Origin of the sequence: Aminobacter sp. J41 (assembly GCF_000526635.1) — a bacterium.
Classification (GTDB): Bacteria; Pseudomonadota; Alphaproteobacteria; order Rhizobiales; family Rhizobiaceae; genus Aerobium.
Genome location: NZ_JAGL01000001.1, coordinates 113,329 through 168,493, shown reverse-complemented (window position 1 = coordinate 168,493; position 55,165 = coordinate 113,329). Strand labels below are relative to the sequence as shown.

57 protein-coding genes (2 of these 57 running past the window's edge) are annotated in these 55,165 nt (G+C 64.3%); 30 read left to right on the top strand and 27 right to left on the bottom strand.

Annotated elements, in window-relative coordinates; translation table 11 throughout:
• A protein-coding gene (locus L630_RS0100830; RefSeq protein WP_024846391.1) for a GlxA family transcriptional regulator crosses the window boundary here: on the bottom strand, window positions 1-993 show its 5' portion. Its footprint begins 78 nt before the window's first position; the window shows 993 of its 1,071 coding nt (coding positions 1-993); the start codon lies at window positions 991-993; the stop codon falls past the left edge of the window.
• 135 nt (window positions 994-1,128) lie between these two features.
• On the opposite strand from L630_RS0100830, the gene L630_RS0100825 reads away from it, so the two are divergent.
• On the top strand, window positions 1,129-2,157 hold the full coding sequence (locus L630_RS0100825; protein WP_084465649.1) for a GlxA family transcriptional regulator: 1,029 nt from the start codon (window positions 1,129-1,131) through the stop codon (window positions 2,155-2,157).
• Window positions 2,158-2,563: 406 nt separating this feature from the next.
• On the opposite strand, the gene L630_RS0100820 is transcribed toward L630_RS0100825, so the two are convergent.
• The 4 genes from L630_RS0100820 to L630_RS0100805 all read right to left on the bottom strand — a co-directional run bounded on the left by L630_RS0100820 (window position 2,564) and on the right by L630_RS0100805 (window position 5,371).
• Window positions 2,564-2,851, bottom strand: a complete 288-nt coding sequence (locus tag L630_RS0100820) for a GIY-YIG nuclease family protein (RefSeq protein ID WP_024846389.1) — start codon at window positions 2,849-2,851, stop codon at window positions 2,564-2,566.
• A gap of 155 nt (window positions 2,852-3,006) precedes the next feature.
• Entirely contained in the window at window positions 3,007-3,711 is a 705-nt protein-coding gene (locus L630_RS0100815; protein ID WP_024846388.1) for a hypothetical protein, read from the bottom strand.
• Window position 3,712: 1 nt separating this feature from the next.
• Window positions 3,713-4,381 (bottom strand): SMC-Scp complex subunit ScpB, encoded by a 669-nt coding sequence (locus L630_RS0100810; protein WP_024846387.1) that lies wholly within the window; start codon window positions 4,379-4,381, stop codon window positions 3,713-3,715.
• 3 nt (window positions 4,382-4,384) lie between these two features.
• Window positions 4,385-5,371, bottom strand: coding sequence for a DUF1403 family protein (locus L630_RS0100805; protein ID WP_024846386.1), 987 nt, complete (start codon window positions 5,369-5,371; stop codon window positions 4,385-4,387).
• Window positions 5,372-5,687: 316 nt separating this feature from the next.
• Here L630_RS0100805 and L630_RS0100800 point away from each other — a divergent pair, with 316 nt between their 5' ends.
• The 3 genes from L630_RS0100800 (at window position 5,688) to lepA (ending at window position 8,233) form a co-directional block, all read left to right on the top strand.
• Complete coding sequence (locus L630_RS0100800) at window positions 5,688-5,897, top strand: cold-shock protein (protein ID WP_024846385.1); 210 nt, start codon at window positions 5,688-5,690, stop codon at window positions 5,895-5,897.
• A gap of 115 nt (window positions 5,898-6,012) precedes the next feature.
• Window positions 6,013-6,279 carry a hypothetical protein gene (locus L630_RS20860; RefSeq protein WP_024846384.1) on the top strand — a complete coding sequence of 89 codons (267 nt, stop codon included), beginning with the start codon at window positions 6,013-6,015 and terminating at the stop codon, window positions 6,277-6,279.
• Window positions 6,280-6,424: 145 nt separating this feature from the next.
• A complete protein-coding gene (lepA, locus tag L630_RS0100790; protein ID WP_024846383.1) occupies window positions 6,425-8,233 on the top strand; it encodes a translation elongation factor 4 in 1,809 nt (602 codons plus the stop codon).
• Between the two features lie 139 nt (window positions 8,234-8,372).
• Here lepA and L630_RS0100785 read toward each other — a convergent pair whose 3' ends face one another.
• The gene (locus tag L630_RS0100785; protein WP_024846382.1) at window positions 8,373-9,083 is read right to left on the bottom strand and encodes a hypothetical protein; all 711 of its coding nucleotides are present in this window, start codon (window positions 9,081-9,083) and stop codon (window positions 8,373-8,375) included.
• Between the two features lie 320 nt (window positions 9,084-9,403).
• On the opposite strand from L630_RS0100785, the gene L630_RS0100780 reads away from it, so the two are divergent.
• From L630_RS0100780 to L630_RS0100765, 4 genes are all read left to right on the top strand, one after another.
• Window positions 9,404-9,583 carry a hypothetical protein gene (locus L630_RS0100780; RefSeq protein ID WP_024846381.1) on the top strand — a complete coding sequence of 60 codons (180 nt, stop codon included), beginning with the start codon at window positions 9,404-9,406 and terminating at the stop codon, window positions 9,581-9,583.
• Between the two features lie 117 nt (window positions 9,584-9,700).
• The gene (locus L630_RS20855; protein ID WP_348601309.1) at window positions 9,701-10,273 is read left to right on the top strand and encodes a Fic family protein; all 573 of its coding nucleotides are present in this window, start codon (window positions 9,701-9,703) and stop codon (window positions 10,271-10,273) included.
• A gap of 329 nt (window positions 10,274-10,602) precedes the next feature.
• The gene (gene dtd, locus L630_RS0100770; protein WP_024846380.1) at window positions 10,603-11,046 is read left to right on the top strand and encodes a D-aminoacyl-tRNA deacylase; all 444 of its coding nucleotides are present in this window, start codon (window positions 10,603-10,605) and stop codon (window positions 11,044-11,046) included.
• The gene (locus L630_RS0100765) at window positions 11,043-11,261 is read left to right on the top strand and encodes a hypothetical protein (RefSeq protein WP_144708730.1); all 219 of its coding nucleotides are present in this window, start codon (window positions 11,043-11,045) and stop codon (window positions 11,259-11,261) included. The genes dtd and L630_RS0100765 overlap by 4 nt, the downstream gene beginning before the upstream one ends.
• Here L630_RS0100765 and L630_RS0100760 read toward each other — a convergent pair.
• The 8 genes from L630_RS0100760 to L630_RS0100725 are packed head-to-tail and all read right to left on the bottom strand — an operon-like array spanning window position 11,245 to window position 18,045.
• Window positions 11,245-12,039: a lysophospholipid acyltransferase family protein gene (locus L630_RS0100760; RefSeq protein ID WP_024846378.1), complete on the bottom strand. Its 795-nt coding sequence runs from the start codon at window positions 12,037-12,039 to the stop codon at window positions 11,245-11,247. The genes L630_RS0100765 and L630_RS0100760 overlap by 17 nt on opposite strands.
• Entirely contained in the window at window positions 12,036-12,524 is a 489-nt protein-coding gene (rimI, locus tag L630_RS0100755) for a ribosomal protein S18-alanine N-acetyltransferase (protein ID WP_024846377.1), read from the bottom strand. Before rimI ends, L630_RS0100760 begins: the two co-directional genes overlap by 4 nt.
• On the bottom strand, window positions 12,521-13,147 hold the full coding sequence (tsaB, locus tag L630_RS0100750) for a tRNA (adenosine(37)-N6)-threonylcarbamoyltransferase complex dimerization subunit type 1 TsaB (RefSeq protein ID WP_024846376.1): 627 nt from the start codon (window positions 13,145-13,147) through the stop codon (window positions 12,521-12,523). The genes rimI and tsaB overlap by 4 nt, the downstream gene beginning before the upstream one ends.
• Entirely contained in the window at window positions 13,144-13,956 is an 813-nt protein-coding gene (locus L630_RS0100745) for a purine-nucleoside phosphorylase (protein ID WP_024846375.1), read from the bottom strand. Before L630_RS0100745 ends, tsaB begins: the two co-directional genes overlap by 4 nt.
• Window positions 13,953-14,345 carry a cytidine deaminase gene (gene cdd, locus L630_RS0100740; protein ID WP_024846374.1) on the bottom strand — a complete coding sequence of 131 codons (393 nt, stop codon included), beginning with the start codon at window positions 14,343-14,345 and terminating at the stop codon, window positions 13,953-13,955. Before cdd ends, L630_RS0100745 begins: the two co-directional genes overlap by 4 nt.
• 59 nt (window positions 14,346-14,404) lie before the next feature.
• Window positions 14,405-15,376, bottom strand: coding sequence for an ABC transporter permease (locus L630_RS0100735; protein WP_024846373.1), 972 nt, complete (start codon window positions 15,374-15,376; stop codon window positions 14,405-14,407).
• The gene (locus L630_RS0100730) at window positions 15,377-16,516 is read right to left on the bottom strand and encodes an ABC transporter permease (protein ID WP_024846372.1); all 1,140 of its coding nucleotides are present in this window, start codon (window positions 16,514-16,516) and stop codon (window positions 15,377-15,379) included. It abuts the gene before it with no gap.
• Window positions 16,513-18,045 (bottom strand): ABC transporter ATP-binding protein, encoded by a 1,533-nt coding sequence (locus tag L630_RS0100725; protein ID WP_024846371.1) that lies wholly within the window; start codon window positions 18,043-18,045, stop codon window positions 16,513-16,515. The genes L630_RS0100730 and L630_RS0100725 overlap by 4 nt, the downstream gene beginning before the upstream one ends.
• A 185-nt stretch (window positions 18,046-18,230) precedes the next feature.
• On the opposite strand from L630_RS0100725, the gene L630_RS0100720 reads away from it, so the two are divergent.
• Both L630_RS0100720 and L630_RS22070 read left to right on the top strand, forming a co-directional pair.
• On the top strand, window positions 18,231-18,434 hold the full coding sequence (locus L630_RS0100720) for a SlyX family protein (RefSeq protein ID WP_024846370.1): 204 nt from the start codon (window positions 18,231-18,233) through the stop codon (window positions 18,432-18,434).
• Between the two features lie 12 nt (window positions 18,435-18,446).
• Complete coding sequence (locus L630_RS22070) at window positions 18,447-19,190, top strand: anti-sigma factor (protein WP_024846369.1); 744 nt, start codon at window positions 18,447-18,449, stop codon at window positions 19,188-19,190.
• Between the two features lie 62 nt (window positions 19,191-19,252).
• Here L630_RS22070 and L630_RS0100710 read toward each other — a convergent pair whose 3' ends face one another.
• The gene (locus L630_RS0100710; protein ID WP_024846368.1) at window positions 19,253-20,248 is read right to left on the bottom strand and encodes a BMP family ABC transporter substrate-binding protein; all 996 of its coding nucleotides are present in this window, start codon (window positions 20,246-20,248) and stop codon (window positions 19,253-19,255) included.
• Window positions 20,249-20,560: 312 nt separating this feature from the next.
• On the opposite strand from L630_RS0100710, the gene L630_RS0100705 reads away from it, so the two are divergent.
• From L630_RS0100705 to L630_RS0100695, 3 genes are all read left to right on the top strand, one after another.
• Window positions 20,561-21,052 (top strand): hypothetical protein, encoded by a 492-nt coding sequence (locus L630_RS0100705; RefSeq protein ID WP_144701955.1) that lies wholly within the window; start codon window positions 20,561-20,563, stop codon window positions 21,050-21,052.
• A gap of 129 nt (window positions 21,053-21,181) precedes the next feature.
• On the top strand, window positions 21,182-21,628 hold the full coding sequence (locus tag L630_RS0100700) for a hypothetical protein (RefSeq protein ID WP_084465661.1): 447 nt from the start codon (window positions 21,182-21,184) through the stop codon (window positions 21,626-21,628).
• A gap of 124 nt (window positions 21,629-21,752) precedes the next feature.
• Window positions 21,753-22,457 (top strand): glutathione binding-like protein, encoded by a 705-nt coding sequence (locus L630_RS0100695; protein WP_024846365.1) that lies wholly within the window; start codon window positions 21,753-21,755, stop codon window positions 22,455-22,457.
• Here L630_RS0100695 and L630_RS0100690 read toward each other — a convergent pair.
• Genes L630_RS0100690 through L630_RS0100675 form a run of 4 tightly spaced genes read right to left on the bottom strand, consistent with a single transcriptional unit; the run spans window position 22,435 to window position 25,929 of the window.
• Window positions 22,435-23,265, bottom strand: coding sequence for a metal ABC transporter permease (locus L630_RS0100690; protein WP_034329067.1), 831 nt, complete (start codon window positions 23,263-23,265; stop codon window positions 22,435-22,437). The genes L630_RS0100695 and L630_RS0100690 overlap by 23 nt on opposite strands.
• Window positions 23,265-24,122 carry a metal ABC transporter permease gene (locus L630_RS0100685; RefSeq protein ID WP_024846363.1) on the bottom strand — a complete coding sequence of 286 codons (858 nt, stop codon included), beginning with the start codon at window positions 24,120-24,122 and terminating at the stop codon, window positions 23,265-23,267. The genes L630_RS0100690 and L630_RS0100685 overlap by 1 nt, the downstream gene beginning before the upstream one ends.
• On the bottom strand, window positions 24,119-25,045 hold the full coding sequence (locus L630_RS0100680; protein WP_024846362.1) for a manganese/iron ABC transporter ATP-binding protein: 927 nt from the start codon (window positions 25,043-25,045) through the stop codon (window positions 24,119-24,121). The genes L630_RS0100685 and L630_RS0100680 overlap by 4 nt, the downstream gene beginning before the upstream one ends.
• On the bottom strand, window positions 25,042-25,929 hold the full coding sequence (locus tag L630_RS0100675) for a metal ABC transporter substrate-binding protein (protein ID WP_024846361.1): 888 nt from the start codon (window positions 25,927-25,929) through the stop codon (window positions 25,042-25,044). The genes L630_RS0100680 and L630_RS0100675 overlap by 4 nt, the downstream gene beginning before the upstream one ends.
• A gap of 166 nt (window positions 25,930-26,095) precedes the next feature.
• On the opposite strand from L630_RS0100675, the gene L630_RS0100670 reads away from it, so the two are divergent.
• Window positions 26,096-26,527: a Fur family transcriptional regulator gene (locus L630_RS0100670; protein WP_024846360.1), complete on the top strand. Its 432-nt coding sequence runs from the start codon at window positions 26,096-26,098 to the stop codon at window positions 26,525-26,527.
• Window positions 26,528-26,530: 3 nt separating this feature from the next.
• Here the strand turns inward: L630_RS0100670 and L630_RS0100665 are convergent, their stop codons facing one another.
• Window positions 26,531-28,660: a bifunctional diguanylate cyclase/phosphodiesterase gene (locus L630_RS0100665; protein ID WP_245263624.1), complete on the bottom strand. Its 2,130-nt coding sequence runs from the start codon at window positions 28,658-28,660 to the stop codon at window positions 26,531-26,533.
• A 242-nt stretch (window positions 28,661-28,902) separates the two neighbouring features.
• Between L630_RS0100665 and gndA the strand changes: the two genes are divergently transcribed.
• Entirely contained in the window at window positions 28,903-30,324 is a 1,422-nt protein-coding gene (gene gndA / locus L630_RS0100660) for an NADP-dependent phosphogluconate dehydrogenase (protein ID WP_024846358.1), read from the top strand.
• Here the strand turns inward: gndA and L630_RS0100655 are convergent, their stop codons facing one another.
• A complete protein-coding gene (locus tag L630_RS0100655; protein WP_024846357.1) occupies window positions 30,325-31,359 on the bottom strand; it encodes a LacI family transcriptional regulator in 1,035 nt (344 codons plus the stop codon). It abuts the gene before it with no gap.
• Between the two features lie 299 nt (window positions 31,360-31,658).
• Between L630_RS0100655 and L630_RS0100650 the strand changes: the two genes are divergently transcribed.
• The 10 genes from L630_RS0100650 (at window position 31,659) to rpe (ending at window position 42,366) form a co-directional block, all read left to right on the top strand.
• A complete protein-coding gene (locus L630_RS0100650) occupies window positions 31,659-32,888 on the top strand; it encodes an ABC transporter substrate-binding protein (protein WP_024846356.1) in 1,230 nt (409 codons plus the stop codon).
• A gap of 83 nt (window positions 32,889-32,971) precedes the next feature.
• On the top strand, window positions 32,972-33,868 hold the full coding sequence (locus L630_RS0100645; RefSeq protein ID WP_024846355.1) for a sugar ABC transporter permease: 897 nt from the start codon (window positions 32,972-32,974) through the stop codon (window positions 33,866-33,868).
• On the top strand, window positions 33,861-34,775 hold the full coding sequence (locus L630_RS0100640; RefSeq protein WP_024846354.1) for a carbohydrate ABC transporter permease: 915 nt from the start codon (window positions 33,861-33,863) through the stop codon (window positions 34,773-34,775). The genes L630_RS0100645 and L630_RS0100640 overlap by 8 nt, the downstream gene beginning before the upstream one ends.
• Before the next feature lie 11 nt (window positions 34,776-34,786).
• Complete coding sequence (ugpC, locus tag L630_RS0100635) at window positions 34,787-35,872, top strand: sn-glycerol-3-phosphate ABC transporter ATP-binding protein UgpC (protein WP_024846353.1); 1,086 nt, start codon at window positions 34,787-34,789, stop codon at window positions 35,870-35,872.
• 27 nt (window positions 35,873-35,899) lie between these two features.
• Entirely contained in the window at window positions 35,900-36,658 is a 759-nt protein-coding gene (locus L630_RS0100630; RefSeq protein WP_024846352.1) for a sugar phosphate isomerase/epimerase, read from the top strand.
• A 6-nt stretch (window positions 36,659-36,664) separates the two neighbouring features.
• On the top strand, window positions 36,665-37,807 hold the full coding sequence (locus L630_RS0100625; RefSeq protein WP_024846351.1) for a Gfo/Idh/MocA family oxidoreductase: 1,143 nt from the start codon (window positions 36,665-36,667) through the stop codon (window positions 37,805-37,807).
• A 38-nt stretch (window positions 37,808-37,845) separates the two neighbouring features.
• Window positions 37,846-38,892, top strand: coding sequence for an L-glyceraldehyde 3-phosphate reductase (gene mgrA / locus L630_RS0100620; protein ID WP_024846350.1), 1,047 nt, complete (start codon window positions 37,846-37,848; stop codon window positions 38,890-38,892).
• An 8-nt stretch (window positions 38,893-38,900) separates the two neighbouring features.
• The gene (locus tag L630_RS0100615; protein ID WP_024846349.1) at window positions 38,901-40,532 is read left to right on the top strand and encodes a glycoside hydrolase family 43 protein; all 1,632 of its coding nucleotides are present in this window, start codon (window positions 38,901-38,903) and stop codon (window positions 40,530-40,532) included.
• A 19-nt stretch (window positions 40,533-40,551) separates the two neighbouring features.
• Entirely contained in the window at window positions 40,552-41,610 is a 1,059-nt protein-coding gene (locus L630_RS0100610) for a sugar phosphate isomerase/epimerase (protein ID WP_024846348.1), read from the top strand.
• A gap of 72 nt (window positions 41,611-41,682) precedes the next feature.
• Window positions 41,683-42,366, top strand: a complete 684-nt coding sequence (gene rpe / locus L630_RS0100605; protein ID WP_024846347.1) for a ribulose-phosphate 3-epimerase — start codon at window positions 41,683-41,685, stop codon at window positions 42,364-42,366.
• A gap of 1 nt (window position 42,367) precedes the next feature.
• Here the strand turns inward: rpe and L630_RS0100600 are convergent, their stop codons facing one another.
• Window positions 42,368-43,807, bottom strand: a complete 1,440-nt coding sequence (locus L630_RS0100600; protein ID WP_024846346.1) for a methyl-accepting chemotaxis protein — start codon at window positions 43,805-43,807, stop codon at window positions 42,368-42,370.
• Window positions 43,808-43,889: 82 nt separating this feature from the next.
• Window positions 43,890-46,838, bottom strand: coding sequence for a DNA polymerase I (gene polA, locus L630_RS0100595; protein ID WP_024846345.1), 2,949 nt, complete (start codon window positions 46,836-46,838; stop codon window positions 43,890-43,892).
• A 422-nt stretch (window positions 46,839-47,260) separates the two neighbouring features.
• Between polA and L630_RS23080 the strand changes: the two genes are divergently transcribed.
• Window positions 47,261-47,419, top strand: coding sequence for a hypothetical protein (locus L630_RS23080; RefSeq protein WP_186441279.1), 159 nt, complete (start codon window positions 47,261-47,263; stop codon window positions 47,417-47,419).
• Window positions 47,420-47,540: 121 nt separating this feature from the next.
• Here the strand turns inward: L630_RS23080 and L630_RS0100585 are convergent, their stop codons facing one another.
• The 4 genes from L630_RS0100585 to lnt all read right to left on the bottom strand — a co-directional run bounded on the left by L630_RS0100585 (window position 47,541) and on the right by lnt (window position 51,739).
• Window positions 47,541-48,239, bottom strand: a complete 699-nt coding sequence (locus L630_RS0100585) for a tRNA (guanosine(46)-N(7))-methyltransferase TrmB (RefSeq protein ID WP_024846344.1) — start codon at window positions 48,237-48,239, stop codon at window positions 47,541-47,543.
• A gap of 27 nt (window positions 48,240-48,266) precedes the next feature.
• Window positions 48,267-49,511 (bottom strand): methionine adenosyltransferase, encoded by a 1,245-nt coding sequence (gene metK, locus L630_RS0100580; protein WP_024846343.1) that lies wholly within the window; start codon window positions 49,509-49,511, stop codon window positions 48,267-48,269.
• Between the two features lie 144 nt (window positions 49,512-49,655).
• Entirely contained in the window at window positions 49,656-50,054 is a 399-nt protein-coding gene (locus L630_RS0100575) for a helix-turn-helix transcriptional regulator (RefSeq protein ID WP_024846342.1), read from the bottom strand.
• Window positions 50,055-50,152: 98 nt separating this feature from the next.
• Window positions 50,153-51,739 carry an apolipoprotein N-acyltransferase gene (lnt, locus tag L630_RS0100570; RefSeq protein WP_024846341.1) on the bottom strand — a complete coding sequence of 529 codons (1,587 nt, stop codon included), beginning with the start codon at window positions 51,737-51,739 and terminating at the stop codon, window positions 50,153-50,155.
• A gap of 181 nt (window positions 51,740-51,920) precedes the next feature.
• Here lnt and rimP point away from each other — a divergent pair, with 181 nt between their 5' ends.
• The 4 genes in view from rimP to infB are tightly spaced (at most 47 nt apart) and all read left to right on the top strand, a layout consistent with a single transcriptional unit that may run on beyond the window.
• Window positions 51,921-52,529, top strand: a complete 609-nt coding sequence (rimP, locus tag L630_RS0100565) for a ribosome maturation factor RimP (protein WP_024846340.1) — start codon at window positions 51,921-51,923, stop codon at window positions 52,527-52,529.
• 47 nt (window positions 52,530-52,576) lie between these two features.
• On the top strand, window positions 52,577-54,184 hold the full coding sequence (gene nusA, locus L630_RS0100560) for a transcription termination factor NusA (protein WP_024846339.1): 1,608 nt from the start codon (window positions 52,577-52,579) through the stop codon (window positions 54,182-54,184).
• 33 nt (window positions 54,185-54,217) lie between these two features.
• Window positions 54,218-54,868, top strand: coding sequence for an RNA-binding protein (locus L630_RS0100555; RefSeq protein WP_024846338.1), 651 nt, complete (start codon window positions 54,218-54,220; stop codon window positions 54,866-54,868).
• Window positions 54,865-55,165: the beginning of a translation initiation factor IF-2 gene (infB, locus tag L630_RS0100550; RefSeq protein WP_024846337.1), read on the top strand. The gene runs 2,279 nt beyond the window's last position; the window shows 301 of its 2,580 coding nt (coding positions 1-301); it begins with the start codon at window positions 54,865-54,867; its stop codon lies beyond the right edge, outside the window. Before L630_RS0100555 ends, infB begins: the two co-directional genes overlap by 4 nt.

Genomic DNA, 55,165 nt, shown 5'->3' with positions numbered 1-55,165 from the left:
CGGAGCGGTATCGATCCGCATGCTGCGCGTTTCCTGCGGCGAGCAGTGGAATGTCTCGCGATAGCAGCGGGAAAAGTGCGACGCCGAGAGGAAGCCGCTGGCGATCGCCACCTCGACGATCGGGATCGACGTTTGCAGCAGCAAAAGCCGCGCGCGCTCGAGCCTAAGCTTCACATAATAGCGGGCCGGCGAACAGCCCATTTCGGCCCGGAACAGCCGTTCGATCTGCCGCCGCGACAGCTTTGACGTGGTCGCCAGCTTGTCGATCTGGATCGGGTCGCTGAGATTGTTCTCCATCTTCTCGACCAGTTCCTTCACCACGGGGTGGATGTCACCCACCCGCTTGGCGAAGGGCAGGCGCTGGCGCTCGGTGGCCGAGCGCACCCGGTCGACCAGCGCGCGCTCGCAGATGCCGGCAACGACCGCGTCGCCATGATCGCCTTTCACGACCTCCGCCATCATGTCGAAGGCAGCCGTCCCACCGGCGCAGGTGTGTACGCCTCCATCGGCGTCGAAAAGCCGGAGCGACACCTGGCTGGAGCGGAACTGCTCGGTGAAGCCCGGAAAATTCTCCCAGTGGATGGTGCAGCGGCGATCGGCCAAAAGGCCCGCGCGGGCCAGGATATGCGCGCCATTGCAGATGCCGGCGACGGCGACGCCGCGCTGGCGGCATTCGCGCAGCCAGGCTTCGAGGTTCCTGTCGCAATGCTCCTCGACACGCTTGCCGCCGCAGACCACCGCCATGAACGGCCGCTCCATCCGCGCGAGCGCCGCGCGCTCTTCAGCCACCGAACCGTCGACGTCGAGGGTCAGCCCGCAGCTTGCACGCACCTTGTTTCCGTCTGCGGAAGCAAGGCGCCAGCTGTAGACTTCCTCTCCCAGCGTCTCATTGGCGAGGCGCAGCACCTCGATCGCCGAGGTAAAGGCGAGCATGGTAAAGTCTGGCACCAGATAGAAAACGAACAGCCGTCGCGTCTTCTCCGTCCTGTCCATGGCTTTGTCCCCTGGCGGCCTTCGAGCTCTTTGGCGGGTGTGCCGCTTCTGCAACTTTTTCACGAGTATTGACGCAGCGTTGTCAGATGCAAAGAATGTTCGCGACGTTTTGCCGGTACAAATGAGACAGAGCCCATGCCAGCACCCCGATACGCTCCCTTGCGGCGCCTGAACGAGCCGGAGCCCGCGGCAACGCCGCGCCTCAATGTCGGCTTCGTGCTGTCATGGCGCTTCACGCTCTGCGCCTTCGCCAACTTTCTCGACGTGCTGCGCCTTGCCGCTGACGAGGGCGATCGCAGCCGTCCGATCCACTGCAGCTGGAAGGTGATCGCGCCCAACATGCAGCCGATCCCCTCGAGTTCGGGCGTCGAGATCCAGCCGCAGGAAACCTTTGGCGACCCCACCCGCTTCGACTACATCGTCGTCGTGGGTGGCCTGCTCGACGAGGCCGACCGTAATGCCGACCAGATCGATGCCTTCCTGCGCCAGGCGTCCGCCGCCGGCGTGCCGCTCGTTGGACTCTGCACCGGCACCTTTATCCTCTTCCGCGCCGGGCTGATGAAGGGCCGCCGCGGCTGCGTCTCGTGGTTCCATCACAAGGAGTTTCTCGACCAGTTCGACGGGCTTACCCCAGTCTCCGACCAGATTTTTGTTATCGACCGCGACCGGCTGACCTCGGCCGGTGGGGCGAGTACCGCGCATCTTGCCGCCTTCCTCGTCGAGCGCCACGTCGGCCGCGCGCAGGCGACGAAAAGCCTGCACATCATGATGATCCCGGAAGCGGAAAAGGGCGAGACGCCGCAGCCGGGCCTGACCCTTAATTTGCGCTCCTCAGACCCGCTGGTCAGCCGCGCGCTGCTTTTGATGCAGCAGTGCCTCGACATGCCGCTGTCGATCGAGCAGATCGCAAAGCAGCTCAATGTCGGCAAGCGCCGTCTCGAACGGCATTTTCGCGATGCGCTCAACTGCTCGCCCTTTGCCGCGTTCCTGGAGATGCGGCTGGCGCTGGTGCACCATCTCCTTGAGACCAGCGACAAGCCGATTGCCGAGATCGCGGCTGAGACCGGCTTTTGCGATTCCTCGCACCTGTCGCGCATGTTCCGCCGCCGCTACGACGTCAGCCCGCAGGAATTCCGCCGCACAAGGCTCCCGCTCGCGGCGTAGGGACGGGCGCGGCCTCGCTGGTCTTTCGCGCCGCACCCGGCAGAAACGTCGCTCTCTTCAATCGGCAAGCGCTGCCCTATGAGCCCCCACCTCCGACTTCAGCGGCCGCCCTCCCGCGCGATGGGGGGAGGCTCCAGGCGCAGGGTGGAATAGCTCGCGTCGAGCGGAAGCGTTCAGGCCTGGATGCCACGGTCAAGCCGTGGCATGACGAAGCGGAGAGGTGGAAGGGAAAACAGGAATGCGGGTGTCGGGGCGGGAAACAGGAAGAATGAGGAGCGGTTGTGGAAGGCGGCCCATTGACGATTGTCCGCAGCCTCCCTCCCATCGTCATCGTCGGGCCTGACCCAACGATCCATGCCTGAACGGTTCCACTTCGGAGCGCTGGAGAATGTAGCGCCACCCATGCTTACCACCCGATCCCGACGAGCAACTCGTTCCACTCGGGGCTCGTCTTCTCGATCAGCTTGATCTTCCACTGTCGCGGCCAGCGCTTCAGCGCCTTCTCTCGCCGGATCGCGTCGCGCATGTCGAAGTGCTCTTCGTACCAGACGAGCCGCGTGACGGCGTAACGCGCTGTGAAGCCCGGCCCGCTTCGTGCCTTGTGCTCGGGCACGCGGCGGGCGAGGTCGTTTGTGACACCAATGTAGATGGTGCCCCGCTTCTGGCTGGCGGTCATGTAGACGTAGCCGGTCATGCGTTAACGGTAGCGGATGTGCGGCCTTCCGTCATCCGGTCTGGCCCGCCGCGGGTCCTTCAGCGTTCAGGGATGGATGCCCCGGCTTGACCGTGGCATCCATCCCTGAACGATCACGAAGTGCGGGACCAGGCACGACTATCGCCGCGCCAAACCTACCCCTCGTCGTGACGGGAGCCGAGGCCAAGGCCCATCCCCATTCCCATTCCACCGCCTCCGCCAGCGCCCATGCCGCCACCGCCGCCAGAACCTCCGCCTCCTCCGCGGCCGCCTTCGCGCCCTTCGCCGCCGGAGCGCGACCGGGAGGAAGGGGAGGCCGGCCGCGTCGGGCCCTGCGACGGGATCTCGATCGAGGAGGGAACCGGCGCAAGGTCGAGCGCCTCGCGGATGAAGTCGCGCAGCGAGACGACCAGCTTGTCGGTGTAGACCGGCTTGCCGGCGACGAGGTCGCGGGTCGCGGCCGCCGCGAGCTTCACCTGCTCCTCGGTGCCAAGCAGGATGATGTCGGCAAGCGCGGCCTCCACCGCATCGCGGATGCGGCGCGCGCGGTCCGAGCCGGTAGCAGGCACGGCGAGAGCCTCTTCGTCCACCTCCTCGCCCTCGATCTCGGCCTTGCGGCGCAGGTCCCGCAGATGGGTCGGGTCGACGCTGAGCGTGCCGGTGAACGAGCCGCCAAGCGTCTTGTAGGCGGCGATCAGCGTCTTCAGCCGCTCGTTGATCTGGCGGTTGGCGCGCTGCTGCTTCTGCTGGATCGTCATCATCATGAGCAGCCGGATGCCCATGCTGATCAGCGTGATCATGGCGATGCCGAGTATGGTGAAGAGCACGCCCTGCCAGGAGCTGAAGTCGAAATACCGCACGCTATTCTCCTCCCTCGTCTTCGACCTTCAGCTGCATCAGGTCGCCGGCAAGTGCGCGGTCCTTCGACCGGAGCCCCGCATCCTCCAGCGCCTCGTAGTCCGGCAGGTCGCGCAGCGTCTCCAGCCCGAAATGGCTGAGGAACGCCTTCGTCGTGACATAGGTATAGGGCGCGCCGGGCTTTGGCGAACGGGGGCCAAAGCCGATGAAGCCGAAATTGCGCAAGCTGGCGATCAGGTCACGCGAAATCTCGCGTCCGAAGAAGGTCGACAATTCCGAGCGGGTGATCGGCTGGAAATAGGCGATGGTCATCAGCACCAGCGCCTCCGACTGGGAAAGGTCGACCGCGCGCTCGGCGGCCCCGCTCACCGTGCGGATCGCATCGGCATAGGCCGGGCGCGTGCGGTGCTGGTAGCCGCCCGCGACCTTGACGAGATCATAGGGCCGCCCGCGCAGCTCCTCGCGAATGTCCTCGATCAGAAGGTCGATGTTGCAGTTCCTGCCGACGACGCGGGCAAGGTCGGTGCGCGACACGGGCTGGCTGGCGGCGAAGATAACCGCCTCCACGCGGTTCATCCATTCGCGCCAGCGCGCCTCCGGCGGCAGGTGCTCGAGCTCGGGATCGAACAGCGGCGTGTTGCGTCCCTTTGCCCTGGTGCCGCCCGCCGCCATGCGTCAGACTCCGTAGATGCGGAAGGTGCTGCGGCCGGTGAGCTCGCGCAGCACGCCGAACGATATCAGCCGCTCGAAGATGCGGTGCATGCCCCAGCGGGTGATGCCGGTGATGTGGGTTGAGGCGGTGAGCGAGTCCTCCGTAAGCAGCTTTTCGACCACGGCGCCGGACGCCTTGGCGCGCAGCTGCGGCGCCGCCTCCAGCAACCGCTCCGCTTTGCGGCCGAGCTCTACGGACAGGTCGATGGCGCGCAGGGCAGAGCGCGCATAGGCGCCGAGCAGTTTTATCCGGCGCTCGGTGCGCACGGCTTCCGGCTCGCCGGCAACGGGCCGCGAAAAGCCGCCGCGCGCAACCTCCTGCGCGATCAGCGGCACCGCCCGCTCCCAGCCGAAGGCACGCGCAAGCATCAGGTCGCTGATAAGCGGCGCTGCTTCCGGAGCGGAGCCATGTTCCAGCGCGAGCTCGAAACTGTCGAGCACGGCGGAAATGGCGGCGGCACGGCTCGCCTGTTCATCGAGCTTTCCGGCAAGGGTTTCCGCAGCGCCGCGGCTGCGCCGGCCGAGACGGTCGAACATCGCGGCGATCGCGTCCGACGTGAGGCAGTCGCCGGGCGGCTGCCTGACAATCGTGCGCCAGGCAATCAGCACCTCGCCCGCCGGGCCCCTGGAATCGCCGGCGCGCGTCAGGTGCAGGGCATCGCGCAGCGCCTCCTCGTTTTCGATGCGGCCCATGCGGCGCACGGTCGAGGCGGCGGCGGCAAGTGCCAGCCGCTGGCGCCACAGGCCGGCCCAGATCTGGCGCCTGCGCACCATCTGGTCAAGCGCGGCAAGCGCGGTCCCGGCGACGAAGCTCGCTTCCTCCAGCGTCGCGGGCGCGCGGGCAGCCTCGCGCAGCCAGGCGGGCGCTGGCGCCACCGGCTGTTCGAGCGGGCCTGGCAGCGGCTTTGGCTTCCGGCGCCGGCGCGGTTTCTTCGGTTCTTCAGGAATCATCGGCCGCAGAATCGGTCAGGACGGCGCTTCAGGCAATGTTTGGCCGGCGTTTGCGCCGCAAAGCGCACAGCTATCTGCGCCGGAGCGAATTTTGGTGGCGCGAGGAATGCCGGCGGCAGGGGCGAAAAGATTTATTTTCCCCTGCGTCTTGTTTTGAACAAGAATGACCCCTATCTTCCACTCATCGATCTTGCTTGTTGAACTTTGTCTACGGCCTTTTGCGCCGACTACGATCTTCCTCTTTCAAATCGATCTTCCCCGCTTCCCGCAATAACGCGGCAAGCAAACGACCTGACTATTTGAAAAGGAAATCGTCATGGCTACTGGTACCGTTAAGTTCTTCAATGCCACCAAGGGTTTTGGCTTCATTCAGCCCGACAACGGCGACGCCGATGTGTTCGTTCACATCACCGCTGTTGAGCGCGCCGGCATGCGCACGCTCATCGACGGCCAGAAGATCAGCTTCGACGTCGTCGCGGACCGCCGCAGCGGCAAGAATGCAGCTGACAACCTTCAGGCTGCCTAAGGATTGCAGCTCTGATCTTTGACCACGGATGTACTGGCACTGATCAAAGAGATGCATGGGAAAGGTCGGGTTCGTCCCGGCCTTTTTGTTTTTTACGAACCGAAAGGGGATTTCCATGACCCAGCCGCTCACCGAACAGACGCTCTTCAAGCCGCAGCCGAGCAACAAGGCGCAGACGAAGGCGGACATGACCGACAGCGCCGCGCGCGCGATCATCGGCGAGGAAGCACGGCGTCGGGAGGAAAAGACGGCACGCCTTCGCGAGGCTCGCCTTGCGCGCGAAGCCGCGGAGGCCGAGGCGGAAGCCGCCGCCGCGGCTGCGGCCGCGGCCGCCAAGCCCGCCATCGCCCCCAAGCGCCGCAAGATCAGGTCGGGGAGTTAAGGGGGACGCTGCTGCGCACGCGCTCGCTCTCCGTCGAGGCGAGGGGGCCTGCCTTCTTTCGAGTTTGGTGAGGTGCGGGTTATCGCTTCGCCTCAGTGTCTGCCTCACGCTTGTTAACCCTTGCGGCCCCTGCTAAAGCGCGGGCATGAGCACACCTCTTTCGCACATCCGCAATTTCTCCATCGTCGCCCATATCGACCATGGCAAATCCACGCTGGCCGACCGGCTGATCCAGATGACCGGATCGCTGGAGGAGCGTGAGATGAAGGACCAGGTGCTCGATGCCATGGACATCGAGCGCGAGCGCGGCATCACCATCAAGGCGAACACCGTCCGCCTCGAATATGACGCGAAGAACGGCGAGCACTATGTGCTGAACCTGATCGACACGCCCGGCCACGTCGACTTCGCCTACGAGGTCTCGCGCTCGCTGGCCGCGTGCGAGGGCTCGCTGCTCGTCGTCGACGCCTCGCAGGGCGTCGAGGCGCAGACGCTCGCCAATGTCTACCAGGCGATCGACAACGACCACGAGATCGTCGTCGTCCTCAACAAGGTCGATCTGCCGGCCGCCGAGCCCGACCGCGTCAAGGAACAGGTCGAGGAGGTCATCGGCCTCGACGCCTCGGACGCCGTGCTGATCTCGGCCAAGACCGGCCTCGGCATCGACGAGGTGCTGGAGGCGATCGTCCACAAGCTGCCGGCCCCGAAGGAGGGCGACCGCAACGCCCCGCTCAAGGCGATGCTGGTCGACTCGTGGTACGACGCCTATCTCGGCGTCATCGTTCTGGTGCGCATCGTCGACGGCGTCCTGAAGAAGGGCCAGCAGATCCGCATGATGGGCACGGGCGCCAAGTACGGCGTCGACCGCGTCGGCGTCATCACCCCGAAGATGGTGATGGTCGACGAACTCGGCCCCGGCGAGATCGGCTTCATCACCGCCTCGATCAAGGAAGTCGCCGACACCCGCGTCGGCGACACGATCACCGACGACAAGCGCCCGACGGCCGCCCCGCTCCCCGGCTTCAAGCCGGCGCAGCCGGTGGTGTTCTGCGGCCTGTTCCCGGTCGACGCCGCCGACTTCGAGGCGCTGCGCACGGCGATGGGCAAGCTCCGCCTCAACGACGCCTCGTTCTCCTTCGAGATGGAGACCTCCGCCGCGCTCGGCTTCGGCTTCCGCTGCGGCTTCCTTGGCCTGCTCCACCTCGAGATCATCCAGGAGCGTCTCGAGCGCGAGTTCAACCTCGACCTCATCGCCACCGCCCCGTCGGTGGTCTACCAGCTGACCATGACGGACGGGACGACGCGCGACCTGCACAACCCGGCCGACATGCCGGACGTCGTCAAGATCGCCGAGATCCGCGAGCCGTGGATCCGCGCCACCATCATGACGCCGGACGAATATCTCGGCTCGATCCTGAAGCTCTGCCAGGAGCGCCGCGGCATCCAGGTCGACCTCTCCTATGTCGGCAAGCGCGCGATGGCGACCTACGACCTGCCGCTCAACGAGGTGGTGTTCGACTTCTACGACCGCCTGAAATCGATCTCGAAGGGCTACGCCTCGTTCGACTACCAGCTCACCGACTACCGCGAGGGCGACCTCGTGAAGATGTCGATCCTGGTCAATGAGGAGCCGGTCGACGCGCTCTCCATGCTCGTCCACCGCTCGGCGGCGGAAAAGCGCGGCCGCGCCATGTGCGAGAAGCTCAAGGAGCTGATCCCCAAGCACATGTTCAAGATCCCGATCCAGGCGGCCATCGGCGGCAAGGTCATTGCCCGCGAGACGATCTCGGCGCTACGCAAGGACGTGACGGCCAAGTGCTACGGCGGCGACGTCACCCGCAAGCGCAAGCTTCTGGAAAAGCAGAAGGAAGGCAAGAAGCGCATGCGGCAGTTCGGCAAGGTCGAAATCCCGCAAGCCGCCTTCATCGAAGCTTTGAAGATGAACGACGACTGAGAAAGAACCGAAAAAGGCCGCAACCCGCGGCCTTTTTCTTTGGCCGGGGCAGGACCCGTTTCAATCGGGCAGCACCGCGCATTCCGCGCCCGCCTGGAGCGCGGCGAAAGCGGCATCGATCTGCACAAAGAGCGGACGGTCACGACGTGTCGCGTCGCTCCAGCGCGCAAAGCGCGAGCTCGTGCGCATGCTCCAGAATGTCGTGGACCTGGTGCCGCTCGCCTGACCCTCGCGACTTGCAGAATTGCCCCGGCGGGCGGCCCGGCCGCAGCGGCGATAAGCGCCGGCCGCGCGGACTTCGCGGAGCCGGCTTTGAATCCGCTGCCTGCACGCGCATTCGCCGCCGCGCTTGCCAGCGCGCCATCCGGATGGCGAGCGGTTCGGGATCGTCGAGCGCCTTTAGCAGCGCGGAAAGCCGCGCCTTTAGCCGCGTTGCGTCGATCGGATCATCCGGCTTCGGGGCAAGGCGCGGAGCGACGGCGAACGGTGGTGTGAGGCCCGGCATCGAAATGCGCGGGACCGCAACCACGGACCGCTTGCGGCGGGCAAAACGCTTGAACCGGTCAAACAGCGGCAGCGAAAGCGGAAAGTTCTTTTGCGCTCGCACGCGATCAATCGGCCGCCAGCCATGCGGCCGCAAGGCGCTCGCCGACACCACGACATCACGCGCCAGCACGATCACCAGCCGCCGCGCCGCTGCTTCCGCCGGTCGCAGCAGCCGCAGGATGGAGCGGTGCATATGACGCGGCAGGGTTTTCTGGGCGGGCGACAGACCCGCCATCGCCACCAGCGCCGCGACGATGGCCCTGAGGGCTGAGACGTTTCGTTCAACAAGTGCCGCCGCGTCCATTCGCATCTCCTTCGGCGGGAGTGTGCAATGGGCGTGAGGGGAGGTGGATAATGGAGGCGTAACCTGCAGATTTATGACGGAACGTTTGCCTGATCTCGCATGCCGTCTCCACTCGGGCTTGTGGTGAGGCGGATGAGAGGTGAACGCTTACTGTCCACAGGCGCTGATTGCCGCTTATATCCAATCCAGTGATAGCGCGCTTCATGTGAAGATAAATTGATCGCCTTGACTTTTAAAAGGCAGTTGGATTTGTCGCGCGGTTCAGGCACCCTATCTAAGAAGGTGATTTGCGGTGTGACCCGCGACCGGAGAATAAGAAAATGACCGACGCACTCAGGAAACTGATCGAGGCTACCCGGAAATTGGACCAGTCTGCGGGGGAGCGGGAGCAACAGCGCCGGAGTTTCGCCTACGGAAACACGAAGTTTGAGAACGAGCGGATTACCCGCGAAATGGTGGATCAGCAGGCAGAGCTCTTAGAAAGACATGCCGCGACATGAGGTGATCGGTGGCGGATCAGAACCAGCGACATAGTCAAGCTCTGGAAGTAGAGCTAATTTCCGATCCTCAGTTAAAGGCAGAAGCCGAAGCGAGGAACGGTCTTCGCCAGTTCGACTATGGAATCCAGACCATCTATCAAGCGCTGGAGCGGGGGGGTCTTCAAGCTCCGCCCCTCCCTTATTCTTGCTCTCCAGCGAGAAGCTTTGTCCGGCATAAGTGCGTACGCAGGCAATTTTCGTCCGGCGGGGGTGGCAATTGTAGGCAGCAGTCACAAGCCTGTGGAGGCTCATTTAGTCCCGGAACTAATCGAGGAGCTCTGCGACTATGTGAACGACAATTGGGAAGTGAAGACCGCTATCCATCTTGCCGCATACATAATGTGGCGACTCAATTGGATTCATCCATTTGCAGATGGCAATGGCCGTACTTCGCGGATCCTTTCATACGTTGTATTGTCAATTCGGGCGCAGAGTGTTTTTCCCGGCACGCCAACTATTCCGGAGCAGATCGTAGAGAATCGAGATCCTTATTTTGAAGCTTTGGATGCTGCCGATGCGGCTCGGACCGAAGGGAGGGTTGACGTCGGTAGGATGGAAGAACTTCTCTCAAGTATGCTTGCGAAGCAGCTCACAAGTGCCGACGAACGCGCGGGTGGAATAGCATTTGAAGAGTCGGCGGCCGGTGATTAGCTGCTTCGCGGCGCCAAAGACGCTTTCGTTTTTTTATAGCTCGACTGGAGCGGCAACATTCTGCTACCCCTACCCGGCCTCCCGCACCTGTCCTAACTCTCTCCGCGTCGTCACCGAGTTGCGCGTCGAAACGCCGTCGCGTGGAAGAGCGCTGACCGTTCGCTTAATACTTCTGAAGCAGATTGAATTCGTGTGCAGCCGCAGGGGCAGGATCTATCGCCGCCCTCTGGGTGAACGCGATCGACGAACCACCGCCCCCATCCCCCCGCTTTATTTCGCCATCTCACCCCGCTATGCACGGAGCCGTCTGGAATAGTCGGGGTCTATGCATGCGCGCGGTGGTTCAACGGGTTTCATCCGCCTCGGTCACGGTCGACGGCAAGGTGGTGGGCGAGATTGGCGCGGGGTTGATGGTGCTGGTCTGCGCCATGCAGGGCGACACCGAAAAGGAATCCGCCTGGCTCGCGCAGAAGATCGCCAAGCTGCGCATCTTTCGCGACGACGAGGACCGCATGAACCGTTCGGTGCTCGAAACCGGCGGCGAGGTGCTGGTCGTCAGCCAGTTCACGCTGGCCGCCGAGACCAAGGGCAACCGGCCGGGCTTTTCGACCGCCGCGCCCCCGGAGGAAGGCAAGCGCCTCTACGAGCATTTTTCGGCCGAAGTGGCCGCCCAGGGCATTCGCGTAGCCAACGGCATTTTCGGCGCCGACATGCAGGTGGCGCTGGTCAATTCCGGGCCGGTGACGATCTGGCTCGACACGGCCGCCCGATGAGTTTTTTGCGCGCGCTTGTGCTGGTGGTCGTGGCCGGCGTTGCTGCCGGCTGCACCACGGCCGCGCCGCAGCGGCCCGCGCGGGTGGCACCGAAGGCCGAGGTGCGGGCAGAGCCCGCGCGCGGGCCGCAGGCAGCTGAGCCGGTGGAAGCCGGGATCGTGCCGCTGACGCTGGAACAGGACCGGCAGATTTCCGGCGTCAGGCAGGGTTCCTGAGCGCCTCGGCGAACATTCTTTTCACGCGCGCCTCGACCTCGCGGGCGACCTTCTTGCGGTCGTCGCCGGGGCGGAACTCGATCGGCTCGCCGAAGTGCACCTCGACGTCCATCGCGCCCTCGCGCAGCAGTTTTGTCAGATGCGGCATGAGGTCGGCGTCGCCGATCCAGGCCGCGTGCGGGCGGTGGCGGCGATCCATCGGCATGCCCTGCAGGCGCGTATAGGCGATCGCCACCGGCTGGATCGACACGGTCTCGCTGCGGCCTTCGCTGAGCGCCACCTGCGCCGCGCCAAACAGGGTCGACTTGAACGGCAGCAGGGTGTTGCCGTCGCCGGTGGTGCCCTCGGCGAAGAGCACCATCGGGTCGCCATTGCTCATGCGGGTGGCGATCTCGCTCGCCTGCTCGCCCGCCTTGCGCCTTGCGCCGCGTTCGACGAACACCGAGCGCTGGAGTTTGGCGAGCAGTCCGAAGACCGGCCAGCCGGCGACTTCCGCCTTGGCGATGAAATGCACCTCGGCGAGCGAGCCGAGCACCATGATGTCCGACCACGAGATGTGGTTGGAGCAGATCAGCAGCGGCCGCGCCTTCGACGGGGCGCCGCGGACATGGATGCGGATGCCGAGCAGTTTGACGGCGAGGCGGTGCCAGAGGCGGGGGATGCGGCCGTCGTCGATGCGGCCGTTGCTTTTCAGCGCGATGACCTGCCAGACGGCCATCGGCAGCGACGCGATCAGGATGATCGCCACTGAGATGACGATCCGGATCGTGCCGATCATTTCAGGTCGCGCCGCATCACCAGCGCGTCGGTCCGCTTCATGCCGGCGCCGTGCTCGTAGTAGCCCGGACGGCGGGCGACTTCGCGAAAACCGAGGCGGCGGTAGAGAGCGATCGCCGGCGCGTTGGTCTCGTCGACCTCGAGGAACAGCGCCTCGGCCCGCTCGGCATGGAGCGTTCGCAGGACAGCCTCCATCAGGTCGCGGCCAAGACCGCGGCGGCGGTGGGCGCGGGCGACGGCTATGGTCAAAATCTCGCCTTCGCCGGCGACAAGGCGGGCGAGGACGAAGCCGGCGGGCATGCCCTTGCGGTTGCCGACCTTCCAGGCGGCAAAGCCGAAGACGGTGTCCTGCTCGAGGAGGGACTCGAACTCGTTCGCCGACCAGGGGCGGACGAAATCCTCCTCGTGGATGGCGGGGAGCTGTTCGGCATCATCCAGCGTCAGCGCTTCGATGGCGTATTCGGTCGAAAGAAACGGAAGCTTCACGAGGCGGCCTTGCGTGGCAGGGCAAAGGAGGTCTGGGGCTTGGCGTCGGCGTCGCGCAGGTAGAGCGGTTTTGGCGGGGCGGCATGACCGGCGGCGAGCTTTTCGCCGGCAAGCCGCGCGTAGACGGCGATGTCGGCGGTCTTGCCGTCGATGATGGCGACGTCGTCGCCTGCAGCGGCGACCATGTTGTCGACCTCCTCGAGGGAGAGGGCGGCGGGGCCGAACTCGGTTTCGCCTTCAGCAGAGAAGCGCGCGACGTAGGCCTGACCGCGGCCGGCGTCGATGCGGACGATGACAGGCTTTTGCGAGGCAGCTTCCGCCGCGATCGCTTCGAGGGTGCTGACGCCGACGGCCGGGACTTTGAGCGCGAGCGCAAGGCCGCGCGCGGTGGAGACGCCGACGCGCACGCCGGTGAACGAGCCCGGGCCGATGGAGACGGCAATGGCGCCAAGGTCGGCGTAAGTGATGCCGGCCGCGGCAAGGGCTGCCTCGATGGTGCCCATCAGCTGCTCGGCATGACCCTTGCCGAGGTCAAGCACCTGGCGGCCGAGCTCGCCCTTGCCGGTGTCGACGACACAGGCGGAGCAGAGGCTTGCGGCGGTATCGATGGCGAGGATGATCATGCTTCAGGCTTGCCCGGTACTGTCGAGAACATGTGGCGCAGGATGGTCGCGAGACGCTTACCACCGATCGGCGCCATCTGTTTGGTCTCGTCGTGCGACAGTTCATCGCCGGTCATGCCGGCGGCGAGGTTGGTGATGACCGAGCATGCGGCGACGCGCAGGCCGAGGAAGCGCGCGAGGATCACTTCCGGCACGGTCGACATGCCGACCGCATTGGCGCCGAGGACGCGCGCAGCGCGGATTTCGGCGGGCGTCTCGAAGGAGGGGCCGGAGAACCACATGTAGACGCCGCGATGAAGCGGGGTATTGGTGGCGACCGCTGCATCGGCGATGCGGGCGCGCAGCTGCGGGTCGTAGGCTTCGGTCATGCCGACGAAGCGGCGATCGCTCGGTTCGCCGATCAGCGGGTTGGTGCCGGAGAAGTTGATGTGGTCGGTGATCAGCATCACCGAGCCGGGGCCCATGCCCTCGTCGAGCGAGCCTGCGGCGTTGGTGAGGATCAGTTCCTCGATGCCGATGGCGGCAAGCGCCTCAAGCACCGGGCGCATCGCCGCCGGATTGCCGGATTCGTAATAGTGGACGCGGCCGGCAAGCATCAGCACCTCCGTGGTGCCGAACTTGCCGGAGACCAACAGGCCGGCATGGCCGGTTACGCCGCTGTGCGGGAAGCCGGGCAGGTCGGAGTAGGGGATGCGGATTGGTTCCTCGACCTCGCCGATGAGGTCCCCGAGGCCGGAGCCGAGGACGAGGGCGACGCGCGGGTGGCGTCCCTGAAGCTGCTCGATGATCTTCGCGACGGTCTCGTTCATTTGAGCGTGTCTCCGGCAAAGCCCAGCGGCAGGATCTCGGCCATGGTCAGCGTCTCGACGACGCCGGTCTGGTCGCAGAGGTGAAGCTTCGTGTCGGCAGTTGCAAACTCGGCGAGGCGCTGGCGGCAGCCGCCGCAGGGCGTGATGCGGTCCATCTTCTCGGCGACAACGGCAATCTCGGTAATGCGCCCGCCGCCACCCATGACGTAGTGGGCGAGCGCGGTGGTCTCGGCGCACCAGCCCTCGGGGAAGGAGGCGACCTCAATATTGGCGCCTGAAAAGACACGGCCGTCTTCGGTTCTGAGTGCTGCGCCGACCGGGAATTTCGAATAAGGCGCATAGGCCTTCGCCATTGCCTCGCGCGCGGCTTTGAAAAGGTCATCGGCCATGGTGCCAGGATCCCTGAACGAGCTTCTGCCACGGCCGTAACCTGTTCGGCTTCATCCGTCTATCGCTCTTTGACGTAGGGGACACCGCCGGCGCGCGGCGGGATCGCCTTGCCGATGAAGCCGGCGAGCAGGATGACCGTGAGGATGTAAGGCAGCGCCTGGAAGAACTGTGCCGGCACGCGCCCTACCATTGGTAAAGGCGTGCCCTGGAGGCGGATCGCCAGCGCGTCGAGGAAGCCGAACAAGAGGCAGGCGAACATGGCCGGCACCGGGCGCCACTTGGCGAAGATGAGGGCCGCAAGCGCGATGTATCCCTTGCCGGCGGTCATGTCCTTCACGAAGCCGGCGTTCTGGGCGAGCGCCAGATAGGTGCCGGCAAAGCCGCAGAGGATGCCGGTGCAGATCACCGCGCGATAGCGCAGCCAGGCGACCGAAATGCCGGCCGTGTCGACGGCAGCCGGGTTTTCACCGACGGCACGCAGGCGAAGGCCAAAGCGGGTTCGAAACAGGATCCACCAGGTCGCGAACACCATGAAGAAGGCGACGTAGACGAGGATCGAGTGCCCTGACAGGAGCTCGTAATAGACGAAGCCGATCACGGGAATGTCGCGCGCGGCCTCGGCGAAGGGAAGCGTAATGGCGTTGAAGCGGGCCTCCGCGCCAAGCGAGGGCGTGCGCCCGCCCTGCTGGAACCATGCCTGGCCAAGGATGACGGTCGTGCCGGCGGCGATGAAGTTGAGGGCAACGCCCGAGACGATCTGATTGCCGCGATGGGTGATCGAGGCAAAGCCGTGCACGAGCGCGAAGAAGACCGAGATGAGGACGGCGGCGCCGAGCGCGAGCCATGCCGAGCCGGTGACGGCGGCAACGGAGGCGGAGGCGAAGGCGGCGGCCAGCATCTTTCCCTCAAGGCCGATATCGAACACGCCGGCGCGCTCGGAATAGAGGCCGGCAAGGCAGGCAAACAGCAGCGGTATCGACAGCCGGACCGTCGAGTCGAGCACGACGATGAGAGTGTTGAAGAAGTCCATTTACGCCCCGCCACTCCTCGATGCCGCCACCCCCATCGAGCGCGGGCTAATGCTCGCAAACAGTGACTGAGCGGCGGGCCGGAACATGTTCTCGAGCGCCCCCGCGAACAGGATCACAAGGCCCTGGATGATGACGATCATGTCGCGCGAGATGTTCGGCATCTCGAAGGCAAGCTCGGCGCCGCCCTGGTAGAGCATGCCGAACAGGATCGCGGCGGGCACGATGCCGGCCGGGTGCGAACGGCCCATCAGCGCAGCGGCGATGCCGACGAAGCCGGCGCCAGTGACGAAGTCGAGCTGCAGCCGGCCCTGGTCACCCATGACGGGATTGAGCGCCATCATGCCGGCGAGCGCGCCGGAGATCATCATGGTGATGATGATGATGCGGGTTTCGCCAATGCCGGCATAGCGCGCGGCCTTGGGCGAATGGCCCTGCGTGCGGATCTCGTAGCCGAGGCGCGTGCGCCAGATCAGCAGCCAGACGAGGAAAGCGCAGAGCAGCGCGAGCAGGAAGGACAGGTTGAACGGCGACGAACGCACCGTGCCGCCGAACAGCTCGATCAACCAGTTGAGCTTGGGAAGCTGGCCGCCTTCGAGGAAGTTGCGCGTCTGAGGCGCCATCGAGTTGGCGGGCTTGAGCGGGCCGACCAGCAGATAGACCATCAGGCTCGCGGCGATGAAGTTGAACATGATCGTCGTGATGACGATGTGCGATCCGCGTTTTGCCTGCAGATAGGCCGGAATGAACGCCCAGCCGGCGCCAACGGCCGCAGCACCGAGGATGGCGAGCGGGAAGGTGAGCCACCACGGCAGGATGGAATCGAAGGTCAGGCACACCAGCCCGACGCCGAGGCCGCCAATATAAGCCTGCCCTTCGCCGCCAATATTGAACAGGCCGCCGTGGAAGGCGACCGCGACGGCAAGGCCGGTGAAAATGAAACTCGTCGAGTAGTAGAGCGTGTAGGCGATGTTGCGGCCCGAGCCGAACGCGCCTTCGAGCATGAGGCCGGCGGCACGCAGCGGGTTTTCGCCGACGAGGAGCACCACGAGGCCGGCAACGGCAAAGGCGACGATCAGGTTGATTAGCGGGATGAGACCGTAGTCGGCCCAGGCAGGAAGCTTGGCGTATGGCGTGCTCACTCTGCTGCCTCCCGCTGCTCGACCCCCGCCATCAGCAGGCCGAGGTCGCCCTCGCTCGCGTCGCCCTTGCGTTCGCCGACGATGCGGCCGTCGAACATGACGAGGATGCGGTCGGACAGCGAACGGATCTCGTCAAGCTCGACCGAGACGATCAGCACGGCCTTGCCGGCGTCGCGCATCTCGATCAGCCGCTTGTGAATGAACTCAATCGCGCCGACGTCGACGCCGCGGGTCGGCTGGCCGACGATCAGCACGTCGGGGTCTTTTTCAATCTCGCGGGCGAGCACGATCTTCTGCTGGTTGCCGCCGGAGAAGTTGGCGGTCTTGAGCCGCTCGTTCGCCGGGCGGATGTCGTAGCGCGTCATCTGCTCGCGGGCGCTCTGGCGGATGCGCTCGATGTCGAGGAACGGACCTTTACGGTAGCGCGGATGGTCGTGGTAGCCGAGGATCGCGTTCTCGCTTTCCTCGAAGGGCAGGACCAGTCCGACGTGGTGCCGGTCCTCCGGCACATGGGCGAGGCCCCAGTCCCGCAAATCGCCCGGATCGACATGGCGCGTGACGTCGAGGAGCGTGCCCTTGAGCGAGACGGTGCCGGATTCGGCGCGGCGGATGCCGCTGATGGTTTCGATCAGTTCCGATTGGCCGTTGCCGGCGACACCGGCGATGCCGACGATTTCGCCGGCCTTGACGTCAAAGCTGACGTCTTTGACGACGGTGCAGCCGCGGCCGTCCTTGACCGTCAGGTTACGCACCGAGAGCATGACGTCGCCGGGCGCTGCCTCGCCCTTCTCGACGCGCAGGAGCACCCGGCGGCCGACCATCAGCTCGGCGAGTTCCTCGACGGTGGTGTCCTTCGTCGCGCGAGAGGCGACCAGCTGGCCCTGCCGCATGACGGCGACATTGTCGGTGATCGCCATGATCTCGCGCAGCTTGTGGGTGATGAGGACGACGGTTTTTCCCTCGGCCTTGAGCTGGGCGAGGATGCGGAATAGGTGATCGGCCTCGGCAGGCGTCAGCACGCCGGTGGGCTCGTCGAGGATCAGGATGTCGGCGCCGCGATAGAGCGCCTTCAGGATCTCGACGCGCTGCTGCAGGCCGACCGGCAAGTCTTCGACGATGGCGTCGGGATCGACCTCAAGTCCGTATTCCTTTTCCAGCCGGCGCAGCTCGGAGCGCGCACGGCTGATCGAGCGGTTGAGCAGTGCCTCGCCCTCGGCGCCAAGGATCACGTTTTCGAGCACGGTGAAGTTCTGCACCAGCATGAAGTGCTGGTGGACCATGCCGATGCCGGCGGCGATGGCGTCGTTGGGGGTGGCGATGGTGGCCGGCTTGCCGTTGACGCGAATTTCGCCGGAATCGGCCTGGTAAAAGCCGTAGAGGATCGACATCAGCGTCGATTTTCCGGCCCCGTTTTCGCCGATGATGCCTTGGATCGTGCCACGGGGAATGGCCAGATTGATGTCGCGATTTGCATGAACTGCACCGAAACTCTTGTTGATACCAACAAGTTCGATCGCGTTTTCTGCCATTCTTCGATCGATCCCCTGGGAGCTTATTTTTCTTCCCTTTGAAATGTCTAGCAGCCGTCTGGTGACTTGCCAATGCGAGCCGGATTGGACACTCGACAAAGACCGGCGCCATTGCCATCTTCGGCCAGGCGGTGGCAAAGGCTCAGCGCATGCAAATCATGCATCACGTGCTGAAGGGAAATGGCATGAACGAGGAACGTATCGTCCAGCTGGAAATCCTCGCTGCCGAGCAGGAAAAGACCATCGCGGAACTTTCCGGCGAGATTGCCGAGCAGTGGAAGGTGATCAACAAGCTGCAGAAGAAGCTCGACGCGCTCATCAACCGCTTCCTGGAGCTTGAGGAACAGGCAGCGCCGGAAATCCCGGTCACCAAGCCGCCGCACTGGTAAGGGGGACGACGCATGACGCTCAGCGACCGGATGGCCCGCGCCGAGGACTATGTCTTCGGCCTGATGAATGACGAGGAGCGGGGCCGGGCCGAGCGGGACATGGAGATCGATCCGCAGTTCCGCGAATGCGTCATGGTGCTTGCCGAGCAGCTCAGGCGGCTGCGCGAGGAAAAGGAAAAGCCGGTCTCGATCACCGACGACGCCTGGCGCGACATCACCCGGCGCATCGCCTCGATGCCGCAGATGGTGGGCGCGGCGACGGCGGAGCGCATGGGCCTGTCATTGGGCGGCGATCCGTCACGCAAGGGACTGCTGCGGCTCAACCGGCCGCTGGCGCATCACTTCATCGGATGGAAGGCGACGGTGATGTCGGTGGCGCTGATCGCCGCGCTCGGCATGGGCTACATGGTGGGCGAGCAGTCGGCGCGGCTGCCGACGCCGGTGGCAACCGCGATCCTGGAAGATGCCGAGGGCAAGCCGGCCGTGTTCGTCGAAGCCTGGGATGACCGCAGCGTGCGGCTGGTGCCGCTCGGCAAGGTCGCGCTGCCCGAGGGCAAGATGCTGCAGTTCTGGATCGACGGAAAGCCCTATGGCGTGATGCCGGCAAGCCTGGAGGCGCTGGTGCGCGGGCCGGAACTGCCGGAGCCGCGCGCGGGGCAGACCTACGAGGTCACCATCGAGAACCTGCCGGGTCTTGGCGGCGAGCCGGCCGAGGTGCCGCTGTTCAAGGGCCTGGCACAGCCGATCGAGCGCTGAGGACAAAACAAAACCGCCGGACGTTCGCCCGGCGGTTCTTTGATTTCTGGAGCGGGCCCGGATCAGAACGGGCAGGAATTGTCGCTCATGAAGTCGTGGACCTTGATCTCGCCGGCGATGATCTTGGCCTTGGCGGCCTCGACCGCTTCCTTCATCTCCGGGGTAATCAGCTTCTCGTTGTGCTCGTCGAGCGAATAGCCAACGCCGTCCTCCGCAAGCCCGAGGTCGTTGATGCCGGGCGTGAAGTTGCCGTTCTTCGCGTCGTTGAACGCGTTGTAGACGGCAACGTCCACCCGCTTGATCATCGAGGTCAGCACGTGGCCGGGATGCAGGCCGTTCTGGTTGGAGTCGACGCCGATGCCGAGCTTGCCAGCGTCAGCGGCGGCCTGCAGCACGCCAACGCCCGTGCCGCCGGCTGCGTGGTAGATCACGTCGGCGCCCTGGTCGATCTGGGCGCGGGTGATCTCGGCGCCGCGGCTCGGATCGTTCCATGCCGACGGCGTGTCGCCGGTGTAGTTGCGGATGACCTTGGTGCCTTCCTTGGTCTCGATCGCGCCCTGGACGTAGCCGCACTCGAACTTGCCGATCAGCGGGATCTGCATGCCACCGACGAAGCCGACCGTGCCGGTCTGCGAGGCCATGGCGGCGAGAAGGCCGACGAGGTAGGAGCCTTCCTGCTCCTTGAACACGACCGAGCGGACGTTGGGCTTCTCGACGACGGTGTCGATGATCGCGAACTGCGTCTCCGGGAACTCGTCGGCGATGATTTCGAGCGCGGACGACCAGGAGAAGCCCGCCATCACGATCGGGTTGCGGCCGTCCTCGGCGAAGCGGCGCAGGGCCTGCTCACGCTGCGCGTCGTTGGAGATCTCGAATTCGACATAGGAGATGCCGGATTCATTCTTGAACTGCTCGGCGCCGTTGAAGGACGCTTCGTTGAACGACTTGTCGAACTTGCCGCCCAGGTCGAAGAGAAGGCCTGGCTGAATGTCTTCCTGAGCCCATGCCGTGGCAGTCATTGCGGTCGCGGCCATCAGGCCTAGAACAAAACGCTTCATCTGATCCACACCCCTGTCGGTCCATCCACAACGCGCGGAACAGGTCGCGGCCTGTTGCTCGCGGGGCGGGATTTCTTTCCCGCCAAAGGCAATCTTGCACGCGGTTTGGCAAAATTCATCCGAAATCTTGACGTTGTGGAAGGTCAGTAAAGGCGGGGCAGAAGAGGAAGCGAAGCTTCACATTGACGCCACACAATGACCCGCAAATCGCCCCTGAACGACTGAAACTCATGGCGCCGCCGATCATTTCCTCTCCGGACGCAGAGACGTCCCCTCCCAGATGGACCACCAAACGGAACGAGAGGAAATGACATGAAACGTCTTCTAGCCATGACGACCGCCACCCTGATGGGCGCCTCGATGATCGCCGCTCCAGCATTTGCCCAGACGGGCGGTGAAGGCGGCGCCAACGATCCGGCATCGTCAGCCACCGAGCAGAACGCATCGCCGTCCCAGGGCAGCGGCTCGCAGCAGGACGTCGACCGCGGCACCACCCAGGCAATCGATGACGGCGCCGGCGACGGCGGCTCGCTGACCGCCGTGACCGGGAGCGGGGCAGCGGCCCAGTCGATTGCTTCGATGGACAGCTTCTCGGACGTGACGGTGCGCCGGATCAGCGGCGAGGAGAGCGCGAATGCATCCGAGGCAGTCTCGCAGAACCGCGATGCGATCACTCAGCTCCAGTCAGCGATTTCCGGCAATGCAGAGCTGATGAGCCGGCTTGAGGCCGAGGGCGTCGAGGTCTCCTCGATCGTCGGTGCGGAGGTAGCCGGCAATGGCGCACTGGTCCTTTACCAGCTCTGACCAATCAACCATGATGAGGCGGCGCAGGAATGGTTCCTGCGCCGCTTTTCGTTGGCCGGAACGTTGCTGCATCGGCTTCGTTGAACCCCGGTGCATTCCGTCATCGTCAGCCTGCACGGATCGATTTCCATGAGATTTCTCTTCCTGATTGCCCTGTTGGTCGCAACTCCTTCCGCCTTTGCGCAGGGTCTCGACAAGGAAGGCGCGATCGACACCATCGTCGGGTCCGACGTGACTACCGGCGAGGAAGCCGCGAACAAGGACGAGGGGCGCATCATCAAGGCGATCGAGAACTCGTCCGCCGCCGCGGCTGCGGTGCGCCGCAAATTCTCTCTCGACAAGGTCGAGATCGTCTTCATCCCGGACCTCGACGACAAGGACACGCAGATCGAGGCAAAACTCGAACAGTACAAGCCGCAGGTCACGGAATTGCGCGAGTCGATCCAGGGCAGCGCGATGTTCTACCACGCGGTGGACTCGCGGTCGGTGCAGCTCAACGACATCCTCGCGCTCGAGTTCGATGACAACAACGGTGTCACCATCTTCGTGAAGGGCAGGAACCCGGAAGGCGAATAGCCTTCCCATCACCTTTCAGTCAGCTTCTTTCAAACTCGGCCGCGCCTGCTTGCGTCTGGCGCGGCCATGGCTATTCCTCGACTGTCCGCCGATCCGGACCATGCACGAAAGGGATTCGCACTCCATGACAGACCTATCCAGCTTCCCCATCACCAAGCGCTGGCCGGCACAGGATCCGGGCAAGCTGCAGCTTTATTCCTTCCCGACGCCGAACGGCGTGAAAGTGTCGATCGCGCTGGAGGAAGTCGGTCTTCCGTACGAGGCGCACCTGGTCAACATCTCGAAGAACGAGACCTGGGGCGAGGAATTCCTTTCGCTGAACCCGAACGGCAAGATCCCGGCGATCATCGATCCCAATGGTCCGAACGGAAAGCCGTTCGGCCTGTTCGAGTCGGGCGCGATCCTGCTCTACCTTGCTGAGAAGACCGGCAAGCTCTTGCCGAAGGACCCGGCGCTGCGGATGGAGACGATCCAGTGGGTCTTCTTCCAGATGGGAGGCGTCGGTCCGATGTTCGGCCAGTTCGGCTTCTTCTACAAGTTCGGCGGCAAGGATTTCGAGGACAAGCGCCCGCTCGAGCGCTACCAGAACGAGGCCAAACGCCTGCTCGGTGTCATCGAGCAGCGCATGAACGGCCGCGAGTGGTTCATGGGCGACGAGTTCACCATCGCCGACCTCGCCATCTTCCCGTGGGTGCGCTCGTTGCGCGAGGGCTATGGCGCCGCCGAGGTGTTCGGCCTCGACGAGCTGCCGAACACCAAAGCCTGGGTCGAGCGCTGCATTGCGCGCCCGGCGAGCCAGGTCGGCCTCAACGTACCTCCACGGCCGTAACCCTGATCCGCGTCCTGATGAACGCTGCGATAAACACCAGCGTCATCAGGAGCACGATGGTCGGCGCCGGCGCGCTGTCGATGAAGAAGGACAGATAGACGCCGAGGAACGCGCAGGCGGTCGCGATCAGCATCGAGACCGCCACCATCGCATCGAAGCGCCGGGTGAGCAGGAATGCCGTCGCCCCCGGCGCGATCAGCATGGCGATCGCAAGGATGATGCCGACCGCCTTGAGCGCGCCGACGATCGTCAGCGAAAGCACAGCCAGCAGACCGTAGTGGTAGAAGCGAACCGGCAGCCCGATCGCCCGGGCGTGCTGCGGGTCGAATGCCGCAACCAGCAGGTCGCGGCGCAAGAGGCCGACGAAGCCGAGCGCGATAAGCGCAATCACACCCGTTTCCGCGATATCGCGCCAGGTGACGCCGAGAATGTCGCCGAAGAGGACGTGCATCAGGTGCAGGTCGCTCTCGATCATCGAAAACATGACGACGCCAAGGCCGAACATGCCGGAGAAGACGATGCCCATGACGGTGTCTTCCTTCACCCGGCTGTTTTCCTTCAGGTAGCCGACGGAGATCGAGCAGACCATGCCGGCGGCAAACGCGCCGGCGGCAAGCGGCAGGCCGAGAAGGTAGGCGAGGACGATGCCAGGCAGCACGGCATGGCTGATGGCGTCGCCCATCAGCGACCACCCCTTCAGCACCATGAATGGCGAAAGCAGCCCCATCGGCAGCGCCACCAAGAGGCCGATGACGAAGGCCTGCTGCATGAACGGAAACTGGAAGGGCATCAGCAGCATGTCGAACATTATGCGCCCTCCGCGAGTGCCTTGCGAGCCTGGCGCCGGGCGGCGAGCATGCCGTGCTTGGGCGCAAAGACGAAGGCCATGAGGAAGATCAGCGTCTGCAGGACGACGATGATGCCGCCGGTCGCGCCATCGATGAAGTAGCTCGCATAGGCGCCGACGAAGCAGGTGAGCGTGCCGATCGTGACGCTCAGGATGATGAGACGCGGGAAGCGGTCGGTCAGCAGGTAGGCGGTTGCGCCGGGCGTCACCACCATGGCGATGACGAGGAACGCGCCGACCGTCTGCAGCGCCGCCACCGTCGAAGCAGCAAGCAGCGTGAAGAACAGCGCGCGCAAAAGGCCCGGATTGAGGCCGACGGTGCGGGCATGGTTCTCGTCGAAGAAGACGACCATCAGGTCCTTCCACTTGACGATCAGGATCGCCAGCGAAATGCCGGCGATCAGCACCAGCTGCAGCGTGTCCGAAGGCGTGACGGCAAGGATGTTGCCAAGGACGATGGACTGGATGTTCACCGAGGTCGGCGACAGCGAGACCATGAACAGGCCGAGCCCGAGATAGGAGCTGAAGATCAGGCCGATGATCGCGTCCTCGCGCAGCTTCGTCTGCTGCGTGAGGAAAAGCATCGAGCCGGCTGCGAGCCCGCCGGCAATGAAGGCGCCGAGCGCGAAGGGAAGGCCGAGCATGTAGGCGCCGGCAACACCGGGAACGATGGCGTGGGAAAGCGCATCGCCAATTAGCGACCAGCCCTTCAGCATCAGATAGGCCGAGAGAAATGCGCAGACGGCGCCGATCAGGGCCGAGACCCACATCGCATTGATCATGTAGCCGTAGTTGAACGGCTCGAGGAGGACGCTCATTGCTTCGCCTCGTCCTCATTTGGAGGAACCGCGGGGCCAGCAGTCGAGTGCGCCTTGTCGCCATAGAGGACGAACGGGCGCTCGTCGTCCGTGAGCACCGTCACCGAGCGGGCATCTTCATCATCGTGCAGGGCAGTGCCGCCGAGCACGAAGTGGCGCAGCACGCCGCCAAAGGCGTTGGCGAGGTTCTCGTGGGTGAAGACCTCGGCCGTGGGGCCAGCGGCAAGCACGGTGCGGTTGAGAAGGATGGCGCGGTCGCAGAATTCGGGAACGGAGCCGAGATTGTGGGTCGATACCAGCATCACCCGGCCTTCGGCGCGCAGGTCGCGCAGGAGCGCGATGATCGCCTCCTCGGTGGTGACATCGACGCCCGTGAACGGCTCGTCGAGCAGGATCACCTGGCCTTCCTGGGCGAGCGCACGCGCAAGGAAGACGCGCTTCTTCTGCCCGCCGGAAAGCTCGCCGATCTGGCGCTTGCGAAAGCCGCTCATGCCGACACGCGCGAGCGCCTCATCAACCTTGCGTCGGTCCTCGTCGCGCGGGATGCGCAGGAAGTTCATGTGGCCGTAGCGGCCCATCATGACGACGTCCTCGACGAGGATCGGGAAGTTCCAGTCGACCTCCTCGGCCTGCGGCACATAGGCGACGAGGTTCTTGGCGAGCGCTTTCCGGGCCGGTTCGCCCATGATCGAGACGGAGCCCGCGGCAAGCGGCACGAAGCCCATGATCGCCTTGAACAGCGTCGACTTGCCGGCGCCGTTGACGCCCACCAGCGCGGTTATGGTGCCGCGCGGGATCGAGAAGCAGGCGTTTCTGAGCGCAGCCTGGCCGTTGCGGTAGGTGACGGTGACAGAGTCAACGGCAAGACCGGCGCTGCCGGCGCCGGTCCTTTCTGTCGCCTCGTCTGAGACATGCCGGTTCATTCGCTCAATCCCTCGGCGATGGTTTGTGTCGTGACCCTGAGAAGATCAAGATAGGTCGGCACCGGTCCGCTCTCATCCGACAGCGAGTCGACATAGAGGACGCCGCCGTACTTTGCGCCCGTCTCGCGCGCGACCTGCTGCGCCGGATCCGGCGAGACGGTGCTTTCGCTGAAGATCGCCGGGATTGAGTGCTCGCGCATCGCGTCGATCACCTTGCGGATCTGCTGCGGCGTGCCCTGCTGGTCGGCATTGATCGGCCAGAGGAAGAGTTCCTTGAGGCCGAAGTCGCGAGCCAGGTAGGAGAACGCGCCTTCGCTCGTCACCAGCCAGCGGCGGTCTTCCGGAATAGAGGCAAGCCGCTCGCGGATCGGCGCGATCGTTGCTTCGATCTTTGCCTTGTAGGCCTCGGCATTCGCCGCATAGACCTCGGCATTGTCGGGGTCATGCTCGGCAAGCGCCTTCCGGATGTTATCGACATATGTGAGCGCGTCCGTCGGCGACATCCAGGCATGCGGGTTTGGCTTGCCGGTATAGGGGCCATCGGAAATGCTCATCGGCTCGACGCCGTCGCTGACCACGGCGCTCGGCACGTCGCGCAAATTGCTGAAGAAGCGTTCGAACCAGAGCTCGAGATTGAGGCCGTTCCACAGGATGAGGTCGGCATCCTGGGCGCGCAGCATGTCACCCGGCGTCGGCTGGTATTCGTGGATCTCGGCGTTGGGGCGCGTGATCGATTCAACCTCCGCGGCGTCACCGGCAACGTTGCGGGCAATATCGGCAATGACAGTAAAGGTCGTGGCGACCTTGAGCTTTTCGGCATGCGCAACGGCGCACATCTGCGTCAGCACGAGCGCCGCCGCGTAAAAGATCGTCGTAAGACGCATGAAAACTCCAGAACTGCTTTCTCGAACAATTCAAAACTAGGCGAGGCGTTGCATGCTGTCAATGCAATTGCAAATCGTTTGCAACTGGACGGCTCCAGTTGCGAAAGCTGGGCATCGGAGGGGGCCCGGCTTTGCATCGCAGCCGGCGCTGTCGCATAGTCGCGCGATGAACGAGAGCATGATTCAGAAGCCGGATTACGAGACGGCCCTGCGAGAAGCGGGGGTGCGCATCACGCGCCCGCGCCGGGTCATCCTCGGGATCCTGTCGGACGCGGAAGACCATCCGGACGCGATGGAGATCTTCAAGCGCTCGGTCGCGGTCGACTCCAGCATCTCGCTCTCGACCGTCTACCGCACCATGAAGCTGCTGGAGGGGATTGGCGCGATTCACCGGCACGCCTTCGAGGGCGGCCCGTCGCGCTTCGAGCCCGCCGTGGGCGAGCATCACGACCACCTGATCGACATCGAGACGGGGGACGTGATCGAATTTCATTCCGAGCGGATCGAGGAGCTCCAGCAGGAGATCGCCCGATCGCTCGGCTATGACATCGTGCACCACCGCCTCGAGCTCTATGGCCGGCGGCGGCGCAAGAAGTAGGCGTCAGGCGGTCGCCAGCGCGAGATCGAGCTGCGGCTCCGGCTGAGATTCAGCCGTCTTTTCCACCCGCACGGGCTTCCTTTCCTGCTTCGGCTGGCTCGCCTCGAAGCCGGTCATGTGCAGCTGGCCGGATTCCACGATCTCGCTGAGCGGGACCGGGCGGCCGAGGAGATAGCCCTGCGCCTCGTCGCAGCCTTCGGCGTTGAGCAGCGACAGCTGGCCCTGCGTCTCGATGCCTTCGGCGAGCACCGGAATGTCGAGGCTCTTGCCGAGCGCGAGCACGGCGCGGATGATCGCCTTGGCCTGCGGGCTGGTCTCGGCCTCGCCCATGAAGGAGCGGTCGAGCTTGATCTTGTCGAACGGGAAGGCGCGCAGCGTCTCCAGCGACGAATAGCCGGTGCCGAAATCGTCGAGCGCGATGCTGACGCCGAGATCCTTGATCTGCCGCAGCATGCAGAGCGAACGCTCCTTGTCGGCGAAGATCGTGGACTCAGTTAGCTCCAGCTCCAGCCGCTCGGGCGGCAGGCCGGCCTCGTCGAGCACCTCCTTGATGAGACGCGGAAGGTCGGCATGGACGAACTGCACCGGCGAGATGTTGATCGAGACCTTGTAGCCGGGGGTCCAGCTCGCGGCGCGCGAGCAGGCGGTGCGCAGTACCCATTCGCCGAGCGGCAGGATCAGGCCGCTTTCTTCCGCAAGCGGAATGAACTCCGCCGGCGAGATGTAGCCGCGCGTGGGGTGCTTCCAGCGCAACAGCGCTTCGTAGCCGCGGATCTCGCCGGTCGCGACGGCGGTCTGCACTTGGTAGTAGACTTCGAGCTGGCCCTTCTCCACCGCCGCCTTCAGGTCGGCCGCCAGCGAGCGGCGGGCGCGGACGGTATCGTCCATCGACTGCTCGTAGAAGCAGATCGAGTGCACGAGGTCGGCCTTGGCGCGGTACATGGCAAGGTCGGCGTTGTTGATGAGCGCTTCCTTGTCGGAAGCATCGCTCGGGTAGAGCGCCACGCCGATACTGGCGCCGGGCGAGAACTGCTTGCCCTCGAAGCTGATCGGCTGGCCGAGCACGGTTTCGAGGCGGGCGAGGAAGTCGGAGATGTCCGTCTTGCTCTTGTAGCGGTGAAGGGCCGCGAATTCGTCGCCGCCGAGGCGGGCAACGAAATCGGTGTCTTCAAGCTGCGCCTTCATGCGCCGGCCGATGTCCTGCAATACGCGATCGCCGGCGGCATGGCCGTGCAGGTCGTTGATCTCCTTGAAACGGTCGAGGTCGATGCAGATCAGTGCCAGTTCGCCACCGGTCTCGGTCGCAAGCTCCAGCTCGTGGTCGAGGCGGTCATTGAAGCTGACGCGGTTCGGCAGGCCGGTGAGGCTGTCGTTCATCGCCATCTCGCGCAGGCGCTCGAGCGACTCGGCGCGCACGCTGCCATCGATCACGTGGCTGGCGAGACCGGCGCTGACGATGATGATGCCGACGCTGGCAATGGCGAGCGCCAGCGCCTGCAGCGCCGACGGGTCGGAATAGGAGCCGTCGATGATCATCGGCTCGACGTGGAAGGCGGCCATGCCGGTGAAGTGCAGGCTGACGATCGCGATGACCAGGACGGCGGTTGCGGCAATGCGGCCCTCGTTGGTTTGGCGCTGCATGAACACGTGCATCGACAGCGCTGACAGAACCGTCGAGAGAATCACGGACGCCACCAGATAATCGGTGTCCCAGGTGAGAATGCCCTGGACGCGGTAGGCGATCATGCCGGTGTAGTGCATGGCGACGATAGCAAGGCCGACGAGGGCACCGCCGATCGCGGGCATGACGCGGCTCATACGGCTCAGCGCCACGGCGAAGCCGAGGCACGAGCCGATGATTGCCACCAGCATGGACACGATCGTCATGACTGGATCGAACGACACCGGTGTGCCGGGCTCGTAGCCGAGCATCGCGATGAAATGTGTACACCAGATCGATGCACCGGCAGCGACGGCTGCTATGAACAGCCAGGACATCTTCTGCAGCCCGGACGTGCGGGACGCATCGGTCAGCAGTCGGGTAATCGTTGCCGATCCGCCAATGCAAACTGCAGCGGCTACCAGCACCAGAACGAGGCTATGCTCGTCCTTGATGCAACTCAGGACTCTCATCATTTTCCACGCCCACCCAGGCTGAGCAGATCTTCCGTCGCTCTGGGTCGGTGGCATACGAAGCAACAAATTGCGTGGACGTTAATTTGCACCGCAACATGCTCAATCGCTGTAGGGAACCGGGGTTTTTCAGCTTATCCGAAAGTCATGCCTCATGGCTGGTATGCAGCTGCAGCGGTTGACGCTCGGGACCGCCGATGCACATTCTTCCAAAACGCCAAAATTTCGGAGCAGGAACGTCGATGTCCAAAGCTGAAATCGGCCTGATTGGCCTCGGTGTCATGGGAGCCAATCTCGCCCTGAACATCGCCGAAAAGGGTTATCCGGTTGCCGTATACAATCGGACCACCTCCCGAACCGGCACCTTCTTCGAAAATGCGGGCGAACTGCGCCAGAACATCGTTCCCTGCGCGACGCTCGAAGAGTTCGCGGCCCAGATCAAGCCGCCGCGGCCGATCATCCTGATGGTGCAGGCCGGCAAGGCCGTCGACGAGCAGATCGAGGGCCTGCGCGACTTCCTTTCGCCCGGCGACATCATCATCGACGCTGGCAATGCCAATTTCCGCGACACCATCCGTCGCTTCGACGAACTCGAGAACTCGGGCCTGACCTTCATCGGCATGGGCGTGTCGGGCGGCGAGGAGGGCGCGCGCCATGGCCCGTCGATCATGGTCGGCGGCGAGAAGCAGGCTTATGAGCGCGTCGAGAGCGTGCTGAAGTCAATTGCGGCGAAGTTCGAAGGCGAGCCGTGCTGCGCCTGGCTCGGCCATGGCGGGGCCGGGCACTTCGTCAAGACGATCCACAACGGCATCGAATATGCCGACATGCAGATGATCGCCGAGATCTACGGCATCCTGCGCGACGGCTTCGGCATGGCGGCGAGCGACATCGGCGCCATCTTCTCGGAGTGGAACAAGGGCCGTCTCAACTCCTACCTCGTCGAGATCACGGCTGCCGTCCTCGAGACGGAAGATCCGGATTCCGGCGCTCCGATCGTCGACCGCATCCTCGACCGCGCCGGCCAGAAGGGCACCGGCCGCTGGTCGGCCATCGAAGCGCAGATGATGGGCGTGCCGGCAACGGCCATCGAATCCGCCGTCGCTGCGCGCAGCCTGTCGGCAGAGCGCGGCCTGCGCCAGATGGCCGCCAAGGCCTATGGCGGCACGCCGGCTGCCAGTGGCACGCAGCCGGATACGGACTTCATCCGCGACCTCGAGCTCGCGCTGTTCGCCGGCAAGATCGCGGCTTATGCGCAGGGCTTTGCGGTGATGGACCAGGCCTCGGAGGAGTTCCAGTGGAACCTGCCGATGCCCACGATCGCGCGCATCTGGCGCGCGGGCTGCATCATCCGCTCGCAGTTCCTTGGAACGCTGGCAAAGTCGTTCGAGGCAGACCCGGATGCCGAAAACCTGCTCCTGATCGGCGACTTCGTCGAGATGATGAAGGAGGCGCATCCGTCGCTTCGCCGCATTGTCGCGCATGCCGCTCTCAACGGCCTTCCGGTCCCAGCACTGTCGGCGGCACTCGGATATTTCGACTCGTTCCGCCAGGCGCGCGGCACCGCGAACCTCATCCAGGCGCAGCGCGACTATTTCGGCGCCCACGGCTTCGAGCGCATCGATCAGGACGGCGAGCACCACGGCCCGTGGGGCTCTGGCCTCTGATCAGGACGGATCGTCCGGCGCAGCCAAAGTCTGGAGCGTATCGGCGGGAACACCGTCGATGCGTGCCTTGACGGCTTTGGCAAGCTGGCGCCCGGCGAGGCGGAAATCCTCGTTGACGGTCAACAATTCGCGCCGGAATATTTTCACCAGCTTGCTCGACTGCTTGGTGGCAACGTCGATGTCCCTGCCGAGCCGCAAACCGACTTCCTCGAGCGCCGACACGACGGCAAAGGCTGCAGCGCCGCTGCCGCAAACGATGCCGTCCGGCGCATTTGGCCGGTGAAGGAGCTGCAGGGCGCGCTCCTTGAGCTCCTCGATCGGCAGGTCGATCGAGGCATCGCGGAACGGAATTTCCGTGCAGCCGCACTCGGCCAACCCTTCGGTAAACCCCTCGCTCATGTGGCGGTTGTAGGTGAGGTGCGGCGGCGGGCTGACCAGCGCAAGGCGCCGGCGTCCGGCCGCCGCGAGCGCCCGAACCGCCTTCAGCGCGAAGGCATGATTGTCGAAGTCGTGCCAGGCATGCGCGATGCCCATCTGCGTGCGGCCATGGGTGGCGAACGGAAAATTGTGCTCGGTGAGATAACGCACGCGCGGATCGTCCGGCCGCGTCTGTGACAGGATGATGCCATCGGCCGAGTGAGTCTCGACGACATAGCGCACGGGCGTCATCGGGTCCTCGGACCCCGAATAGGGCGTCAGGATCAGGTGATAGGGCGAACCGGCAAGCTCGGCGGCGACACCGGCGATCATGTCGGAAATGAAGCCCATCAGCTGCTCGTCGGTGTTGAGGATCAGCGAGATGACGTTCGTCTTGCCGGTGCGCAGGCGCACGCCGGCGCGGTTCGGCCGGTAGCCGACCTGGCGCGCGACAAGCTGCACGCGACGCTTAGTTTCCTCGCCGATTTCCGGCGCATCCTTCAGCGCGCGCGAGACGGTCGTCACGCCAAGCCCGGTCATGAATGCAATTGTCTTGAGCGTCGGCGGGGCGCTCTGAGGTGCGGCTTCCGTGGCCCCGGCCTTCTCAACATCAGTCATGATGTGCAGTCCAACTCTCGGTCACTGTAACGTTACAGAATTTTTTGCAGTTGCACAGGGAAAATTGAAGCTCATCAACCGGCGCGTCGTGGTCACCATCAGACAGCAGCGGACCAAAAGGCGTGCGATTCACGATTAGAAATCAAGAATATGCGCTCAGTCTGAGGCGAGTTGATCGATTGCTGCTGTTACCGTTTTTGTTCGAGTCGCGAAATTAATAGCCCCCGAAGTGTTGCGCGTTACGAAAGCTTGCCCTATCGTTCGATCTGTAACGTTACAGTTTTCGGGGAGGAGATCTGATGCGCTACGGGTTGTTGACTGCTGCCTTCGCCTTGTCGTCGGCACTGCATGCCTCTGCATACGCCGCTGAACTAGAAGTGACGCACTGGTGGACTTCAGGCGGCGAAGCCGCGGCGGTCGCCGAATTCGCGAAAGCCTTCGACGCATCAGGTCACAAATGGATCGACGGTGCCGTCGGCGGCGGCGGTCCGACCGCCCGCACCGTGTTCGTCAGCCGCCTGACCGGCGGCGACCCAATGGGCGCGACGCAGTTCAATCACGGCCGTCAGGCCGAGGAGCTGGTGGAGGCCGGGCTGATGCGCGACCTCACCGACATCGCAACCGAGGACAAGTGGCTCGAGGTCATCAACCCGCCGACGCTGCTCGATGGTTGCACGGTCGACGGCAAGATCTACTGCGTGCCGATCAACATCCACTCCTGGCAGTGGCTGTGGCTGTCGCACAAGGCATTCGAGGATGTCGGCCTGCCGGTGCCGAAGAACTGGGATGAGTTCGTGGCCGCCGCGCCGAAGCTGCGCGAGGCGGGCAAGCTCCCGCTCGCCCTCGGCAGCCAGCCGTGGCAGTCCGCCGGCCTGTTCCAGGTGCTGATGGCCTCGCTCGGCGGGCCCGAGATCTTCAACAAGGTCTATGGCGACAAGGACGCCGAGGCCGCGGCCGGCGAAGAAATCAAGCGCGTCTTTGCAGCGGCGGGCGATGCCCGCGAGATGGCCAAGGGCTCCAACGTGCAGGACTGGAACCAGGCGACCAACCTCGTCATCACCGGCCAGGCCGGCGGGCAGGTGATGGGTGACTGGGCGCAGGGCGACTTCCAGGTCGCCGGTCAGGTGGCCGGCAAGGACTATTCGTGCCTGCCGGGCCTCGGCGTCAACGAGGTGATCGCCACCGGTGGCGACGCCTTCTACTTCCCGGTTCTCAAGGATGAGGAAAAGAGCAAGGCGCAGATCGACCTTGCCCGTCTCATGCTCTCGCCGGAGGTGCAGGTCGCCTTCAACCTGAAGAAGGGATCGCTCCCCGTTCGCGGCGACATCGACCTCAACGCCGCCAATGACTGCATGAAGAAGGGCCTCGAAATCCTCGCGGCCGGCAAGACCGTTCCCGCGCCCGAGCAGCTGCTGAGCCAGGACACGATCACCCAGATCAACGATCTGATGGTCGAGTTCTTCAGCTCCGAGATGAGCGAGGCGGACGCCCAGACCCGCTTCGCCGACATCATCGCTGGCGCTGACTAGGCCCCGCGCCGGCGTAGGGAATGCCGACCTCCTCCGGCGGCATTCCCTCCCCAAAATCCTGACGGCTTGAACGAGAGGCGCCAATGACTGGGCAGTCGCGTCCCAACCGGCTATTGCGCAATCTCAGCGCGAAGATCGCGTCGATCCCGATGGTGCTGACGGCGCTGTGCGTTTTCGTCGGCGGCACGATCTGGACGGTGGTCTATTCCTTCACCGACTCTCGCCTGCTGCCGCGGCTGCGGTTCGTTGGCCTCGACCAGTACGAACGCCTGTGGCGCACGCCGCGCTGGCTGATCTCGATCGAGAACCTGGCCATCTTCGGCACGCTGTCGCTGATCTTCTCGCTCGCGATCGGCTTCCTGCTGGCGGCTCTCCTCGATCAGAAGATCCGTTTCGAAAACACCTTCCGCACGATCTTCCTCTATCCGTTCGCGCTGTCCTTCATCGTCACCGGCCTCGTCTGGCAGTGGCTGCTCAATCCGGACTTCGGCGTTCAGGGGCTGGTGCGCTCGTGGGGCTGGGAAAGCTTCACCTTCGATCCGCTCTACAACCAGGACATCGTCATTTACGGCATCCTCATCGCCGCGCTGTGGCAGGGAACGGGGCTCGTCATGTGCATCATGCTGGCGGGCCTGCGCGGTATCGACGAGGACATCTGGAAGGCCGCGCGCGTCGACGGCATCCCGATGTGGAAGACCTACCTCTTCATCGTCATCCCGATGATGCGGCCGGTATTCATCACCGCGCTGGTGCTGATCGCCTCCGGCATCGTGCGCGTCTACGACCTCGTCGTGGCGCAGACCGGCGGCGGGCCGGGCATCTCGTCGGAAGTGCCGGCCAAGTACGTCTACAACATGATGTTCGAGGCGCAGAACCTCGGCCAGGGCTTCGCGGCCTCGACCATGATGCTGCTGTCGGTCCTCATCGTGCTGATCCCGTGGGCCTATCTCGAATTCGGCGGGAGGAAGCGCCATGGCTGACGTCACCGCAATCAGCCCCGCCGAACTTGCCGGGCCTTCAGGCCGCCGGCCGCGCCGGGCGATCTCGCGCCGCAACGTCTTCATCTACGGCACGTTGCTGCTGGTATCGGTCTATTACCTTCTGCCGCTTTACCTGATGATCGTGACGTCCCTGAAAGGGCTGCCCGAAATCCGCATGGGCAATGTTTTTGCCCCGCCGGTCGAGATCACCTTCGAGCCGTGGGTGAAGGCGTGGGCGCAGGCCTGCACCGGCCTCAACTGCGACGGGCTTTCGCGCGGCTTCTGGAATTCGGTGCGCATCACCGTGCCCTCGGTGATCCTGTCGATCCTGATCGCCTCGATCAACGGCTACGCGCTCGCCAACTGGCGCTTCAGGGGCGCGAATGTCTTCTTCACGATCCTGATCTTTGGGGCGTTCATCCCCTATCAGGTGATGCTCTACCCGATCGTCATCATGCTGCGGGAGCTCGGCCTCTATGGCGGGCTGTGGGGGCTGGTGATCGTGCACACGATCTTCGGCATGCCGATCCTGACGCTGCTGTTCCGCAACTACTTCACGTCGCTGCCGGAGGAGCTGTTCAAGGCCGCGCGCGTCGACGGCGCCGGGTTCTGGGCGATCTATCTCAAGATCATGCTGCCGATGTCGCTGCCGATCTTCGTGGTGGCGATCATCATCCAGGTCACCGGCATCTGGAACGACTTCCTGTTCGGCATCGTCTACACGCGCCCCGAATATTACCCGATGACGGTGCAGCTCAATAACATCGTCAACTCGGTCCAGGGCGTGAAGGAATACAACGTCAACATGGCGGCGACGCTGCTGACGGGCCTGGTGCCGCTGATCGTCTACTTCGTTTCAGGCAAGCTTTTCGTGCGCGGCATCGCTGCCGGCGCGGTCAAGGGTTAGGAGGGCCGCCGATGCCGAGCGTCGTCATCCGCGATGTATCGCTGAACTTCGGTGTCGTGGAGGTGCTGAAATCGCTCAACCTCGAGGTCGGCAAGGGCGAGTTCCTCGTCCTCCTTGGCCCGTCGGGGTGCGGAAAATCCACGCTGCTGAACTGCATCGCGGGACTTCTGGACGTCAGCGCCGGGCAGATCTTCATCAATGGACGGAACGTGACCTGGGACGAGCCGAAGGATCGCGGCATCGGCATGGTGTTCCAGTCGTACGCGCTCTACCCGCAGATGACGGTGGAGGGGAACCTCTCCTTCGGCCTGAAGAACGCCGGCGTGCCGAAAGACGAGATCGCGAAGCGCGTCGCGCGGGCGGCCGAAATCCTGCAGATCGAGCCGCTTCTGAAGCGCAAGCCTTCGGCGCTGTCGGGCGGGCAGCGGCAGCGCGTTGCGATCGGCCGCGCGCTGGTGCGCGACGTCGACGTGTTCCTGTTCGATGAGCCCCTGTCGAACCTCGACGCCAAGCTGCGCTCGGAGCTGCGCGTCGAGATCAAGCGCCTGCACCAGAAGCTCGGCAACACGATGATCTACGTCACTCACGACCAGATCGAGGCGATGACGCTCGCCGACCGCATCGCGGTCATGCGCGGCGGCATCATCCAGCAGCTCGACACGCCGCAGGCGATCTATTCGCGGCCAAAGAACCGCTTCGTCGCCGGCTTCATCGGCTCGCCGTCGATGAACTTCATCGAGGGACAGCTGGCGCAGCATGACGGGACCTGGGTGTTCGAGGCGGCGGATTTGCGCGTGCCACTTGCGACCTATCCGTTCCAGGAGACGAACTTGTCGCCTCGCGCGGCGACGCTCGGCGTGCGGCCGGAGCATGTCGGCCTCAACACCGGCGAGGGCTGGCCGTTCGAGGTCGAGACGAGTGTCGAGGTGGTCGAGCCAATGGGCTCGGACACGCTGGTCTGGACCAAGGTCGCCGGCCACGACTTCTCGGTCCGCATGGCGACGGAGCGCGCGCCGAGCGCCGGCCAGCGCGCCACGGTCGGCTTCGACCCGCTTCGCGCTTCCCTCTTCGACGCCGAGACCGGCGAGCGACTTTGAACCCGGATTCCTGCAGGATTTTAGATGATGAACTGGTCCTTCCAACTCTACTCCGCCCGCAAGTTCACACCTTGGGAAGAGGTCCTCGCCATGGTGGCGGAGGCGGGCTACGCCGAGGTCGAGGGTTTTGGCGCGCTTTATGCCGACATCGAGCCGGCGCGGCTGCGCGAGCTTCTCGACCGCAGCCGGCTGATAATGCCGACCGGGCATTTTGCGCTCGATCTGCTCGAGAGCGATTTTACCGGGGCGGAGAAGATCGCGAAGACGCTGGGTATCACCACAATGGTCTGCCCGTTCCTGATGCCGGAGAAGCGGCCGGGCGATGCCGCGGGCTGGCGCGACTTTGCGCGGAAGCTGGAGACAGTCGGCCAGCGCTGCCGCCATGCCGGCTTCGGCTTTGCCTGGCACAACCACGACTTTGAGTTTGTTTCGCTCGCCGATAGCACGATCCCGCAGAAGATCATTCTCGAGGAAGCGCCGAGTATTGGCTGGGAAATCGACGTCGCCTGGGTGATACGCGGCGGCAGCGATCCGAACGAATGGATCGGCCGCTACGGGTCGCGCATCGTCGCCGTCCACGTCAAGGACATCGCGCCCGCAGGCGAGAACGCCGACGAGGACGGCTGGGCCGATGTCGGCCACGGCACCGTCGACTGGCCGGGGCTACTGGAGTCGCTGAGGGCGAAGACGCCGGCGAGGCACTTAATCGTCGAGCATGACAATCCGGGCGATGCCGCGCGGTTCGCGCGCCGGTCGATCGCTTCCCTTCGCGCGTTTCAGGAGTAGGTCCGGATGGGAAGGAAGCTCGGCGTCGGCGTGATCGGCTGCGGCAACATCTCGGCTGCCTATTTCAGGTTCGGCCCGCTGTTTCGGGGCATCGAGATGCGGGCAGGCGCCGATCTCGTGCCGGAGGTGGCGAAGGCGCGGGCGGAGGAGTTCGGCGTGCGGGCGGAGACGGTTGAGGGGCTGCTTGCCGCCGACGACATCGACATCGTCGTCAACCTCACCATTCCGGCCGCGCATTATGAGGTGTCGAAGGCGGTGCTCGATGCCGGCAAACACGTCTACTCGGAAAAGCCGTTCGTGCTCTCGGTCAAGGAGGGCAGGGACCTTGCGCAGCGCGCGGCGGCTAAAGGGCTCAGGATCGGCTCGGCACCCGACACGTTCCTTGGTGGCGCGCACCAGTTCGTCCGCGCGATCATCGACAGCGGCCGCCTCGGAAAGATCACCAGCGGCACCTGCACGGTGATGAGCCATGGCATGGAGCATTGGCATCCAAACCCGGATTTCTTCTTCCAGCCGGGCGCGGGTCCGGTGCTCGACATCGGGCCCTACTACATCACCAACCTCGTCCAGCTGATCGGGCCGGTGGCGCGGGTGGCGGCGCTGACGGCAACGCCCGCGGTCGAGCGCACGATCACCTCGCAGCCGCGCTTTGGCGAGAAGATCAGGGTCAACACGCCGACGACGATCCACGCGCTGCTCGAATTCCGCAACGGCGCGGTCATTACGCTGAATGCCAGCTGGGACGTCTGGAAGCACGGCCATGCGCCGATAGAACTCTATGGCGAGGAGGGATCGGTGTTCGTGCCGGACCCGAACTTTTTCGGCGGCGAGGTGCGGCTAACCGACAAGGTGGAGCCGGCAAAGAAGCTGCCGAAGTGGGAGCACCCGTTCTCGATGCCGAACCATCAGCACCCGTCTGGCATGCTGGCCAACTACCGCGCCTGCGGGCTTGCCGACATGGCGCTCGGCATCATCGAGAACCGGCCGCACCGCTGCTCGGCAGAGTTGGCGCTGCATGCGGTTGAGGTGATGACCGGGATCCTAAAATCGGGCGAAACGGGCAAGTTCGTCGACATGGAGACGACCTGCGAGCGGCCGCAGGCGCTGGCGCCGAAGGACGCGAAGGCTATGCTGGCGAGGCACAACTAGCTACCAATACGCCTTCGTCAGATCGAAGAGGAAAGTCCATGTCCTACCAGCCAGCAGCCAACCGCTACGACACGATGACCTACAACAGGTGCGGGCGATCGGGCCTCAAGCTGCCGGCGATCTCCCTCGGCCTGTGGCACAATTTCGGCGAGGACACGCCGCACCAGACCAAGCGCGCCATCTGCCGCAAGGCGTTCGATCTCGGCATCACCCACTTCGACCTCGCCAACAATTACGGCCCGCCTCCGGGCTCTGCCGAGATCGCGTTCGGCGAGATCCTGCGCACCGACTTCGCCGGCCATCGCGACGAGCTGATCATCTCGACAAAGGCCGGCTACAACATGTGGCCGGGACCGTATGGCGAGTGGGGCAGCCGGAAATATCTGCTCGCTTCGCTCGACCAGAGCCTGAAGCGGATGGGGCTCGACTATGTCGACATCTTCTATTCGCACCGTTTCGATCCCGACACGCCGCTCGAAGAGACGATAATGGCGCTTGACCACGCGGTGCGCTCCGGCAAGGCGCTCTATGTCGGCCTGTCGTCCTACAACTCGAAGCGCACGCGCGAGGCGGTGGCGATCCTGAAGGAACTCGGGACGCCGTGCCTCATCCACCAGCCGTCCTATTCGATGATCAATCGCTGGGTTGAGGAAGACGGGCTCCTCGATACGCTCGACGAGCTCGGCATCGGCTCGATCGTGTTCTCCCCGCTGGCGCAGGGCATGCTGACCGACAAGTATTTGAACGGCGTGCCTGAGGACGCGCGCGCGGCCAAGGGCAAGTCGCTGCGGCCCGAATTCCTGACCGACGAGACGATCGCCAACATCCGCTCCCTCAACGAAATCGCCAAGCGCCGCGGCCAGACGCTGGCGCAGATGGCGCTGGCCTGGGTGCTGCGGGAAAATCGCGTCACCACGGCGCTGATCGGCGCAAGCCGGCCGGGCCAGGTCGAGGACTGTGTCGGGGCGCTGGCGAACCGCGAATTCAGCGCCGAGGAACTGGCCGAGATCGACCGATACGCGCGCGACGCCAACATCAACATCTGGGCGGCATCCGCGGAGCGGAAGGGACCGCCGAGGAAGTAGGGAGCAAGATGATCCGCAACCCGATCCTGCGAGGCTTCAATCCGGACCCGTCGATCTGCCGGGTTGGCGACGACTACTACATCGCCACCTCGACCTTCGAATGGTATCCGGGCGTGCAGCTGCACCACTCGCGGGATCTGGTGAAGTGGCGGCTGGTTGGGCGTGCGCTCGACCGCAAGAGCCAGCTCGACATGCGCGGCAACCCGGATTCCGGCGGCATCTGGGCGCCGTGCCTGTCCTATGCGGACGGGCTGTTCTGGCTGGTCTACACGGACGTGAAGCGGCTCGACGGCGCGTTCAAGGACACGCACAACTACATCGTCACGGCCCCTTCGGTCGAAGGGCCATGGTCGGACCCCGTCTATGTGAACTCGTCGGGCTTCGACCCCTCCCTGTTCCACGATGACGACGGGAAAAAATGGTTCCTCAACATGCTGTGGAACCATGTTTCCTCTGGCGTCGGCGGCCAGCCGAAGCATCCGTCCTTTGCCGGCATCCTGCTGCAGGAATACGATCCGGCCGCGGGCAGGCTGATCGGTGAGGCGGTCAACATCTTCGAGGGAAGCCCGCTCGGGCTGGTCGAGGGACCGCATCTCTTCAAGCGCGACGGCTGGTACTATCTGACGACCGCCGAGGGCGGCACCGGCTACGGCCATGCGGTGACGATGGCGCGTTCGCGCAACATTGCCGGGCCGTACGAGATGCACCCCAACGTGCATCTCATCACCTCGAAGGACGCGCCGGAGGCAGTGCTGCAGCGCGCAGGTCACGGCCAGCTGGTCGTGACGCCGGCGGGCGAAATCTACCACACGCATCTGTGCTCGCGCCCGCTGCCCGGCACGCGGCGCTCGCCCCTGGGGCGCGAGACGGCGATCCAGAAATGCGTCTGGAAGGACGACGGCTGGCTCTATCTCGAACATGGCGGGCAGGTGCCCGCCGTCGAGGTGCCCGCGCCGCGCGGTGCGGCGGAGCCGAAGCCGCTGCCGCGCATCGAACGCTACGATTTCGACGAGGCAAAGCTTCCGCTCGACTTCCAGTGGCTGCGCATTCCCGAATGGCAGCGGCTGTTTTCGCTGGAGGCGAGGGCAGGGCACCTGCGCCTCTACGGGCGCGAGTCGATCGGCAGCTGGTTCGAGCAGGCGCTGGTCGCGCGCCGGCAGGACGCGTTCGACTTTCGCGCCGAGACGGTGGTGGAGTTTACGCCAACGAGTTTCCAGCAGGCGGCGGGGATCGTCCACTACTACAACCGCCACAAGTTTCATTTCCTCGCCATCACCCATGATGCGCGGCTAAGCGGGCGGGTGCTCACCGTGATGAGCTGCCCCGGCGACTGGCCGGACGGGCGTCTGACCTTTCCGATGGCCGAGCCGGTGCGGCTGCCGGGTGATGGACCGGTGGGGCTTGCAGCCGAGGTTCGCGGGGCAGAGCTCGCCTTCCACTTCGCGGCAGTGGATGGCGAGTGGCAGCAGGCGGGCGGGGTGCTGGACGCGAGCGTGATTTCTGACGAAGGTGGCCGGGGAGAGCACGGCTCCTTCACCGGAGCATTCATCGGAATGGCCGCGTTCGACACATCAGGACGCGGCGCGCATGCCGACTTCGACTGGTTTACCTATGAGAGGCTGGCGCCCGGCGCGGCCTGATTTTTGGAGGAAGGATTTCATGGCGACACAGATCAAGGGCCCCGGAATTTTCCTGGCGCAGTTCGCGGGCGACGAGGCGCCGTTCAATTCACTCGCATCGATCACGAAATGGGCTGCCGGCCTCGGCTACAAGGGCGTGCAGATCCCGACCTTCGACCCACGGCTGTTCGACGTCGACAAGGCGGCGACGTCGAAAACCTACTGCGACGAGATCAAGGGCATCTGCGCCGACGCGGGCGTCGAGATCACCGAGCTGTCGACGCACCTGCAGGGCCAGCTGGTCGCTGTGCATCCGGCCTACGACTCGCAATTCGACGGCTTTGCGCCGGCGAGCGTGCATGGCAATCCGAAGGCGCGGCAGGAATGGGCCGTCGACCAGATGATGAAGGTCGCCAAGGCCTCGAAGAATCTCGGCCTGTCGGGCTCGGTGTCGTTCACCGGCTCGCTCGCCTTCCCGTATCTCTACCCGTGGCCGCAGCGCCCGGCCGGACTGGTCGAGGAGGCGTTTGCCGAGCTTGGCCGCCGCTGGAAGCCGATCCTCGATGCCTATGAGGATGCAGGCTGCGACGTCGGCTTCGAGATCCATCCGGGCGAGGACGTGTTCGACGGCGCGACCTTCGAGATGTTCCTCGACGCGGTCGGCGGTCACAAGCGCTGCATGATCAATTACGATCCCTCGCACTTCCTGCTGCAGCAGCTCGACTATCTCGCCTTCATCGACATCTACCACGAGCGGATTTCGGCCTTCCACGTGAAGGATGCCGAGTTTAACCCGACGGGCCGCCAGGGCGTCTATTCTGGCTACCAGGGCTGGGTGAACCGCGCCGGCCGCTTCCGCTCGCTCGGCGACGGACAGGTCGACTTCGGTGGCATTTTCTCGAAGCTGACGCAGTACGGCTACGACCGCTGGGCGGTGCTCGAATGGGAGTGCTGCATCAAGCATCCCGAGCAGGGTGCGGCAGAGGGTGCGCCGTTCATCGAGGCATACCTGATCCAGGTGACAGAAAAGGCCTTCGACGACTTCGCCGACAGCGGTGTCGACCGCAAGGCGCTGCGCCAGATGATGGGAATCGAATAGCCGCGCCAGTCTGCTCTCGACAAGCGCGGCCTCACGCGTTAGGCGGGCGGGCAGAGCAAGGAGCTGCCCGCCATGACCGGAACCATCATCGCGCCATCCGTCCTTTCCGCCGACTTTTCCCGCCTTGGCGAGGAAGTCGAGACCGTCGCCGCCGCCGGCGCGGACTGGATCCATCTGGATGTCATGGACGGCCATTTTGTGCCGAACATCACCTTCGGCCCGCAGATCATCAAGTCGATCCGCAACCGCACCGACAAGGTGTTCGACTGCCACCTGATGATCGCGCCGGCGGACCCGTATCTGGCGGCCTTCGCCGATGCCGGCTGCGATATCATCACGGTCCATGCCGAGGCTGGCCCGCACCTCGACCGCTCGCTGCAGGCGATCAAGGCGCTCGGCAAGAAGGCCGGCGTGTCGCTCAACCCGTCGACGCCGGAATCGGTGATCGAATACGTGCTCGACCGCCTTGACCTCGTGCTGCTGATGACGGTGAACCCGGGCTTCGGCGGTCAGGCGTTCATTCCGTCCGTGGTGGAGAAGGTGCGTCGCGTGAAGGCGATGATCGGCGACCGGCCGATCGACATCGAGATCGACGGCGGTGTGACGCCCGAAACGGCGCCGCTGGTGGCGGCTGCCGGCGCCAATGTGCTCGTCGCCGGCTCGGCCGTCTTCAAGGGCAATTCGCAGGAAGCCTATGCGCGCAATATCGAGGCGATCCGCAACGCGGCGGACCTCGCCTCGGGACGCGCCGTCTAAGTCAGACGCGGTAGCCGATCCGGAAGCCGCCCCAGTGGCGGCCCTTGACGAAGATCGGCGCCGACACGTCCTTCATCAGCACGAAATTGCCGCCGCCCATGTCGCGGCGGTAGGTCTGCAGCAGGAACGGGCGCGTGTTGCGCCCGGCGCCCAGGCCCGTGCGATCCTTGAACATGCGGCGATTGCGGCAGTTGGCGGCGTTCCAGACCGGATCGCTGCTCTGCGGCTTCGAATAGATCAGGTTGTGCGTCGGCAGGTACCCGTTGCGGTCGATGGCGGCGCAAAAGACGATGCGCTCGTCCAGCTGCAGCACCGGCTCCTGGATCGCCGGCAGAACCGCATCGGTGAAGGGCGTGAAGCGCGTCAGCACCTGCTCCGGGTTGGTGCCGGGCACCGGCCGGTAGTTCTCGTCGAACAGGTCCGTCATGCTGATGCGGCCGCCGTCGACCGCCTGCTCGAACAGGGCGGCGATTTCGCCTGCCCTGAATTTTGCTATCTCGATCAGGTTGCTGTCCGGCATCTCGATGCCGGAGCTGGCGATGAAGAGGATGAAGTCCTCGGAGATGTCGAGGATGGTTTGCGAGCGTTCGCCGGCGGTGGTGAGCTTCGCGTCGCTTTCCTTCGCGACCTGAACCATCGAGCGCAGGTGCCCGCGCAGCTCGTCGGCCGCCTCGATGTTGCGGCGGACCGGCTCGGCCATCAGGTCGATGTTGTCGGCGAGCTCCTCGACGGTCTGGACGAGCGACTGGATCGTGCGCGTCGCGTCGCTGGCGCGGCCTGATGCGGCGATGGCGGCCTCGGCGGTGCCGACGCTGGAATTGGCATTCTCGGTGAGTTCGCCGAGCGTGACCTGAAGCGCGGACAGGCTTTCCTCGTTACGCTTGGCAGCGGCACCGACCTGATCGGCCAGCGCCTTAAGTGCGGAGCCGATGACGGCAAAGCCCTTGCCGGCGTCGCCGAGCCGCGCGGCCTCGATCGAGGCATTGATGGCGACAAGCTGAGTCTCGCGCGCGATCTCGTTAATCGAGGCGGACACCTCGCGCACCCGCTTGATCGTCTCGGTCACCTTCTCGAGCGTCGCCGAAAAGCCCATGACGCCGTCGCTGAGCGCCTTCATGTTGGAGACGGCGTCGTCCAGCGTGCCGGCGACCGTGTCGGCGCTCTGGGGAAGCACGGCGCGGGTCTGCGATGCGGCCGCACCGACCTCCTGCATGGAAGACTGCAGCTGGGCGTTGATTTCCTTGGAACTCTGGGCCGAGCGGACCACGTCGCGCAGCGTCTGGATCTGCTGGTGACCCAATGCGCCGACGTCCTCGATCAGCCCGGCAAGATCTGCGATCTCGACGCCGAGGCGGCTGCCGCGCTCGCCGATGGCGGCGATACTGGCGTCGTGCAAGTGTGCATCTGCATCCTCGTGCAGACGCATGGCCGCAACATTCATCCGTGTTCTCCCCCGCGGACTAGTAGAGAGAACTTGGCGACTGCAGCTTAATTTCGCGTTAAGTAAAATAACTTCCGCTAATTCAGTGCGCTTCGTCCCAATTTCTTGCCGCGCGTGCGTCGACATGCAGCGGGACTTTCATCGCTACCGCCGGCATTGCCGCATTTTCCATCACCTTGCGGATGACGGGGATGGCGGCTTCGACTTCTGCTTCCGGCGCCTCGAAGATGAGTTCGTCGTGCACCTGAAGCAACATGCGGGTTTGGGTGAGCCCCGCCTGTTCCAGCGCGTCCTCCATGCGGATCATGGCGCGGCGGATGATGTCGGCGGCCGAGCCCTGGATCGGCGCGTTGATTGCCGCGCGCTCGTTGAAGGCGCGGATCGACGGGTTCGGCGAGCGGATTTCAGGATAATTCGCGCGGCGGCCGAAGATGGTCTCGACATAGCCCTTGTCGCGCGCCGTTGCCTTGGTGGCTTCCATGTAGTCGCGGATGCCGGGGAACCGCTCGAAATACTTGCGGATGTAGGCGCCGGCTTCCTCGCGCGGGATCGACAGCTGGTTGGCAAGGCCGAAGGCCGAGATGCCGTAGATGATGCCGAAATTGATCGCCTTGGCGCGGCGGCGCACCTCGCTCGGCATGCCCTCGACCGGAACACCGAACATCTCGGAGGCGGTCATCGCGTGGATGTCGATGCCGTCGGCAAAGGCCTGGCGCAGCTGCGGAATGTCGGCGACGTGGGCAAGGACGCGCAGCTCGATCTGGCTGTAGTCGGCCGAGATCAGCAGGTTGCCGGGATCGGCAATGAAGGCGGTGCGGATGCGCCGGCCCTCGGCGGTGCGGACCGGGATGTTCTGCAGGTTGGGATCGGACGAGGACAAGCGGCCGGTCGTGGTCGCGGCAAGCGCGTAGGAGGTATGGACGCGGCCTGTCTCCCGGTTGATGAAGCCGGGCAGGGCGTCGGTGTAGGTGGACTTGAGCTTGGTGAGCTGGCGCCAGTCGACGATCTTGCGCGGCAGCTCGTGGCCTTCCGCGGCAAGGTCCTCGAGGATCTGCGCCGAGGTCGCCCACTGGCCGGTCTTCGTCTTGGTGCCGCCCGGCAGGCCAAGCTTGCCGAACAGGATTTCGCCGAGCTGCTTCGGCGAGCCGACATTGAAGCGCTCGCCGGCAAGCTGCTGGATCTCTTCCTCCAGTGCTGCCGCGCCCTGCGCGAGCTCGCCCGAGAGGCGGGAGAGGATCTGACGGTCGATCGAGATGCCGCGTTGCTCCATGCGGGCCAGCACCGGCACCAGCGGCCGTTCCAGCCGCTCGTAGACGCTGACGAGGCCCTTTTCGACGAGGCGCGGCTTGAGCACGCGCCACAGACGCAGCGTGACGTCCGCGTCCTCGGCGGCGTAGCAGGTTGCCTGGCTGAGCTCGATCAGGTCGAAGGTGCGCGCGCTTTTGCCCGAGCCCGCGACGCTCTTGTAGGAGATGGCCTTGTGGCCGAGCCAGCGCTCGGCAAGCGCGTCCATGCCGTGGCCGCCATTGATTCCGGCCTCCAGCACGTAGGACATCAGCATGGTGTCGTCATACGGCGTAATGTCGATGCCGTGACGGTGCATGACGACGAGGTCGTATTTGAGGTTCTGGACGATCTTGAGGACCGAACGATCTTCGAGCAGCGTCTTCAGTGCTGCAAGCGCGTCGCGGATCGGGATCTGGTTCTCGATGAGCCCGCCGCCGAACATGTCGGTCTCGCCCGACTTGTGGTTGAGCGGCACGTAGCAGGCGCGGCCGGGGCGAGTGGCGAGCGAGAAGCCGCATAGCTCGGCCTGCATCGGATCGAGCGATGTCGTCTCGGTGTCGAAGGCGACAAGGCCAGCCTCGCGGGCTTCCGCGATCCATTGGGTGAGCGTGGCGAGATCGCGCACGCACTCATAGGCCGAGGTGTCGATCGGCGTGGCGGCCGCTTCAGATGCCCGCGCCGCGGCCAGCGCTGCCGGGGTAAAGCCGGCCGGAGCCTGAGAGGTCGAAGCGGCGGGCGCAGCTTCGCCGCCTGAGGATACCGCAGCCGGGTCTGACGCGACGTCGAGATCCGGGCCATGCGCCTCGGTGCCCCATTCGACCGGCACATGCGCCGGCTCGATGGCAGACGCGTCCGCACCGGAGGCCTCGGCCACGCGGCGGGTGAGCGTCGTGAATTCCATCGCCTTGAGGAAGCCGATCAGCTTCGGCGCGTTTGGCGGCTGGAGCACGAGCGAGTCGAGAGGCTCGGCGACCGGCACGTCGTTCTTCAGCCGCACCAGCTCGCGCGACAGCAGTGCCTTGTCGCGGTTTTCGATCAGCGTCTCGCGGCGCTTGTTCTGCTTGATCTCATGCGCGCGCGCCAGCAGCGTGTCGAGATCGCCGAATTCCTCCAAAAGCTGCGCGGCCGTCTTCTGGCCGATGCCGGGGACCCCGGGAATGTTGTCGACCGAGTCGCCCATCAGCGCCTGCAGGTCGATCATCTTTTCGGGCGGCACGCCCCACTTCTCGATGACCTCGGGGATGCCGATCTCCTTGTCCTTCATCGGGTCGTAGAGCGACACGGCCGGCGTGACGAGCTGCATCAGGTCCTTGTCGGACGAGATGATGGTCGTTTCGGCGCCGGCTTCCGAGGCAAGGCGTGCATAGGTGGCAATGAGGTCGTCGGCCTCGTAGCCCTCCATCTCGATGCAGGGCAGGTCGAAAGCCTTGGTCGCGTGGCGGATCAGACCGAACTGCGGGATGAGGTCTTCCGGCGGCGCGGAGCGGTTGGCCTTGTATTCGGGGTAGAGCTCATTCCGGAACGTCTTCGACGAATAGTCGAAGATCACGGCAAAGTGCGTGGGCGTTGCGCGCACGTCCGTGTTGCGCGCGTCCTGCATCAGCTTCCAGAGCATGTTGCAGAAGCCCGCGGCGGCACCCACCGGCAAGCCGTCGGACTTGCGCGTGAGTGGCGGCAGTGCGTGATAGGCGCGGAAAATGTAGCCCGAGCCGTCGACGAGGAAGAGATGATCACCCTTTTTCATGGCCTGAACGGGTAGCGCGGGACGGCACGGCATGTCCATCCCAAAGCGTCAGGAGTGATCGGCCTGCACAGCCAAGGCAGCGTACCGCTTTAGGATCACGCTCATGTTACAGAAGTGTAATGTTCCGTGCCCTTGAATCGCCACTATCCGGGGACCAAATTCAGCCTATCGGCAATTAGACGCCGAGTCCGGAGAAGGCCCGTCCCCCGCCTGTACCGGACACCGCGGGAGCCTCATCCCCCTCTCCGGGCTCCCGCCCCATTTTTTAAGGGCCGCCGTGGTTCCCTCCGCCACGGCGGCTTTTTTATGCCCCGGTGATGTTGCGTTGCACAAATGCATGGATGCCATGCGGATTCCGCTCTTCCGGAACGGCAGGGGCGCTCCTATCTTTGTTGCAACGCACAACGAAAGGCGCAAGAACAATGAGCAAGTTCGCCAGGGGAATTTCCGATTTTCTCGATATCGTAGGCAGCGCGGTCGCCGTTTCGGCCGCGACCCGCGAAGGCCGTCAGGCACGCGCATCCGATCTGCAGCGCCTCGGCATCGACCCGCAGCGCTTCCGCGAGATCCGCCGCTACTAACAGCGAGCAGCAGGTGCGACGGCAAAGTCGCCATGCATGACAGATGTACGGCCCGGTCGTCCGAGAGGATACCGGGCCGTTTCAGTTTGTAACGTATCTTCCGGCCGAAGCCGGACAAAATCTACTTGCGGATGAAGGTGAGGTAGGCCGGGACACGGCCTTCGCGCAGGGCCTTTGCCTCGTAGCGCGTGCCGGGCCATGCCTCGTAGGGCGTGCGCCAGTCGAGTGGCGACTGTGCCTGCCACTCGAACGCCTCGTGGGCGCGGCAGTGCAGCAGCGTCCAGTTGACATAGGTGTCGATGTCCGAGGCGAAGCGGAAGCGTGCGCCGGGCTTCATCACCCGCGCGAAGCGGTCGAGATTGACCTCGCTGACGAAGCGGCGCTTCCAGTGGCGCTTCTTCGGCCACGGATCTGGGTAAAACAGGTCGATGCCGTCGATCGAGGCGTCGGGCAGCCAGTCGAGCAGCTGGGTCGCGTCGTCATCGTGCAGTCGAAGGTTCGGGAGCGGCGTCTCGTCGAGCTTTGCGATCATCTTCGCCATACCGTTGACGAACGGCTCGACGCCGATGAAGCCGGCCGACGGGAAGCGGCTGGCCTCATGATGCAGGTGCTCGCCGCCGCCAAAGCCGATTTCGAGGCGGACGGCCTCGACGGGCACCGGGAACAGCGTCTTGAGGTCGGCGGGAGCCGGAGATTTCAGGTCAACTTTCAGCTCCGGCAGGATGCGCGCCATGGCGCCCGCCTGGTGCGGGCGCAGCGGCTTGCCGTGCCTGCGGCCGAAAAACGCTTCTGTGCTGCGTGAAGGTCTCTCGGCCGTCATGTCGTTCTCGGTACTCTCGTCTGTGGCTCAGGCCGCGATCGCGTCCTTGAGAGCCTTGGTCAGGTCGGTCTTTTCCCAGGAGAACGAACCATCGCGCCCCGGCTTGCGGCCAAAGTGGCCGTAGGCCGACGTCTTTGCATAGATCGGCTTGTTCAGGTCAAGATGGCGGCGAATGCCGGTTGGGGACAGATCCATAACCTTGCGCAGCGCTTCCTCGACCTGAGCCTCGTTGACGCCCTTGCCGGTGCCGTGCAGGTCGACATAGATCGACAGCGGCTGCGCGACGCCGATGGCGTAGGAAAGCTGGATCGTGCAGCGGTCGGCAAGCTTGGCGGCCACGACGTTCTTGGCGAGGTAGCGTGCGGCATAGGCAGCCGAACGGTCGACCTTGGTCGTGTCCTTGCCGGAGAACGCGCCGCCGCCGTGGGGGGCCGCGCCGCCATAGGTGTCGACGATGATCTTGCGGCCGGTGAGGCCGGCATCGCCGTCCGGGCCGCCGATCACGAACTTGCCGGTCGGGTTGATGTACCAGTTGCAGTTGTCGGCGATCTTGAGGTCGCCCAGCGCCTTGCGGATGTAGGGCTCGACCACATCGCGCACCTTCTTCGAATCCCAGGAGGGATCGAGGTGCTGGGTCGAAAGCACGATCTGCGTCACCTCGGTCGCCTTGCCGTCGACATAGCGGACGGTGACCTGGCTCTTGGCGTCCGGGCCGAGCTTGGCGGCTTCGCCTTCCTTCTTGTGGCGGGCTTCCGAGAGGAGCTCGAGGATCTTGTGCGCGTAGTAGATCGGCGCCGGCATCAGGTCGGGCGTCTCATTGCAGGCATAACCGAACATGATGCCCTGGTCGCCGGCACCTTCCTCGCCCTGGCGGTCGGCGGCGTTGTCCACGCCCTGCGCGATGTCGGCCGACTGCGAGTGCAGCAGGACGTCGATCTTGCACGTCTTCCAGTGGAAGCCGTCCTGCTCGTAGCCGATGGCGCGGATCGCCTTGCGGGCGATCGACTTGAACTTGGCCGGGTTGATGACCTTGTTGCCGTTCTTGTCGAGCTTCATCAGCGAGTCCGGCAGGCGTACCTCGCCGGCGATGATCACGCGATTGGTGGTTGCCAGCGTCTCGCAGGCAATGCGGACACTCCATGGGTCCACGCCAGTCCGTTTGGCTTCGCGATAGACGAGATCGACAATTTCATCCGAGATGCGGTCGCAGACCTTGTCCGGATGACCTTCGGAAACCGACTCGCTCGTGAAAAGGTAGTTCTGGCGTGCCACGGGTATCCCCTCTTGAAAGAAAGTCGATCAGATCGACACATGCACATTCTGTTATCTGTCCGGGGAATGCCGCGTCAAGGCGCAAAGGGTCCCAGCAGGGTGACGCCAATAAAAGGTCATGATCGAAAACCGTAGAGGCCGGCGCTATTCTTCGCCGGCAAGGGCGCGCACGAGGTCGATGACCTTGCGGCGCACCTTCGGGTCGTCGATGCGCGCGAAGGCGCGGTTGAGCTGGATGCCCTCGGTGCTCGAAAGGAAATCTACCATGTAGGTCGACTGGCTTTCTTCCATCAGGCCTTCTTGTCCGCCAGGGGCGCCGTCAAAGAAAAAGGAGGGCGGAACCTCCAGAATCGAGGCAATCGCTTGCAGGCGCGAGGCGCCAACGCGGTTGGTACCCTTCTCGTATTTCTGTATTTGCTGGAAGGTAATGCCGAGGTGCTCGCCAAGTTTTTCCTGGCTCATGCCAAGGATGTTCCGGCGCATGCGGATTCGGCTGCCGACATAGACGTCAATCGGGTTAGGTTGTTTTTTCTGATCCGGCATCATGTCCTCACCGCATCAACGGAATGCTCAGCTACCTGATTGCTTCCGGCGGCGCGAATCCTTCGCCAAAAGGTAGCTTTACTATGGATTCCGAACCTTTAGCTGTCAATCGATCGGCGGCGGGAGCGTAGTGCCGAAGCCCCTGCCCAAACGGTTAGGATGACGATGATCGCCGCCCCGACGATATCGGGCCGTGTAACCAGAGGTTGTACGCGTTGCAGCGGAACGGCCGCATCGAGCGCGCCGACGGCGTCGATCGCATAAGCGTCGATCACCCGTCCGTAGGCGTCGACCACGCCGGAAATTCCATTATTTGCAGAACGGATAAGGGGACGTCCCGCGTCGACGGCGCGGATCTGCGCCTGGCGGAAGTGCTGGTAGGGTCCGGGCGTGTCGCCAAACCAGGCGTCGTTGGTGATGTTGAGGATCACGTCGGCGTCGGCGTCGCCGTAACCCGCAATACCCGGAAAGATGATCTCATAACAGATGAAGGGGAGTATCCGCACTTCATCCAAAAGACGGATGGCGCGGCGCTGCCCGCCTGGGGAAAAGTCGGAGACGTTGTCGACGATCTTCTGCAGCCCGGCGCGTGACAGAATGTCGGCGAGCGGCAGGTATTCGCCGAAGGGAACGAGGCGGATCTTGTCGACGGCGTCGAAGATTTCGCCGCCGGAGTTGATCGCAACCACCGCATTGTAGAAGCGCGCGTCGGCTCCCTTGCCCTCGATGCGCACAGCGCCGGCAAGAAGATCCTGCCTGTCGCCGATCATGTCGGCAAGCCGGGTGAGGGCTTCCGGCTGCTGCGAGAGGATGAAGGGAACCGACGTTTCCGGCCAGACGATCAGCGAAGGCTGGGGCGCGCCATTGGCGGGTTCGGCAGAGGACAGGTCGAGATAGGTCTGGAAGATGCGCTCGCGCATCTCCTCGCTCCATTTCTCGCTCTGGTCGATCGAGGGCTGCACCAGCCGGACCTGGATGGTCTTTTCGGGCGTGGCGTCGCCCATGCCGATGCGGACAAAGCCGTAGCCGATGTGAAGAGCGGCGATGAGGGCGGCGAGCAGGAAGCCGGCGGCGCGGCCTTTGCGGGCGGCAAGCAGCGCCGGAACCGAGAACACGAAGACGGCAAGCGTGTTGATGCCGGCCATGCCGATGACGGTGACCGACTGCATCATCTCCGGCACGGGCATTGCCGCCTGGCCTATGGCGTTCCATGGAAAGCCCGTGAGCACGAAGGTGCGCAGCCATTCGGAAAAGCCGAAGGCGGCGGCAAGCGCGGCGATGCGGCCGATGCCGTCGCTCCAGAAGGCGCGGGCAAGGGCTGCGGCAAAGCCGTAGAAGATCGCGATCAGCGCCGGCAGGCCGAGAACGGCGAAGGGCAAGGCCCAGGCGAACAAATCCGCTTCAACAAGAAGTGCATTGCCGATCCACCACAGGCCGACGAGGAAATAGCCGAAGCCGAACCACCAGCCGATGAAGAAGGGTTGGGCAAGCCGTCTGAGGAACGACTGGCCCGGATAGCCGGCCGCGCCGTCGAGCAGCCAGACGAGGATCGGGAAGGCGATGAAGCAGGCGGCGGGGAAGTCGAAAGGCGGCTGTGCGAAGGCGCCTAGTGCCCCCGCGATGAAAGCGGTCAGCGCCCGACGCCATCCCGATTGAAGTATTACCCAGCCGGCCAGGCGCTCCATGTATCAGGCTCCCGCGAATCACCCCGATCTTTCTAGCAGTGGTTAACGTGGCCACCAATGTCGCTGATGCTTGATAAACCGGACCCGCGGGTATATATACGGCTCAAATTCTTGGTCGGTATGGCGAAGAGTGGGTCCACCCGGTCCCGCTCTTTTTTGTTAGCCGGCCCGTGGAGAGACTATGGTTGAAGTGAATACCGGCGACGGCCGCATCATCAGGGAAACCGGCATCGACGCGCGCGTGGCTGCCATCGTGATGCCTGTCATTGCTGCTGCGGGCTACAGGCTCGTACGCGTACGGCTGCTCGGACAGAACGGGCTGACGCTGCAAATCATGGCCGAGCGCGAAGACGGCACCATGGATGTCGAAGGCTGCGAGGAACTCAGCCGCGCCATTTCGCCCGCGCTCGATGTGGAAGATCCGATCGACAAGGCTTATCATCTCGAAGTTTCCTCCCCGGGCATCGACCGGCCGCTGGTGAGGAAGTCGGACTTCGAGGCTGCGCTGGGGCACCTGGCAAAGCTGGAAACCGCGGTCATGATTGCCGACCGCAAGCGTTTCCGCGGCAAGATCATCGCAGTGGCCGACGAAGGCGTCACGATCGCGCGCGACCAGGTCAGCTATGGTGAAGAACCGAACGTTACCATCCCGTGGGATGCGATTGCCGAAGCCAAGCTCGTCCTGACCGACGACCTGATTGCAGAGGCGTTCCGGCGCGACAAGCTGGCCAAGAAGCAGCGCGAGGCGGAAGACGCCGATGCGCAGGATGATGACGATAACGCAAACTGAGACGAGCACCCGGCGCTAAGCCGACGGAGTTGTCCGAGGAGACCGACATGGTAGTCAGTGCAAACAGGCTGGAGCTTCTGCAGATCGCGGATGCTGTCGCGCGCGAGAAGTCGATCGACAAGAAGATCGTCATCGAGGCGATGGCCGACGCCATCCAGAAGGCCGCGCGTTCGCGCTACGGTCAGGAGACCAATATCCGCGCCGACATCAACCCGAACACGGGTGAGATGAAGCTGCAGCGCCTGCTCGAGGTCGTCGAGAACGTCGAGGAATACGCTCGCGAGATTTCGCTGGCCGATGCGCGCCTGCGCAACCCGGACGCTCAGATCGGCGACTTCATCGCCGAGCCGCTGCCGCCGATGGATTTCGGCCGCATCGCTGCCCAGTCGGCCAAGCAGGTCATCGTCCAGAAGGTGCGCGAGGCTGAGCGCGACCGCCAGTATGACGAGTACAAGGACCGCGTCGGCGAGATCGTCAACGGCACCGTCAAGCGCGTCGAGTACGGCAATGTGGTCGTGGACCTCGGCCGTGGCGAGGGCATCATCCGCCGCGACGAGTTGATCCCGCGCGAGAACTACAAGTATGGCGACCGCGTCCGCGCCTATGTATACGACGTGCGCCGCGAGCAGCGCGGTCCGCAGATCTTCCTGTCGCGCACTCATCCGCAGTTCATGGCGAAGCTGTTCACCATGGAAGTGCCGGAAATCTACGACGGCATCATCGAGATCAAGTCGGTCGCCCGCGACCCGGGCAGCCGCGCCAAGATCGCCGTGACCTCGCGCGACTCCTCGATCGACCCGGTCGGCGCCTGCGTTGGTATGCGCGGCAGCCGCGTGCAGGCGGTCGTGGCCGAGTTGCAGGGCGAAAAGATCGACATCATTCCGTGGTCGCCGGATGCCGCGACGTTCATCGTCAACGCGCTTCAGCCGGCGGAAGTGGCCAAGGTCGTTCTCGATGAGGACGCCGAGCGTATTGAAGTCGTGGTTCCGGATGACCAGCTGTCGCTGGCAATCGGTCGCCGCGGCCAGAACGTGCGCCTTGCTTCGCAGCTGACCGGCTGGGATATCGACATCCTGACCGAGCAGGAAGAGAGCGAGCGCCGCCAGAAGGAATTCGTCGAGCGCTCGAACCTGTTCATGGATGCGCTGGACGTCGACGAGATGGTCGGCCAGGTGCTGGCTTCGGAAGGCTTCACCTCGGTCGAGGAAGTGGCCTATGTCGACGCCGACGAGATTTCGTCGATCGACGGCTTCGACGAGTCGACCGCCGAGGAAATCCAGACCCGTGCGCGCGAATATCTCGACCGCATCGAGGCGGAGCATGACGCCAAGCGCCGTGAACTCGGCGTCGAGGACGAGCTGCGCGAGCTGCCGGGGATCACCACCGCGATGCTGGTCGCGATCGGCAAGGATGGCGTGAAGACCCTCGAGGACTTCGCCGGCTATGCCATCGACGATCTGGTCGGCTGGAAGGAACGCAAGGACGGCGAGACCAAGTTCTACTCGGGCGTTCTGTCCGAGTTCGGTGTCACCCGTGCCGACGCAGAGCAGATGGTCGTTGCTGCCCGCCTGAAGATGGGCTGGCTGAGCGAGGACGATCTTGTCGCCGAGGGCGAAGAAGAAGCTGCCCAGGCAGAGGACGAAGCCGGAGCATGATGATGCTTCCGGATGGAGTAGTGCTTGAAAGATATGAGCGAACGCACATGTATAGTAACGCGGCAGGTCGGCGAGCCGGATGGTTTGCTGCGCTTCGTCGCGGGACCGGACATGTCCGTTGTCCCCGACCTCAAGCGCAAGCTCCCCGGACGCGGCTGCTGGGTCACTGCTGAAAGGCAATATGTAGAGCAGGCGGCGAAGAAGAACATCTTCGCCCGTGCTCTCAAGATGAAGGTAACATCTCCGGACGATCTTCCGGAGATGGTGGACAGGCTGCTGAAGCAGTCTGTCCTCGGCTCGCTTGGCCTCGCCCGCAAGGCGGGCCAGGTTGTGATGGGGGCTGCCAAGGTTGAAGCCTCCGTTCGGTCGGGCAAGGCGATGCTGGTCCTGCATGCCCTGGAGGCAGCGCCGGACGGCGTCAGAAAGATCGATCAGGCCCGTCGGTGGGTCGTATTTCAAGATGGCCCGTCGATCCCCGCCTATAAACTCTTTTCGGAAGCCGAATTGGGTTTGGCATTAGGGGGGACAAATGTGATACATGCAGCCGTGCTCGCCGGTGACACGGGCAAGGCTGTGCTGAAGCGCATGGTGGCGCTTGACCGTTACAGGGGCGGTTCCCCCGAAGACCGGGCGATGTTGGCGGCGACCGGCGATCATGATGACGCCGCAGAGGATACGGAATGAGCGATACGAAAGACGACAAGACGCTGGGCGTCAACTCAAAGAAGACTCTGACGCTGAAGCGCCCCGGCTCCGAGCAGGGCACTGTGCGCCAGAACTTCTCGCATGGGCGTTCGAAGGCTGTCGTCGTTGAGACAAAGAAGCGCAAGTTCTCTTTGCCTGGCGAAAAGCAGGAGAGCCCGACGCCGACAGTCACCCTGAAGCCGCGTGCGCCGCAGGCTGCACCGACGACTCCGGCTCCGACGCCGCAGGCCCCGCGCCCGGCGCCGACGCAGCCGCGTGGTGGCATGGTGCTGAACA

Coding starts and splice junctions, on each gene's coding strand:
- L630_RS0100825 (WP_084465649.1), top strand. CDS start 1,129: ATGCCAGCACCCCGATACGCTCCCTTGCGGCGCCTGAACGAGCCGGAG.
- L630_RS0100820 (WP_024846389.1), bottom strand. CDS start 2,851: ATGACCGGCTACGTCTACATGACCGCCAGCCAGAAGCGGGGCACCATC.
- L630_RS0100810 (WP_024846387.1), bottom strand. CDS start 4,381: ATGGCGGCGGGCGGCACCAGGGCAAAGGGACGCAACACGCCGCTGTTC.
- L630_RS0100805 (WP_024846386.1), bottom strand. CDS start 5,371: ATGATTCCTGAAGAACCGAAGAAACCGCGCCGGCGCCGGAAGCCAAAG.
- L630_RS0100800 (WP_024846385.1), top strand. CDS start 5,688: ATGGCTACTGGTACCGTTAAGTTCTTCAATGCCACCAAGGGTTTTGGC.
- L630_RS20860 (WP_024846384.1), top strand. CDS start 6,013: ATGACCCAGCCGCTCACCGAACAGACGCTCTTCAAGCCGCAGCCGAGC.
- lepA (WP_024846383.1), top strand. CDS start 6,425: ATGAGCACACCTCTTTCGCACATCCGCAATTTCTCCATCGTCGCCCAT.
- L630_RS0100785 (WP_024846382.1), bottom strand. CDS start 9,083: ATGGACGCGGCGGCACTTGTTGAACGAAACGTCTCAGCCCTCAGGGCC.
- L630_RS0100780 (WP_024846381.1), top strand. CDS start 9,404: ATGACCGACGCACTCAGGAAACTGATCGAGGCTACCCGGAAATTGGAC.
- L630_RS20855 (WP_348601309.1), top strand. CDS start 9,701: ATGGAATCCAGACCATCTATCAAGCGCTGGAGCGGGGGGGTCTTCAAG.
- dtd (WP_024846380.1), top strand. CDS start 10,603: ATGCGCGCGGTGGTTCAACGGGTTTCATCCGCCTCGGTCACGGTCGAC.
- L630_RS0100765 (WP_144708730.1), top strand. CDS start 11,043: ATGAGTTTTTTGCGCGCGCTTGTGCTGGTGGTCGTGGCCGGCGTTGCT.
- L630_RS0100760 (WP_024846378.1), bottom strand. CDS start 12,039: ATGATCGGCACGATCCGGATCGTCATCTCAGTGGCGATCATCCTGATC.
- tsaB (WP_024846376.1), bottom strand. CDS start 13,147: ATGATCATCCTCGCCATCGATACCGCCGCAAGCCTCTGCTCCGCCTGT.
- L630_RS0100745 (WP_024846375.1), bottom strand. CDS start 13,956: ATGAACGAGACCGTCGCGAAGATCATCGAGCAGCTTCAGGGACGCCAC.
- cdd (WP_024846374.1), bottom strand. CDS start 14,345: ATGGCCGATGACCTTTTCAAAGCCGCGCGCGAGGCAATGGCGAAGGCC.
- L630_RS0100735 (WP_024846373.1), bottom strand. CDS start 15,376: ATGGACTTCTTCAACACTCTCATCGTCGTGCTCGACTCGACGGTCCGG.
- L630_RS0100725 (WP_024846371.1), bottom strand. CDS start 18,045: ATGGCAGAAAACGCGATCGAACTTGTTGGTATCAACAAGAGTTTCGGT.
- L630_RS0100720 (WP_024846370.1), top strand. CDS start 18,231: ATGAACGAGGAACGTATCGTCCAGCTGGAAATCCTCGCTGCCGAGCAG.
- L630_RS22070 (WP_024846369.1), top strand. CDS start 18,447: ATGACGCTCAGCGACCGGATGGCCCGCGCCGAGGACTATGTCTTCGGC.
- L630_RS0100710 (WP_024846368.1), bottom strand. CDS start 20,248: ATGAAGCGTTTTGTTCTAGGCCTGATGGCCGCGACCGCAATGACTGCC.
- L630_RS0100705 (WP_144701955.1), top strand. CDS start 20,561: ATGAAACGTCTTCTAGCCATGACGACCGCCACCCTGATGGGCGCCTCG.
- L630_RS0100700 (WP_084465661.1), top strand. CDS start 21,182: ATGAGATTTCTCTTCCTGATTGCCCTGTTGGTCGCAACTCCTTCCGCC.
- L630_RS0100695 (WP_024846365.1), top strand. CDS start 21,753: ATGACAGACCTATCCAGCTTCCCCATCACCAAGCGCTGGCCGGCACAG.
- L630_RS0100690 (WP_034329067.1), bottom strand. CDS start 23,265: ATGTTCGACATGCTGCTGATGCCCTTCCAGTTTCCGTTCATGCAGCAG.
- L630_RS0100685 (WP_024846363.1), bottom strand. CDS start 24,122: ATGAGCGTCCTCCTCGAGCCGTTCAACTACGGCTACATGATCAATGCG.
- L630_RS0100680 (WP_024846362.1), bottom strand. CDS start 25,045: ATGAACCGGCATGTCTCAGACGAGGCGACAGAAAGGACCGGCGCCGGC.
- L630_RS0100675 (WP_024846361.1), bottom strand. CDS start 25,929: ATGCGTCTTACGACGATCTTTTACGCGGCGGCGCTCGTGCTGACGCAG.
- L630_RS0100670 (WP_024846360.1), top strand. CDS start 26,096: ATGAACGAGAGCATGATTCAGAAGCCGGATTACGAGACGGCCCTGCGA.
- L630_RS0100665 (WP_245263624.1), bottom strand. CDS start 28,660: ATGAGAGTCCTGAGTTGCATCAAGGACGAGCATAGCCTCGTTCTGGTG.
- gndA (WP_024846358.1), top strand. CDS start 28,903: ATGTCCAAAGCTGAAATCGGCCTGATTGGCCTCGGTGTCATGGGAGCC.
- L630_RS0100655 (WP_024846357.1), bottom strand. CDS start 31,359: ATGACTGATGTTGAGAAGGCCGGGGCCACGGAAGCCGCACCTCAGAGC.
- L630_RS0100650 (WP_024846356.1), top strand. CDS start 31,659: ATGCGCTACGGGTTGTTGACTGCTGCCTTCGCCTTGTCGTCGGCACTG.
- L630_RS0100645 (WP_024846355.1), top strand. CDS start 32,972: ATGACTGGGCAGTCGCGTCCCAACCGGCTATTGCGCAATCTCAGCGCG.
- L630_RS0100640 (WP_024846354.1), top strand. CDS start 33,861: ATGGCTGACGTCACCGCAATCAGCCCCGCCGAACTTGCCGGGCCTTCA.
- ugpC (WP_024846353.1), top strand. CDS start 34,787: ATGCCGAGCGTCGTCATCCGCGATGTATCGCTGAACTTCGGTGTCGTG.
- L630_RS0100630 (WP_024846352.1), top strand. CDS start 35,900: ATGAACTGGTCCTTCCAACTCTACTCCGCCCGCAAGTTCACACCTTGG.
- L630_RS0100625 (WP_024846351.1), top strand. CDS start 36,665: ATGGGAAGGAAGCTCGGCGTCGGCGTGATCGGCTGCGGCAACATCTCG.
- mgrA (WP_024846350.1), top strand. CDS start 37,846: ATGTCCTACCAGCCAGCAGCCAACCGCTACGACACGATGACCTACAAC.
- L630_RS0100615 (WP_024846349.1), top strand. CDS start 38,901: ATGATCCGCAACCCGATCCTGCGAGGCTTCAATCCGGACCCGTCGATC.
- L630_RS0100610 (WP_024846348.1), top strand. CDS start 40,552: ATGGCGACACAGATCAAGGGCCCCGGAATTTTCCTGGCGCAGTTCGCG.
- rpe (WP_024846347.1), top strand. CDS start 41,683: ATGACCGGAACCATCATCGCGCCATCCGTCCTTTCCGCCGACTTTTCC.
- L630_RS0100600 (WP_024846346.1), bottom strand. CDS start 43,807: ATGAATGTTGCGGCCATGCGTCTGCACGAGGATGCAGATGCACACTTG.
- polA (WP_024846345.1), bottom strand. CDS start 46,838: ATGAAAAAGGGTGATCATCTCTTCCTCGTCGACGGCTCGGGCTACATT.
- L630_RS23080 (WP_186441279.1), top strand. CDS start 47,261: ATGAGCAAGTTCGCCAGGGGAATTTCCGATTTTCTCGATATCGTAGGC.
- L630_RS0100585 (WP_024846344.1), bottom strand. CDS start 48,239: ATGACGGCCGAGAGACCTTCACGCAGCACAGAAGCGTTTTTCGGCCGC.
- L630_RS0100575 (WP_024846342.1), bottom strand. CDS start 50,054: ATGCCGGATCAGAAAAAACAACCTAACCCGATTGACGTCTATGTCGGC.
- lnt (WP_024846341.1), bottom strand. CDS start 51,739: ATGGAGCGCCTGGCCGGCTGGGTAATACTTCAATCGGGATGGCGTCGG.
- rimP (WP_024846340.1), top strand. CDS start 51,921: ATGGTTGAAGTGAATACCGGCGACGGCCGCATCATCAGGGAAACCGGC.
- nusA (WP_024846339.1), top strand. CDS start 52,577: ATGGTAGTCAGTGCAAACAGGCTGGAGCTTCTGCAGATCGCGGATGCT.
- L630_RS0100555 (WP_024846338.1), top strand. CDS start 54,218: ATGAGCGAACGCACATGTATAGTAACGCGGCAGGTCGGCGAGCCGGAT.